Source organism: Paenibacillus sp. 2TAB26 (assembly GCF_052115145.1).
Lineage (GTDB): Bacteria > Bacillota > Bacilli > Paenibacillales > Paenibacillaceae > Pristimantibacillus.
In genome coordinates, this window is the sequence record NZ_JBFRGC010000021.1 from 115,343 (window position 1) to 166,128 (window position 50,786).

Here is a 50,786-nt window from a genome sequence, read left to right on the forward strand (position 1 = left end):
AAATTGCCCCCACATTTTATATAAACCCGGTTCAGGGAAACGAGTGGAGAATTCAGCGGTCGGCCCACTTCTGTTGTCATCCTTCGGATGGACATGCAGGTAACGGCTCCTATCCTCGCTCAAAATAACAACATGTCCGATAGCCCCTAAGTAAGGCTGTAAATCACTAATCGGTTCTTTCGTTTTTTCATCGCTTAACGTGAATATCAAATCTGTCTCTTGATCGGCTTTGAATGAGGAAATCTTCAAGGAGACAGCAATACCATCAACGATTTTTGTTAGGTTTTTATCCTTCTTCAGCGGCTCCTGAGCTTGTTTTGCTCCTGACACCTGTAGATGGGACGTAACCGTCATCTGCGGAGAACCTGTCGGAATAAAATCTGCATATAGCTTATAGTTTCCACTCTTGTTGAAGGATGCAGCTACCTCGAACTTACCTTTCCCTTTATACTCAGGATGAATATGCATGAAGTCCTTCAAATCCTCGCTTACGAGAATGAGGTGCATGAGCTTCTCATGATTGACTTCATATTTTTCAATCGCCTTTCCCGCATGATCATAAAGAAACAGCTCGATATTTGTTTCTTTCCCAGGATCAGGACGCACCGGCGAATAACGCCATTCCAGCTTAATATCGGCCGCTGACATTTGTTCTAAGCGGTTGTGGCCGCTATGATTTTCCGAAGTATCATGTTCCATCTCATCGCCTTGTGCATTAGCCGTATGACCACGATGTTCATCAGTGACAGCAACATTGCTCACAGCATGCTGGGAATGATCACTGACTGCCGGGCTTCCGCAGCCCGCCGCAAGCAAGCCAAGAATTATGATTCCCGCAGTTACTGTCCGCTTCCGATACTTTTTTGTATGCAAAGCCGATTTATTCATAACCATTCACCTCATGCTTTAAAATCTAATCTCATCCATTATTGCCCATCGACCTCAGCCTCAATCCTGCTAACGGACGATAGTATGCGTTATCCCAGCGCTTAGAATATTGTAATAAATAGTACCAAGTCATAGTACCTTGTTATATGATTATAGTAGATATTACCATCCGCTTAAGGAGAGGATCAGATGGATGATTTTAATGAGTATTTAGCTACAACTAGAGAGAAATTGTTAAATGAAATATCATGCCTAGATGACGATGAATTCAATCGTACATTTGAAACTTCAATGTGGAGTATAGCTCAGGTTTGCCATCATTTATTGAAAACGGAAAATTTGTTTAGAAAGGCCATTTTGTTCGGGCTTAAGCAAAAGATTTTATCCAAAACCGAACGTCAGCCTATTGAAATTGTGTTGGATAAGTCGGTGAAGTATCAAGCTCCCCAAATTTCAGAACCTGATTCAGGACCATTTCAAGTATCACAGATCATTCAATTATTAAGCGAATCAAGAAATAAGTTAATGGATGTTCTTGTTAAGATTGAGGATAAATCTATTGTAGAGGAAATAGCAGTGAATCACCCGAGGTTTGGTAACTTGCCTTTAGATCAATGGATCGAACTGCTATATTTGCATGAGCAGCGGCACACAGAGCAAATTAAAGATTTAAAAGCACTTCGTTAATATAAACGTATATTTATTGCTTTCATAATAAACGAAATCAGAACCAAAAAAAAGAGGGGCTGTATTCAGCCCCTACCTGCTTTATTTTATACGATGTCGTAGCCTTGATCCTCGATCGCTGCTTTTACTGCCTCTATCGTAACCTTCGATTCGTCGAAATCGACTGTTACTTTCTTGTTTGCCAAATCTACCTTGCCTACCGCTCCTACATTTGCAACGGCCTTCTCAACCGAACTGACACAATGACCGCATGTCATGCCCTCTACCTTCAATACTGCGTTTGCCATCATTAAAATCCCCTCTCCGTCTATTATTTCATTAGTTTGTTAACGGTAATGAGCAATTCATCGATAACTTCACTTTCGCCTGCTTGAATACGTTCAATTACGCAGCTTCGCATATGTCCTTCAAGCAGCAGCTTGCCGACACTGTTCAAAGCGGATTGTGCTGCGGCAATCTGATTAAGCACGTCATCACAATACGTATCCTTCTCTATCATCGCCTTAATGCCCCTAATTTGTCCTTCAATTCGGTTCAAGCGCTTTGTTAAATTGTCCTTCATTTGTGAGGAGTGATGACTCTTACGCGGACCGTTTGGGTCGCAGCAGTCATCCGGTGGATGGGAATGCTCATGACTCCCATCGATTATTGCTTCATTGTCCATTTCGCATACCTCCATGGGGTATTACTTGATAAATTCATCATATCATACCCCTTAGGGGTATGTAAATACTCTTTTTAATAATGTAAATTTATCCCTTATATTACACTTTTATTCTTTTCGCTATTATGCTACGATCATCCTCGTGTTCATCCTAAACCACATCGAATCGGAGGAATATCAGTTAATGGATTATTATGCACATGTCAAATGGTTTACAGACATCATCGCGGAGAAACAACCGCTTGCCGCCATTCTTTCTCCTTTTTTTATGAAGCTGGCAATGATTATCACCGTTCTGCTCGCTGTGCTAACCAAGTTCCTTCCTGAGTTATCGAGCTCAAATTTGTCTACAAAAGTGGATCGTCAGCTCGTTAAGCTCCGGCGATATTCCTTACCCATCCTAAAGTACGGCACAGCTGCTGCTCTTCTCATTCAAGCAGCTTCCGGAACACGCTTCGCACTGGAATTTAAGCTTACAGACGGCTGGCAAACGATCCTAATGTGGACTGCAATCATATTACTGCTTATTCCGCGGCATTATGCAACAAAAATTGGTGCACTTGTGCTGCTCGTTCTATTCATTGAAACAGGCATTGAAGCAGGAATATTTCATATGCTTGATTATGGTTTTTATTTGGCCATTATCGGCGCCCTGCTGCTCGAGCGAACTAAACTATCCGAATGGGGATTCCCCCTTCTCTATTTGGGAACAGGCTTATCGCTTTGCTGGGTCGCCGTAGAGAAATGGATTTACCCGACAATGGCAGAAGATATTATTATTAAACATCACGTACCCACGTTTGGTTTTGACACCTCACTATTTATCGTCATGGCCGGTTATATAGAGTTTTTGGTCGGTTATTTACTCGTAATCGGTATTTTAAACCGAATGTTGTCTGTGGTGCTAACCTTCATTTTCATCTCAGCAACGATGCTTTTTGGCATGAAAGAGCTGATTGGTCATTTTATGATTCACATCGTACTGCTTTTGTTTATTATCGAAGGCGCTTGCATCTATAAGAAACCGCTCTCCGTTTATCGCACGACCTTCACGCAAATGGTGTTTGTTCCGCTTAATTTTATTTTCGTACTAGCTACCTACCTCCTCCTGTATTACCGCTTCGCTTAACTCTTATTGGAATCATTCCGGAACCCACTTTTTATTCGTGTTTGACACAGCCATAATATTACTTCTATATAGTTAGTAATAGACTCTATTGTGCAGAAAGGATGAATCGTTATTAAAACTATTATTAATTTCGCCCATCGCGGAGCAAGCGGTTATTGTCCCGAAAATACGCTCGCTGCATTCAAGAAAGCCATTGAGCTAGGTGCTACTGGCATCGAAATTGATGTTCAACTAACGAAGGACGACCAAATCGTTATCATTCATGATGAATCACTAATGCGGACAACCGGCTTGAACAGGCTTGTAAAGGATACAGCATACGAGGAGCTGATGTCACTCGATGCCGGCAGCTGGTTTGACCCCACCTTCCAAGCCGAACGAGTTCCACTTTTAGAGCAGCTTCTTGAGCTTCTCCGTCATACGGATATCATTTTAAATATCGAGCTTAAAAACGGTATCATCCAGTATCCAGGTTTGGAGCAAAAGGTAATTGACATGGTTCGAGCAATCGGTATGGCTGATCGCATCATCCTATCCAGCTTCAATCATTATTCGCTCTTGCTCTGCAAGCAGCTGGCCCCTGAAATTCGTACGGGTGTTCTGTATATGGAAGGGCTTTATCGTCCTTGGGAATATGCGGCGACGCTTCAGGCTGATGCACTGCATCCTTTCAAATACGCTGTAACGCCAGAATGGACAGCTTCCGCCGCTGCACATGGCATTGCCTACCATCCGTTTACGGTTAATGATGCGGAAGAGATGGAGCGACTTATTAACGCAGGTGTAGACGGAATCATTACGGATTATCCTGATCGATTGGCTGAGGTGCTATTAAGGAGAGGGGCATAAGCGGTATGAAAAAAACATGGCTGCTCGGGTTCGGTTTTTTTAGCATCAGCATTACATGGGCGCTTTACAACGCATTCGTCCCCTTTTTTCTCGATAAATTTTTGACGAGTACGGCGCTGATTGGATTCATGATGACGATCGATAATTACTTTGCTCTTTTTTTGCAGCCATGGATTGGAAGCCGCAGTGATCGCACAAACACACGCCTTGGCCGAAGAATGCCCTATTTGCTCATTGGCATGCCACTTGCAGCCTTGTTCGGTGCGCTCATCCCTTGGCACACAAGCTTGCTCACGCTCGTATTGTTTATGGTGCTTATGAATCTGTCGATGAGCCTGTACCGCTCCCCGACTGTCGCGCTTATGCCCGACATCACTCATGACAGCAAGCGTACAAAAGCAAATGGCATTATTAACTTCATGGGCGGGATCGGCTCCATTATCGCTTTCGCAGGAGGCTCGTTTCTATATGAGAAACATCACTCACTCCCTTTTCTAGTTGCATCCATTTTAACGCTCATTTGTTTAGTCATTCTCTTGAATAACATAAAAGAAAAACGTGATGCGCTCTCTTACTCGCCTGCTGAGAAGACAACAAAAATATCGTTCAAAGAACAATGGAACCGTCCTACGATCTTTTTGCTTGGTGCAATTTTCTTCTGGTTTCTTTCCTATCAAGGGGTTGAAGCCTTCTTTACTCTGTACGGCACAAAGCACTTACAGCTGACCGAAGGACAATCATCATTCTCGCTCGCCTTCTTCTCACTCGCTTTTGTAGCTGCCGCCATTCCAAGCGGATTGCTTGGCAACCGCTTCGGCAAAAAGCTTATTATCACATTAGGGGTTATTGGCCTCATCGTTATTTTTGCAGCGATCTCTTTCGCAGACGCGCTGCTCCCGCTTCGTACCTTGCTTATTGTCGGAGGCATCTGCTGGGCGATGATCAATATCAATTCCTATCCGTTTATCGTTTCGCTCGGCAAAGAGCAAAGCATCGGTACACGGACAGGCATCTATTACTTAATCTCTTCACTTGCTGCTATCGCTTCACCGCCGCTCATGGGCGGCTTGATTGATCTGCTTGGATATTCCGTGCTGTTCTACTTCTCATCAGGAGGCATGGTTATTGCGCTCTTGTTCCTGCTATGTGTAAAAGACAAAGGTCTCGCTAGACCTGTGAGTGATTCAGCTATTCCATCAAGCCTATAATATAAAAAATCCGGCTGCGCGTCTTCTGACGCCGCAGCCGGATTTTATTGTTATACCTTAGTGGATGCTGCCTTTGCTGAATCCGCCGCCCATGACGTCGGATACATGCTCGATAGCAATAAAGGCATTCTCATCGATGGATTGCACGATGGCTTTGAGCTTCGCAAGCTCAAGTCGGGATACGACGCAATAGATCATTTGCGTTTCATCCTTCGAATAGCCGCCGCGCGCTTGGATCAATGTCGTTGTACGACCTAAACGGTCAATAATCGCTTGCGATACCTCATCATATTCAGAAGAAATAATCGTTACCGATTTCGACTCATCGAGACCTTCCACAACGATATCAATTAATTTAATCGCTATATAATATGTAAACATCGAGTACATGGCTGAATCCCATTCAAACACAAATCCCGCAATTACAAAAATAATAACGTTAAATATCATGATAATTTGTCCGACTGGCATACGCATTTTCTTCGAAATCAGGATCGATACAATTTCTACGCCGTCCAGCGACCCGCCGAAACGTATCGCAAGACCAACACCTGCGCCGAGAATAAGACCACCGAACAAAACAGCAAGCAGCTTTTCTTCTGTAAATGCTTCAACGTGATGGAGCAATGATGTCGTGATCGACATGACGATAATGCCATAAAGGGTTGAGATCGCAAACGTTTTCCCAATTTGTTTGTATCCAAGAATTAGGAAGGGTACGTTTACTACAAACAAGAACACGCCGAGTGGAAGCGATGTGAGGTGCGCCAACATAATCGATATACCGGCAATGCCGCCATCGATTACATTATTCGGAACGAGAAACAATTCGAGTGCGACGCCCATTAAAATCGAACCAATCGAGATAAAAATAAACCGCTTAAAAATTTCTAAAGATGATAACCCCTTATGCGTTTTTGCCAACTGCCCATCCTCCGTTTACCCGATTTCATCCTATAACTTTAGCATAAAAAAGCATTTTTTTCAAAAACGCATGTACCTCGTTTAGAACATATGCTGTACTATCCTGTCCTTATTCCGTCGCAATAACCGTGCAAAACATCTATTTTCAGCTAGTGTTTACAAAAATATTATAAACTTTCCAACAGAAGAAGAACTGCCTCAGCCAACATGCGCTTGGAAGCAGTCCTTCATAGACTTACCTTTTTATGCTCACAGATTAGTCTACGTAACCTGCAAGGCCTTTGTCCATCAAATAATCCATCTCTGCGTCCAAGATCGATTCCACGACCAGCTCATTTGACTTTACATCAGGACGGCTCAGTACATAATCTACGAGCTCGTCGCCGTCAATATCCACCTCGCCATTTTCATCTTCCTTCGCGCTGCCGATGAACGCTTGCTCATGCTTTAATACAAGCTTAATCAGCTTCTCATCCGCGTTTGTTTCGTTTGCTATATACTGCAAAAGTTCTTGCTCGTTCAGTTGTTCTGTCATCGTTAGTCATCTCCTAATTGTATCGCTCGTCTCATTGTACCACATTCATATGACCTTTATGAGACCGTACGTCTATACTTGCTGTAAAAATTGACTGCCATGCAGTTGATCATACAACCCTTTTTTCGCAAGCAGCTCATCATGTGTACCCCGCTCTGCAATTTCACCATCTTTAATAAATAGAATGGTATCCGCATTTCGAATGGTACTGAGTCGGTGCGCAATAACGAAGCTCGTTCTGCCGCTAAGCAGCTTTTTCATCGCTTCTTGAATTTGGAGCTCAGCCAATGTATCTACACTGCTCGTAGCTTCATCGAGTATAAGCAGCGCAGGGTCTCCAAGAATGGCACGAGCAATCGTGATAAGCTGGCGCTGCCCGTGGCTTATGTTCCCGCCTTCCGCTGTCAATTCGGTCTCATAGCCTAGCGGAAGCTTCGTGATGAAGCTATTCGCATTCGCTTGGACAGCCGCCTCCTCCACCTCTTCATCGGTAGCATCCAGCTTGCCATAGCGGATATTCTCACGAATGGTACCCGAGAACAAATGGGCATCCTGCAGCACGATTCCAAGCTGTTTACGCAAGCTGTTTTTGTCTATCGTGCAAATGTCTTCGTCATCAATCAGTATTTGACCGTCCTTGATCTCATAGAATCGCCCAATCAGATTAATGATTGTAGTCTTGCCGGCTCCAGTTGGACCCACTAGCGCAACGGTCTCTCCCGGCTTCGCAATAAAGGAGATGTTATTAAGCGCTGCGGTTCCGTCATTATATTCAAACCGCACATCGCGAAACTCTACCTTGCCGCCAATCGATTCCATCTCTCTCACGGACTTGGGTTCTTCATATTCTGATGGAATATCCATCATCTCAAACACCCGCTCCGCGCCTGCTACCCCCGACTGAATCATATTGTATTGATTGGCGACCTCATTCAAAGGGCCGGAGAATTGCTTTGAATAACCGAGAAAGCTTATGATGACGTCCACTGATGCGTGGCCGTGAATCGCCAGCCAGCCGCCGACACCTGCAATGATCAAATAGCTGATATGACCAAACATGTTCATGAACGGGCCCATCGTACCCGAATAAATTTGGGCTTTGGTTCCGACTTTCTTCAGCTTCGCATTAGCGGCGCTGAACTGCTCAGCCATTCGCTCCTCTTGATGAAACAGGGCTACGACCTTCTGTCCCGATACCGTCTCCTCGATAAAGCCGTTAAGCCCGCCAAGCTCCTGCTGCTGTCCTTTGAATTGACGCTGTGTTACCTTCGCAATTCGCTTCGTTACCAAAACAATGACCGGAATAACAATGAGTGCTACAAGCGTTAGCCACACATTTAAGAAAAGCATCATCGCGAACGAACCTATGAGCATGATGACGCTTGAGATGATCTGAATTAAGCTTTGGTTCAGCGTATTCGTAACATTGTCGATGTCATTTGTCGTGCGGCTCATGAGCTCTCCGTGATTTTTACTTGCAAAAAACGGAATAGGCAGCTTCTGCAAATGATTAAATAATTCCTTGCGAAGGCTCCATACGGTCCGCTGCGACACATCAGCTAAATATAGGGCTTGAAGCCAGCTGACTAAGCTGCCAGCCGCGTATATGCCAAACATAAGCAAACAAATAGAAAGCAGCCCATCGTATCGCTTCGCAATAATATAATCATCCAAAGCTTTGCCCAAAAAATAAGGACCAGCGAGCGTAAGTCCTGCGGCAACTATCGTTAGTGCAATAACCGCCAGCAGTCTAGCGCGGCCATGAAGCAAATAAGTTCCAATTCTTCTTAATGTCGTTAGCGTATGATTCATCTATCAAGCTCCTTGCTGGGAAAAGGCCATTTTCTGGTATAGCTTGCTTTGTTCAAGAAGCTCCTGATGCGTGCCAATGGCTGTAATTCGACCATTCTCAAGCACGATAATCCGATTTGCCTGCTGTACGGATGCAATTCGCTGACCAATGATAAGACAAGTGCTGCTCTTCATAATCTCTTGCAACGATTTGCGTATGAGTAAATCCGTTCTCAGATCAACCGCGCTTGTACAATCATCAAGGATCACAATTTTGGGTTTCAGCAGCAACGTCCTAGCAATGGACAACCGCTGCTTTTGGCCGCCGGACAGATTGACCCCGCGCTGGCCAAGCAGCGTATCATAGCCATTCTCCAGCTTCATAATGAATGCATGAGCCTCAGCTGCCTTGGCTGCTGCCTCTATTTCATCCTGACTCGCATCCGGCTTGCCATAGCTGATATTGTCACGAATGGTTCCACTGAACAGATGCGCCTGCTGGAGCACCATTCCGATTTGGCCATGCAGCTCTGCAGAAGCGATCTCGTTAATCGGATAGGAATCAATGCGGATCATTCCCTCTGTCGCTTCATAAAACCTTGGAATGAGGCTGACCAGCGTTGATTTTCCTGAGCCGTTCACCCCTACGATCCCAATCGTCTCGCCCGGCTCTATATCCAGATCTATGTCGTGAAGTATGTTTTTCTCCGAGCCTTCGTAGCAGAAGCTCACATGGTCAAAAGTTATTCTGCCAGCTTGAATTTTTTTGGACTGCTCGTTAGCTTTTCGTTCAGCTGTCCATTTATCTGCCGGAACCTCCAATATCTCGTTAATGCGGTCAGCAGAAGCCTTGGCCCGAGAGATTGCAATCAATTGATTTCCAAGTCCTAGAGTAGAAAAGAGAAGCTGTGTAATATAAGTTAAAAAGGCGGCGAGACTGCCCACCGACAGCGCCCCGTGCTCAGAGAGCATTCCGCCATACCATAATGCAGCTACAATACTAAAATTAAGAATGATCGACACAAGCGGCGTATTAAGCGCAACGATCTTAGCTGCTTTTAGACTGGCATGCAGTAGATTTGAGTTCGTTTCATTAAAACGTTCTTCCTCGTAATCGGACCTTACAAATGCTTTCACAACGCGGATACCAGACAAGTTTTCTTGCATCACGGTATTCACTTGATCAAGCCGGTGCTGCATCATTGAAAACAGAGGAACGGTAATCCGAGTTGTAATGATGAGGAAGAGAGCTAATAAGGGTATCATTGCGAGCAAAATAATAGACAGGCGCGGGCTTATTACAAAAGCCATGACCAGACTGCCGATAATAATAAATGAATTTCGTGCAAATACGCGGAGCAGCAGCAATACTAAGTTCTGAATTTGTGTGACATCGCCCGTCAGTCTCGTCACGATAGAGCCTGAACCAAAACGGTCAAGCGATCGAAGCGAYAGCGACTGGATTTTTTGAAACAGCTCCTGCCTCAGATCAGCTCCAAAGTTTTGCGACGCTATCGTCGAGAACACCGTACAGCCGACACCTGCTATTAGTCCGATTAATGCGGCGATCAGCATTTTGGGCGCGGTGTTCGCGATTGCTGTGAGATCACCTGCTATAACGCCCTCATTCACAATGCTCACCATGAACCGCGGCTGCAGCAAATCCATGAACACCTCTAGCAGCATAAACAACGGTGCCAGCACAGCGCTCAGCCAATATTTCCTCAAAAATCTTGTGAGCTTTAACAACTTACCACCTCTATCTCCCATCATTTTGCGCAAACTGCAATAAAGAGGGCAGCGCGACCCGCTCCCTCTTGGTAAAGTAATTATAGCATCCATCCTCTCGTTTCTACACCTAAATAATCATAAAATTACGTTAATGACTCGCTTTTGAACTTTCCACCTGTTAAAATCAAAATACCAATAAAAAGCTGTGCGTAACTGGCGGAACATGGGCAACCATGAGGAAGCGCACAGATCATTAGCCGTACGCCTGGGCAAAGGTAAGGGGACATACCCCTTGCCTTTTTATGTTTTTTTAACATTTATTTATAAGGGGCTGAGGTAGAAGATGACGGAAAAACTGATTTTGGATGGAGCCATTGTGGCCGATGCTATTAAAGAGCAGCTGAAAGCAAGGGTTGAGACTCTTAGCACGCGGGGAATCATTCCATGCTTAGCGACAATACTAGTAGGCGATGACCCTGCCTCTGAAACCTACGTTCGAATGAAGGGAAATGCATGCAAGCGGCTTGGCATTGATTCCAAACGTATTCATTTGAACAAAAACATATCCACAGATGATTTAATTGATGTTATTTTGCAGCTTAATGCAGACCCGCTTATTCACGGCATCCTCTTGCAGCACCCTGTACCGCATCAAATTGATGAGCGTGCTGCCTTTGAAGCGATTAGTATCCATAAGGATGTTGATGGTGTAACCGCGTTAGGTTTTGCTCAAAATGCATTTGGTTATGCCCAGTATCCGTCATGTACCCCTGCTGCTATTATGGCTATTCTTGATTACTATGAAATCAAGGTTGAAGGCAAACATGCCGTCGTCGTTGGACGAAGCCCGATTCTAGGCAAACCCGTTTCTCAGATGCTGCTGAACCGCAATGCAACCGTAACAACCTGTCATTCCAAAACAGAAAATTTAGCGGAGCTATTGCGCCTTGCCGATATCGTCGTTGCTGCAGTCGGCAAACCAAGCTTTATTCAAGGGGAATGGATTCGCGATGGCGCTGTAGTGCTTGATGCAGGGTACAATAAAGGGAATATTGGGGACGTTGACTACGAGGCATGTCTAGCAAAAGCAAGTGCGATCACCCCTGTGCCAGCAGGCGTAGGTCCTGTTACGATCGCCACGCTTCTGAAGCATACGGTTGACTCCGCTGAGCGATTTGCACTTCATTAAGAGATATAGGAAGAAAAACGAGGGGATCTTATTTGCTGCTTTGCAGCTAAGATCCCCTCGTTCGTTCTATAGGATGTCTACACATCCCGTTCTAATAAATACCTCGCTGTAAACTGATCGGTAATGAGTACATTCGTGTAGCCGCCGCGCAGCGCGCCATAAATGCCATCTACCTTCTTCGCTCCGCCTGCCACAAGTATCGACTGGTCCTTGCGTTTCAGTTCATCGAGACTGATTCCAATCGTGCGCTGGTTCATGAGTGTTGAACAAATATTTCCTGTAATATCGATATAGCGTGAGCATATATCGCCAGCTGCCTTCTCGCGAATAATTTCCAGATCGGAATCTGTGAAATAATTGGCTCTAATTAATACAGAATCATCCGTAGGGGCTCCCACGGTTACAACGGCAATATTAGAAAGCTTCCCTAGCTCCAAAATATTGCGGATATGGCGATCCGATTCAATCGTCCGCTTCACAACCTCATGGTCAACAAGCGCCGGCAGCGGAATAAAGTAAGGTATCGTATGAAAAGCCTTGCCGAATAAATGAACAATTTCATAAGCGTATGTATTGGTTTCCGAATGGCTAACCCCGCCGTTGAGCTGCACGACCTTAACGTCGCGAACCGGCTTATCCTTAAGCTGAGAAGCCATTTGAAAGAGCGTCGTTCCCCACGTTGTCGCAATGATATCGCCATCTTTTACCGTATCGTATAAATAGTTCGCTGCCGCTTCGCCAATATACCTTTTTACGATGCTGTCCTCATACTGCGGCACAGAAACGATAACCGCTTTTTTCAGCCCAAACTTCGCTTCCAAACGATTCGCCAGAACAAAATTGTTTTCGTTCGGGTGTACGATTTTTATTTGAACGTACCCCTCATCCTTAGCCTGCTGTAAAAATCTTGATATCGTAGGGCGCGATACCCCCAGCTTCTGAGCGATTTCTTCCTGATTATAATCCAGTTCATAATACAGCCTTGCTACATCAATCATTTTGCTAAGCTTATCATCCAGTCGATCATCAGCCATCCAAGTTTCACTCTTTCTATTTATGTCTAGAAATGCAAACGGTATCTACTCCCTCTAATTTAACATAGGTTTCAAATGAAGTGTCGCCTTCTTTGTATGAAAACAACAAATCTTACTAAAAAAAACGTCCCACCCCACTCTTATCAAGTGGAATAGGACGCTTTTGCTTAATTAAATTCCGTTTCTTCCTTCATACTCTAGTGCGGACAAAATCAGTGTAACCACATCTGCTCTTGTTGCATTTTTCTTAGGTGCAAATTTATTGCCGCCCATGCCTGCTACTAGTCCTTCGGCTTGTGCCGCAGCGATATAAGGACGTGCCCATACAGGAATGTCACTCAAATCAGCAAACGTCGGCTTCGCCTTCGGATCCACTTTAATGCCTAGTGCGCGAACAAGAATTACGGTCATTTCCGTTCTTGTTAATTCACTTGATGGTCGAAGCGTATTATCCTCGTAGCCTGCAATGACCTTATCCTCGATAAGCTGTGCAAAGAAGGAGCGTGCCCATGCAGGAACTTGGTCCGCATCTGCAAAGTCCAGCTTGCTTGTCGACGATTCAAGCTTCAGCGCTCTGCCAACCATTGTAATAAATTGTGCTCTTGTTGCGGTGTCTCCAGGGTGGAACGTGCCGTCTCCATACCCATTAACAAACCCAATTTCCACTGCCTTCGCAATAGCATCTGCAGCCCAGTGGCCGCGTACATCACTAAATGTGATGGATGGTGTTGGCGTTGGTGTCGTCACCGGCGGTGTCGTCGGTGTTGGCGTTGGTGTCGGCGTCGGTGTTGTCACCGGCGGTGTTGTTGGTGTTGGAGTAGGTGTTGGAACTACAACATTCACATCAACAATTCGTCCTTCTGTCGTTGCATTAATCGTACCTAATTGATTGATATACTCCAAGAATACCTCGTAGTCAACAATGTTCATTTCGTGCTGACGTCCAGCATCTTTGGCTTGCTTCATCGAGCGATAGAAATCACCGCCATTAGCCATAAATGAGTTTGTTGCTACAAAATAATAAGCATTCAAATCAATTGCACTGTAGCTGCCGTCTGCGTTTTTGATTTCAACCTTCGTAATGCGTTCGCCAGACTGCTTAAGCTTTCCGTCTGCATCCAATATTTCAGGGTTCTTATTAGAATCGTAGTAGAAGCGCATGCCCGATACTTGCGGGAAGCGGCCTTCTCCGGTTTTGATTCCACTTACACCGTTCTCAAGCGCAGCAATAATTTCTTGGCCTGTCATACGAAGCGCCGTAAGGTTGTTTCCGAAAGGCATCACCGTAAGCAATTCGCCCATCATGATGTCTCCATCTACTTTACCTACAGCGGTTTTCTTAATTGATTCGCGAATACCTCCGCCATTCTGAATGCCAACATAACCTTTTACATCCAATTGCTTTAATGCCTCGTTGCTGTTTACGAAGCTTTTTACTTTGGAGACCATACCGTCTGTGATCAAGTTTCCTAAGTTGGTTTCTTTTGACCTTACAGAATTACGATCACCATCTAGGAACACATTTGTTTTGCCGATGACTTGCTTCTGAATATCGGCAACACCCGCACTGTATGGCTTCAACATTTCAACAGCTTCCGGGTCCGCTGCATAGCCGCTAACTGTAAGCAGCTTGCCATTCCATGCGGTCAATATCCCTTTGTTATTGAATTCGAGGTCCAAGCGGCCCAAATAATTTCCATATTGTTCTGCCTGTACAACGAGTGTCGGTTCTCCCGCAGCATGATATACAAGCGGTGCGTCAACCTTCGTGTGGCTATGTCCACCGACGATTACGTCGATGCCCGTAACCTTCTCAGCCAATACTTTATCAAATTCATTTCCTAGATGCGTCAATGCCACAATCTTGTTGATGCCTTCTTTTTGGAGCATTTTAACCGTTTCTTCAGCTTTCTTGATATAATCCTCGAACACAATATTATCTCCTGGCGAAGCAAGGAATTTTGTGTCTTCCGTTGTTAAGCCGAATACGCCGATCTTTTGCCCGCCTTCATCCAATATAATTGCGTCATAAATTTTACCTTTCGCAGCTGGTTTACCGATTGCCTGCTCAGACACAAGTCCGTTCATTGCAGGTTCCTTGCTGAAGTCAATATTCGAGCTTACAAACGGGAACTCCGCTTTTTTGATAAAATCAGCAAGTACGGATGGACCTTTATCGAATTCGTGGTTTCCGAATACCATCGCGTCATAACCAATCTTATTCATAAACTCCAAGTCCGCTTGACCAAGATATTTGTTAAAGAACAGCGTTCCTGAGAACACATCCCCTGCATCTAGTAAGATAGAATCTTTTACTTCTGCACGAATTTCTTTAATCGCTGTAAATCGTTTTGCAATCGAATCAAGGTGAGCATGCGTGTCGTTAACATGCATAATCGTTAGCTTGAATGGATCGTTCTCACCTGGAAGCGGTTCGCCTTTTAGATCTGTAATACGGCCTTCCAATCCCATATTAATAGTGCCAATTTTCGTTAGATATTCGATAAACACCTCATAATCAACAATGTTCATCTCGTACTGACGACCATCATCCTTCGCTTGTTTCATGGAGCGGTAGAAGTCACCACCATTAGCCATAAAGGAATTTGTTGCTACAAAATAATAAGCATTCAAATCAATTGCACTGTAGCTGCCGTCAGCATTCTTAATTTCTACCTTTGCTATACGCTTACCCGCAGTTACAAGCTGTCCATTCGCATCCAGTACTTCTGGTTGCTTCTTAGAATCATAATAGTAGCGCATACCAGACACTTGTGGGAACCGGCCCTGAACTGTTTCAATCCCGCTTACACCGTTCTCTAGTGCATCCACAATTTCCTTGCCCGTCATTCGAAGAGATGTAAGGTTATTGCCGAATGGCATAACTTGCAAAAGTTCTCCTAGAGTAATGTCACCATCTACTTTGCCTTCAGCCTTTAGCGGAATAGGTTTCCGAATACCGCCACCATTTTGAATCCCCACAAATCCTTTTACATCCAATTTCTTTAAATCAGGATTGCTGTCAACAAAACTCTTCACTTTAGAAACCATTCCATCGGTCATTAGATTTCCAAGATTGACCTCTGCAATACGACCAGAAGGATTTCCACCATCTAAAAATACATTTGTTTTACCAATAACCTGTTTTTTAATAGCTTCAATACCTTGTGTGTATGGATCAAGCAATAAAGTCGCTGCCGGGTCTGCTGCAAATGTTGTAATATCGAGCAGCTTTCCATTCCATTTCGTCAGTACACCTGCTTGATTAAATTTGAGATCCAATCGACCTAAATATTTGTTATACTCCTCTGCCTGTACAACCAGCGTTGGTTCACCGTTCGCATTGAATACCTTCGGAGCTTCCACCTTCGTATGGCTGTGTCCACCTACAATGACATCAATGCCTGCTACTTGCTCTGCCAACTGGAGATCAAATGCATGACCAAGATGAGTCAAAGCAATGATTTTGTTAATGCCTTGATCTTGCAGCATTTTAACAGTCGCCTTGGCTTTAGCGATATAATCATTAAATATGATGTTTGGTCCTGGAGATGAAAGAAATTTCGTATCCTCGGTTGTTAAGCCAATTACACCGACTTTCGCCTTATCTTTGCCTACTTCAAGAATAAGTGAATTATAAATCTTTCCATCCTGAGCCGCTTCACCAGCCGCTTGCTCGGATAATAATCCGTTAAGCGCAGGCTCCTTACTGAAATCAATGTTGGAGCTAACGAATGGGAATTTTGCTTTTTCAACAAAATCAGCCAGCACTGATAATTCTTTGTCAAACTCATGATTACCGAAAACCATCGCATTGTATTTCATCAAATTCATAAATGCTAAATCTGCCTGGCCTAAGTATTTATTGAAATACAAAGTGCCTGAAAATACATCGCCTGCATCAAGAAGAATTGAATTAACTGTCTCATTACGAACCTGCTGGACTGCAGTAACTCTCTTAGCAACATTCTCTAAATTCGCATGTGTATCATTCGTATGCATAACCGTCATGGTAAACTCAGCAGCTTTTTTTGCTGACAGATCCAGCTGCGCAAGAAGCGGATCATGATCGCTCACTCTGCCCTGTTCTGTAGAGAAATCAGCATTGACATGTACTACGTCGATTTCTGCTTTTGTCCCATTTGCTTTATCAACGAGAATGTGATCAAGCGTTTGAGAGTTACCGTCATAGATATACGAGTAACGTTCTGAAACCGGCAGCGTATCTACAAGGTTTGTCAATTCATTGCCTTTAATTTTGTTCAATGTGCCAGAGAATTGGAAATCGTTAAAGTCGCCTAGCACGACTACACTTGCTTCAGGGTCTTTCGTTGTCAAATCCTTCACGAAGCTGTTAACAGCTTCCGCTTGCTTCGCGCGCTGCACTTCGCTGCTGCGAACAACCGGCTGAACATCACCCCAAGGCTTGCCGTCTCCACCTTTTGAATTCAGATGGTTCGCAATCGCAACAACTCGTTTTCCTTGGAACATAAATTCTGCTACAAGCGGTTTACGAGATGAAGCAAATGTTGAAGCGTCATCAGAGCCAATACGGCCAGGATTTTGCGTTAAGCCGCCAATTCCGTTTACTTTAATTGTTGATTTGTAATCGCCTTTCGTTCCTTGAGCAAGTGTTACACGGTCGGCTTGATATAAGAAGCCTACACGGATATTACCGCCAGGAGCGCCGCCATCTTTATTTCTCTCAGGAGCGATGTCTGTATAAGAATACGTAGGTCCGCCTTTTGCTTTAATCGCATCAATCAGCGTTTTGAAGCTTTGGGCAGCATCCGTATTTTCCGTATCCTTTTCGCCATCGTTGTCTTGTACTTCCATTAAACCGATAATGTCTGGCTGCTTCATATTCGTTACAATAATTGAAGCAATTTTTGCAGCTTTAGCTGTTTGATCTGCGCTGAAGTTTTCCACATTAAATGTAGCAATCGTCAGCTTGTCCGGGTTCGGTACAATACTCGTTACCTTCTGGACGTTTGTACTGCGTACGATAGTTGGCAAAGCTTGTGTAGGCAACAGTTTATACAGATCACCAGCGTATTGAATTACGCCAACGATATTGCCGTTAAAAGCATCGCCAGTTTTAATTTCTGCACCAGCTGGCTTTGATCCGCCTACATACAGCTTCTGCGGGTTCAAGCTGCTATCAATAGCAGACAAACCATTTCCTTGCAATACAATTCCGCCTACAGCGGTTTTCACTGGATTGTTAGCACCATTATCAAACGTAATTGGAGTTACCGCATTCGCGTAAGGTCCAGTAATCGTTGGATTTTTCACTTCAACGAGCATGCTCTCCAAACTCTCGAAGAAATCAATTGCATCGTTCTCTGGGTTGAACTTGCTAAAGCTGTCGGTATCGATCAGGTTAGGAATGATTCGACCGCCTGTTCCTACCAATGTAGCTTTAGGAAGCTGGTTATCGCTCGATACTTTAGTAATTGTTGCTGCATTAATTTGCGTTACAGTCAAAGATGGACTGTTTCCAAATTCCTCTACAGTACCTGTGACTGATACCTCATCCTTAACAGCTAGACCATGTGCAGGCTTGTACACCTGAATAGCCTCGGACGTATTCGGATTCTCATCCTGATCCTCATCAGGTGCCTGCATGTAGAAGGAATTCGCGCTGACCGAAGTAATAATACCAGTAACATTCGAAACCTTTACATTGGTATAGATCGATTTATGCGTCTCACCTTGAATTGTATGAATGGCAATACCATTGGTATTTTCTAATACTTTATACGAAAATGTCGATACATCGCTTGTCACTCCACCAGCTGTCACAACCGCTTTAATGACCATATCCGCATTTACGACAATAGCTTTCGTATAAAGCGTTCCTGTAGTAGCTGTCGGAACAGTTCCGTCTGTCGTGTAACGAATCACACCGCCCGGAACTAGTGAGCTTAGCGATACAGCTCCTCCTGCGTTAATGCCGCCTGACAGAATGCTCGCTTGAACAGCCAACCGTTTCTCAACAATGTCGAGTGTATTACGCGGCAATAATTCCAATCCTACACTGGAATGGAACGTCATAACGCCAGTAACCTGCTCGAAGGTCTTACCTGCCACGAACGAAGCATCGGAAGAATAAATAATAACTTTGCCGCCATTCACAGCATCCGTAGCTGTAACAACGCCGCTGGCAACACTTTCAACTTTAATATTTTTGACTTGAACCAAACGTGCTTCGAATTTGTTGCGATTTTCAGTCGTTTTGCCAAAGCTCGAAGAATCAACAACGATCTGATCTGGAACAGGAGCAGAACCCGTTACTTTTGCATTTTCAGCAGATGCCTCCAATTGAAGCAACCCCGAAAATTCAGTCAGCTTGCCGAAAGCCTCAATGACGTCCCCCGGCTGTGCCGAGACGCTGCTTGGAACTCTAACAATAATGCCTCCGTTTTGATCCTGTACAAAAAGATTTACAAAAGCGCCTGAATCCGCTCGGTGTGTTACAACACCACTAAGCGTTACGCTTGTACCAAGTGCAGCCGCACGTGCTTGTGCGATAGTCACTAGTGTAGAAATCGTATAAGAATATTCACGCAAAGCACTATTTGGAAAACCTTCTTTTTTGGCATAAGTATGAACCGTTGTAGGCGCATTAATTTTGATTTCTGTTACATTCGGCTGATACAACGTAAAGTCCTCTGGAGCAACTTGCGTTTCTCCTGCACCGTATACACTATAGTAAACACTAGCGCCAACTGTTGGCGTCGAGAGCTTAATGATTGTACCCGGAAGTACAGCTCCTTCGTTTACGTCTGGCGTTACTGCTTCAACATCAACAGCGACAACGCCGTACGTGGAGTTGCGCGGGTCGGGTGTCAGAATGTCAAAGTCCGCGGAGTTATTATCTGTATCCTTCCCGCGGCTGTCACTTGCTGCTCCTGTATCTGCTTTACGAATGGCAGCTTTTGAGCTGGATAAAGCTGCTGTTGGCTGCTTTTCAGATTCGTTCGCTGCTCCGTAACCAATAAAGTCAATCTTATCTGATGTTTTGTTTAACAGTTCTACCTTCCCATCAGAGACGCTCATTGCCAATGTCCCTACAACATCAGGTGTTGGAAGGCTTGCTCCCACGGCAGCGTTACTCGCTTGTTGAATGAGAAAGTAGCCTTTTGATTTAATAGTCCCTGTTAAATTTGTTGTATTTCCAACTGTGAAGGCACCTTCTTTACTTGCGTATCGAACGCTCCAACCTGTCAAAACAACGTCTTTATTCGTAGGATTATACAATTCGATAAAATCATTTCTCAGTGTTGCTCCGCTGTTTCCCCCACCGCCATACACTTGTGAAATAACGATATTATCTCCTGCAGGCGACGCCTGAACCGGCGCACCTAAGCTGCCGAGCGTGCCTCCAACCAAAAGAAGAGCCGCTAACAGCATGCAAGCTTTTCTTTGTATTCGTATGACCAATTTGTGCATCCTACATTTTCCCCTCTCCACAACCAGTAATGAATAAAATAGTTTACCCAACAATTAGATTAGCTACAAAGTGTAATCACAACATCAAAATGAAATTAAGTTCTCGTAAACATGCACATTTGTTCATAGATGGCAATAAAAAATCCCCTTACTCCAAAAACATGCATAACATCCGTGAACAGACTATTTGCATTGATGAAGGAAGGGGAATTTAACTTCGGGCCCAAAGTTTATGAACCATCTACTCTTAAATGTGATGTAAACTAACACAAGACTTTATGGAGAGTATACAACGGAACATTTTTCCTGTCAATTGGTAGAAGGATTTGTTTTAAATAGACTAAAATTGTGTTTGAAGTACCATATACATAACTTAACATGTAACTTTAATGGGTCGTTTTGTCTATTTAATAAATGCCAAAGTGGTTCTTTCCGTATATTCAAGCTTAATGTTACAATATTTTCTAATCCATAATCGTGCCTAGAGATGTGTTGACCTTCTAAATTTTCTACGAAACTCCCATTAATATGTCGAAAGATACGATATTCATTGGACTCAAAAGCAAAGTCAGGACTTATCAAACAAGCGGGAAATGCAAGGATGAGCAATAGATCACTGCAACTGGAATATAACGAACACCAGACACGTTATTTGCTTTAAAATGCTACCTTTTTAGTTCTAACGAACCTAGGGAGCCTTATTAGACCTCAATTGATGTAAATGAGCTCTATTTTACACATATAACGTTATCTGAGTTCGTTAGAATTTATTTTGGACCTGATTATTGCAAATAGCAGCATGTAGGTTCGTTAGAATTCAGTCACTGCTCGTTGCTTCTAGGCTAGGCAGAATTCAGTATCTGCTCGTTACTTCTTAGTTCATTAGCATTCAGTATCTGCTCGTTACTTCTGGGTTCATTAGAACTAAGACTATGCTCGTTGCTTCTAAGTTCAACAGCATTCAGTAGCTGCTCGTTGTTTCTGGGTTCATTAGCATTCAGTTTATGCTCGATGCTTCTGGGTTCGTTAGAATTCAGTCTCTGCTCGTTGCTTCTATTTTCGTCAAAGCCAGCCGCCCCAAACCCGACAAGCACTACTCTCTACAATAAATCCACATCCACAGGTGATTACTTTGAAAATAGAACGATTGCTCGCTGTTATCATTTATTTATTGAATCACGGCAGAACAAGCGCTTCGGTTTTGTCCCAAAAGTTTGAAGTCTCAAACCGAACGATTCAGAGGGATATGGAAGCCATTAATATGGCAGGCATCCCCATCCTTTCATTCCCGGGGCTGCTCGGAGGTTTTGAAATTATGGAGGGCTACCGCTTAAGCCATCAGGTTCTCACTAAAGATGAGCTCGTTTCCGTAATGACAGGACTAAAAGGGCTGCAAAGCCATTCGGATGATCTTGATGTTGCCCGCACGCTGGAGAAGATGCGAGCCCTATTGAAAAAAAGCGATATTCATTATACGGATAAAGCACTGGAACAATGGATTATTGATTTATCCTCATGGGGCTGCAATGAGGAGGAGAAGAAAAAAACAACTCTCCTTCGACAGGCCATTCAGAAGAAAATGGTCGTAACCTTTGACTACACCAACTCCCAAGGCTGCTCAGCTAAAGCTGTCGTGGAGCCGGCTTCCGTCGTTCATAAAGGGTTCCATTGGTATTTGTACGGCTATTGCAGAGACAAAAATATAACAAAGCTTTATCGACTATCGAGAATGCGAAAACTAGCTGCCATATCCGAAATCTTTGACCGAGAAATCACTGCTTATGACGCTGCAGCCATTGAAGCTGAATGGAAAATGAATACGAAGACGGTACATTTGGTGATGCGTTTTCAGCCTAGCGTTAAAGTGAGAGTTGAAGATTCTTTTCAAGAAGGAAACATTCGCTGCGAGAACGAAGGTACAATGGTTGTTGAAATCGTCTATCCTGAGGATGAATGKGTTTATGGCATGATTTTGAGCTACGGGGACGCCGTGGAAGTAATGGAGCCGAAATATGTGAGAGATATCATCCGAGATAGAGCGAAAAATATATGGCGGCTTTACAGCTAAAAAAAGGAACGAAACGATGACAGGCAGTTGTCGTGGTTTATGTTCTACAATTCAGTTATATCTGATTGTAGGAGGATTATATGATTAAACAAAATGAACTTATTCAACAGTTTGGCAGCTTGGCGCCGTGGTATTCATCCTTATCCCATATCACACCTGAACCGGCATGGCTTAATCCGATCAAGGAGGGCAAATGGTCCGCCGCAGAAATCATTGCCCATTTAGACAGATGGGATCAATATTTCATAACAAGCGTACTGCTCGAAGCTGAAAAAAACAGCAATGTTGAATTCCCGAACCACGATGAATATAATGCTGCCTCCTCGGCTTACGCATTATCGGGCATATTGCCTTCTGAAATTTTGAATCAAGCGATTGAGACAAGACAAAAACTCGTGCAAAAATTAACCGAAATGACTGAGCAGCAATTTTTTCATCCTATCACTGTACACGGAAATACACATTGTCCACAAACCAAAGCTCCCTATTCGATTGGATATTTAATTTTTGATTTTATCCAGCATGACGAGCATCATCGCAAACAAGTAGAAGAGTTTCTACTTCAACCGCAGTCTAAGAAGTGATACAAGAGATCGCATAAATGTAGCCGATTTCAACTAAATCAGCACACGGTTTAAATTATAGACTCTATTACGGTCATAAAACAGCAGCGGCATCCTCGGAATAATTCCATTCCTTGGCTGCCGCTATTCTCATTCCTATTCAAAGCATTAAAAGTAAACTTCTACCGTCCTTGTGTTTCCATCGTTACAGTGGCCGGCTCAGTCGATACTTTCTCGCCTTTCTGCAGCTGATACATTTTATAATATCTTCCTCGCAGCGCCATTAAAGTATCATGATTGCCGCGCTCCACGATTTCACCGCGATGCAAGACGAGAATCTGATTCGCCTCTCGAATGGTGGACAAGCGATGAGCGATAATTAGTGTTGTCCTGCCTTCACTGACCACCTTCAAGGCTTGCTGAATCAGTCCCTCCGTCTCACTGTCGATGCTGGCTGTCGCCTCATCCAATATAAGAATAGAAGGATCGAAGGCTAAAGCTCTAGCGAAGGAGATAAGCTGCCGCTGTCCCGAAGACAACGTACTGCCGCGCTCAACTACAGGTTCATCATAGCCGCCAGGCAGCTGCTCTACAAAAGTTGCCGCCCCAACATCCTTCAGCACGCTTTTCACACGATCCATTGTGATGTCCTTGTTGTACAGGCTGACGTTGAATTTAATGTCGCCTGCGAACAAGTAAGGATCTTGCAGCACAATGCCCATATGCTTGCGCAGCTCCTGCTTCGAATACGTCGCTATATTACGTCCATCAATCGTAATGTTCCCTTGATCAGGCTCATAAAAGCCAAGCAGCAGATTCATGATCGAGCTTTTGCCCGAACCGGTATGACCGACTAATGCAACCGTCTCTCCCCTGCGCGCTTCGAATGAAATTTGCTTCAGAACGTTTTCGCCCTCTTTATATGCAAACGTAATGTTATCGAATTTCACGACACCATCCGGACGTTTCACCTGAGCTACCTCTTCGACCTCCATTCCTTCCATGTCCAATATCGCAAATACCTTCTCCGCAGAAACAAATGCACGCTGTGCATTCGTCAGTTGGTCGAAGATACCGATAATCGGCTGAAAAATACGACCCAAATAATCGATAAAAGCATAAAACACGCCGTACAGAATTGCTGTTTCCAGTGAAGCTCGCCCAAAGTACCAAATAACCATCGCTGTTACCAAGCTTCCAATGGTGCCCACAATGTTTCTTGAAGACAAAGAGAAAACTCTAAACTGTTTGATCTGGTTAATGTATCGATCCTCGTTCAGCACCTCAAACTCTTCGAGCGTCACCTTCTCGCGGCGAAAGGCTTGAATAATCGGCATAACGACAATTGATTCGTTGATCATTGCATTCATGTCGCTGAGACGTGCGCGCATAATCGTAATGTATTTCTTGGAGTATTTTAAATGAATGACCATAATGATCGCGAAAAGCGGCGGCAAGAGCAAGCAAAACATCGCGAGCCGCACATCCAAAATAAACAATGCAGTAAAAATACCTAGCAGCTGTACGAAGCTGACAACAAAGGTCGCCATGAAGCTCATGAATAAATCCCTTATCGCCTCTGTGTCGTTCGCAATTCTCGATACAATTTGCCCGATCGGCGTATTGTCGAAGTAGCGCAGCGGAATTCGCTGAATATGACTCATTAAATCCATACGCATATTTTTGATAATGCGAAGCGCCGTCGTCTGCAAAATATAGGATTGCGAGAAATTGCTAATACTTGCAACAAGCAGCAGCCCCATATAAACGCCCAGCAGCCCGAGAACTGGCATAATATCATTCCCGCCGACTGATAAATGCTTATCGATTATCGTTTTTATAATGAAAGGTCCGCCGAGCTCAGCACCTACCGCGCAGCACAGAATAAGCAGGGCGCAGATAATTCTAAACTTATAGACGAGAGCATATGCGAATAGTCTTCTCGCCGTTGATTGTTTTGGCATTCTAAGCCTCCTATTCTTCCAAGCTAGCTTCCATTTGCTGCCGTTCCCACTGTTCCTTGTACCAGCCGCCAAACAGCATCAGCTCTTCATGAGTGCCTTCTTCGATGATTCGGCCCTCATTCAGCACAAGTATCCAGTCCGCATGACTAACCGCTGATAGGCGATGAGTCGTAATAAATGTCGTCTTTCCTTCACGCTCCAAACGAATATAGTGAAGAATTCGACTTTCCGTCCGTGCATCAACTGCCGAAAGTGAATCATCCAGCAGCAATATTTCGGAATCAACGAGCAATGCCCGCGCAATCGCCAGCCGCTGTTTTTGTCCGCCTGAGAGCATAACACCATTTTCCCCAACGACCGTTTCAAGTCCTTCTGGCATTTGTGCAATATCTTCTGTAAAAGAAGCCATTTGAACCGCTCGAGCGATTTCATCCTGTGTTGCGTTCGGCTTGCCTAACGCAATATTTTCTCGAATGGTCTTGGAGAGAAGCAAATGCTCCTGAGGCACATAGGCAATCCAGCGTCTCATCTGGTCTATCTCAATTTGCTCAACTGGAACTCCCGCTACCATTAAGCGATCCGCTTCAAGCGGATATTGACGCAGCAGCTGCTTAAGCAGCGTACTCTTCCCACTCCCCGTTTTCCCTACGATTCCAAGTGTCTGACCTCGTTCAAGCTGAAAGGATACATTGTTCAAGCTAGGCTGGCTAGCCGTAGGATAAGTAAAGGTGAGCTGTTTCATCTCAATGCGCGTAGGCACCTTAATGGCAACAGGCTTATCTGAATCTTGAAGATCAGGCTTTTGCGTTAACGCCGAATCCAATCGGTCAGCAGAAGCACTGCCGCGCTGCAGCACATTAATAAACTCGCCAAACGAAATCATTGGCCAAATGAGCATGCCCAAATAGATATTAAATGAAATGAGCTGGCCAAGTGAAATCTCATCTTGGAATACGAGATATGAGCCATAACCTATTCCAATGGAATAACTGACACCTACAATTAACGAGATAATCGGCTGAAACATCGCATTTAGAATCGAAACCCGTTTATTTTTGTTCATAACTTCTGAGGTCACATGATCAAATGCAACAAGATCATTGTTTTCCTGCACGTACGAACGAATAACGCGTATGCCCGATATCGATTCCAGCGCATGTTCATTCATTTTCCCAAAGGAAGCCTGCGCGTCCAGAAAGCGGGTTCTTACTTTTTTGCCCAGCTTGCTAATTACGACTGCCAGCAATGGAAGCGGAATAAGTGCCGCGATCATTAATTTATAGCTGACTAATGAAATCATCATAATAATGACTACCGATGCTCCTACCAGCGTATTGACGAGCGTCATTACACCGTATCCCGCTGTCTGGCCAATTGCGAGTACATCATTTGTCGCGAGCGCCATCAGCTGCCCCGTGCTGTTGCGCTGAAAGAAAGCAGGCGTCATCCTTGTTAAATTTGCTAGCAGCTTCCCTCTCAGCACCTTCTCGATAAGCGCCGAATTGCCAAACAGCGTCGTAATCCATATATAGACCATGACGTAAAGAAATAACGCAAGCAGAACTAGTGTCAACACCGTCTGCGTTAAACCAGCAGAGGTCAGCTGGCCATCGCGGATGTTGTCAACCGTTCGTCCAATTAGATTAGGCGGTATTGTGGAGAGCAGGCTAACTAACGCCATAATGCCTATGGCAAGCGCATAGCTGCCCCATCTATCCTTAAAAAACCATCGCAACCGTTTTACAAAAGACATGAGATCCCCCTTTTCCGCTAATTCAACGACCTTTTCTCTCTAACATTTGAGACTCGAAATGGCAATCGAAGAAATAGCAGCTCCATAATGAATAACAATATTCCAAAAGCGATTAACAGCATGACCCAGCTATCTTCTACATTCAACAAGAACGGATATATTATAACCATTAAAATGTTGAACACCAAATAAGTATTTCTGCGGCTAATCGCAGTATCCAACAACTGAACAGCCCCATCCTGTTTCAGCATTTCAATAAGCCCATTAAAAATCCAATACGCCATCAAAATATGAAGAATAAACAGCAGTTGCGAGTAAAAATGGACGGCCAGCGGCATAGACGAAAATTCCGTAATTGTTACATTTGTTTGGATAAACAGAACTGGAATAGTAAGAATGATCAGAACAATAGAAATGTACTTCGCTTTTTTATATGCCGGGTGTATGGAGCCCAGATGCTGCAGGGCTGATAAAACCATCAAGTAACCTATAATGTCAGGCAGCAAATCAAAGTATCCAAGCCTTATATCTATCATTGCAATAACAAGGCCCCAGCCAAGTCTCCTTAGTTCGCGTCTGAAAGGGGTGCTCAATGCATTTCACCTCCCGAACGGACTAAACGATTCAGCTGCCGCTCACTAAAATTAAGGTTATGATTAATCGGAATATCCTCAATCATTTCCCGTCCATCTTCCAGCTTGAAGTGAAGAATGATTTTGGATTTAAACATCGTGTAGGCTTCGGGTTCATTATCCGGAATAGACCATTGATATGTAAATGCTAATGAATCATCTTGCGACAGCTTCATAGGGAATTCAACCGACTCAAGCGGCTTCCCAGATAGATCAAGCTTGAACCATGGCTTCACTTTATCGCTGAACGTATATTCAATCTTCTCCAAAACAGCCGCTTTCCTTACATACACCTTATAGCTTCCAGAGCCATTTGAGGACGAGCCACCCGAAGCAAAGTCTAGTATGCCTTCTCGTTTATTCCACTCGACATTAATCTCACCAATCGGAACTTTTCTAGACTGCCCTTTCTCGTAATACACCGTAATCTCTCTTATTGTGAACGGTATTTTCCTCTCCTCATTGATAAGATCTGGAATCAATTGTCCAGACGCTCGCATCTCAGATTGATGAGTATGTATGTTGCTTTTATAAATTTGAAATCGGAATTCCGGCAGTTCTTCTATTTGAATGCTGCTTACTTTATTAGATGCTTGTTTATTTTCAAAAAATGTAAAATCAAGTATTTCACCAGTGCTCCCATTTATGGTACTGTCATGCTTTAGAAACAGCGCCTCCTTCAGCTGCATGCTCTGAAAATACCAAAGGTTTCCTAGCCAGCTTCCCGCAATGAGAAACACGACGATATACCATCTCATTTTAATTTTCAGTCCTGTCACCCCTCTCCTCATCTGTTCATATTACCACTTATTTGTGCTAGAGATAATAATTGGTTTTAAAATAAGTGGTTGTTCTTTATAACGAATATGATATGATTATTTTGAACATCGCCTTATGAAATTTAAACGATCGAACACGTCAGAGGTGTAGCCTATGAATTACGAGATAAGTGCGATTGTACCTATATTTAATGCCGAAAATTGGCTGCGTCCCTGTTTGAAAAGCATTCTTAATCAGCCTTTTCGAAATATTGAGGTGCTGCTCGTCAATGACGGTTCCACTGATCTCAGTGGCGCAATATGCGAAGAATTCGCTATAACAGACAATAGAGTTAAAGTGATTCACAAGCCAAACGGCGGTGCGAGCAGCGCCAAAAATGCCGGTTTACAAGCGGCAAGCGGCAAATACGTCGCCTTTCTTGATGCTGACGATGAAATCGATCCGCTTTTTTTCGTAAAGCTATACGCCATGGCAGAAGAGCATGCTTGCGAAGTGTTGATTGGAGGTTACGCGACAATTCCAACCAAACAGAACGTATCGCCCTGCTTTCGGCTGCATACCGTTATGAACGGCAAAGATTTAATACTAAGCGCCGCAGCTGTTCATTCGAATAATGACCTGTGTTTTACTTGGCGCAGTCTATTTCTTCGCGCATCGCTTGAAAAAAACGGGATTCTATACAACGAGGGATTAACGGTAGGAGAAGATACCATTTTCCATTTGGAAGCCTTGCTGGCCTCTGACCGTGTCTGCGCGATTCCGGACCCTTTGTATTTTCACAACACGGTTAACAATCTGAACAGCCTTATTCGTTCTCCGTATAAGCATTATCTTGAAGAAAGCCTTGTTCTGCAGTACCAGCTGCGAAAGAGCTTATCCGAGAAATTCGGTTTATTAGCGCATGCCCATTATAGAAAGGACATGGCGTCCTACCATATCCAAACGATTCTTTCGATGCTGATCAACAATTTCAAAAACAATCCTGTCGCTCCTGCAAAAAAAGATATGGCAAGAATCGTCAACCTTAAAATGATGACAGACAGTACGAAGGAGCTTGGCTGGCTTCACAATTACAGCAACATCAAGTCTTTTCTTTATTATTTAACGCTTAAATTCAAGCTTGCTGCATGGCTATATCACTTTGAATTCCGCTTGCCGCGCCAATCGCCATTGCTGGTTCTCAAGCTTTTTAGAAGGAAAAAAACCGTTCATAACCGACTGATTCGCTACACCAAGCGTTAATCGCACATCGCCATTCCTTTGTCAGCCCCTCCTTTTCATGTATACTAGAGGCTTCAATTCAATTATACAAAGGATGCGACAACAACTTGGAAAATAGAAACAATCTATTCGTATATACCTATGGATATCGCATTGAAGAGGCTGATTTATGCCGCTTGGAGATGCGTTCTTTATTTGGAAAACAATCAGAAACTGATCTTTTGTTTAGCGAAATAGATGTACATCCCGACCGGAGTCCTTTTATGAGAGAGCGTCTTGAAGTTTTATATCAAGGCGAACGGCTTGAGGATATTTTGGAGCAGGTGAAGCAAATTCAATTAGGAGAGGCTACATTTAAGGTGATTTTCCTAAAAATGAATGACCTGACGGCGGAAAACAAAATCGATTTTGAAGGACAACGCGCAATTGAACGTGAACTTGGCGTTTATATCGAAGGCGAGGCTGATGTACGCAAACCTGATTGCGTTTTTGGCATTTTAACTTGGGGCGGTCGCTGGTACTTTGGCAATTATATAAAAAGCAAAGCCGTCTGGCTTGCACACATGCAAAAACCACGCAGCTATTCCATTGCACTCAGCACGCGAGTTGCGCGCGCTATAGCCAATATCGCTATCCCGAATCCAATCGGGATTAAAGCGATCGACCCTTGCTGCGGCATTGGGACGGTACTGGTAGAGGCGCTGTCGATGGGCATGAACATCGTCGGCCGAGATATCAACCATTTTATCATTCGCGGGACACGTGAAAACTTGGCTCATTTCGAATATGAAACAGATGCCGTTTGCGGTGATATTGCTGATATCTCTGACCATTATGATGTAGCCATTGTAGACATGCCTTACAATCATTTCTCTAATACGACACCCGAGGCACAATTCTCCTTGCTGCAGCATACTCGCCGAATCGCAAACAAAGCTGTCATTGTGACTGCTGATCCAATGGACGAGCTTATTGCAAACGCAGGCCTTACCATCTTAGATCGCTGTACAACTCGAAAAGGCAGCTTCATCAGACAAATAATCGTCTGTGAATAGTAGATTACAGCTATTATTTGTACCCATTAAATGCTAGCCACGATGCGCAAGCAGCCGTCCATTCTTTTGTATGCTCCTCATCCTCGGCTAAGCCAAGCCCATGACGTCCTTTCGTATACACGTGAAGATCAAAAGGAACCTGGTGCTTGCTCAGCGCGGATGCGAACAAAAGGCTGTTCTCGACAGGAACGGCGCCATCATCTGCTGTATGCCATAAAAAAGTTGGCGGTGTATCCGAGGTTACCTGCGTTTCATTGCTGAGCTGTTCGATTTGATCCAGCTTCGCTTCTTTGCCAAGCAAATTTTCTCTTGAGCCCTCATGGGTGAAAGGATCTTTGAGTGTGATGACAGGATAACATAAGACGAGTAAATCCGGACGGCAGGACTGTCGTTCAATAACATCCTCTGCATTTTCATTCCCTTGGTCATAGCTTGTCCCCGCGTTTGAAACTAAATGCCCGCCTGCTGAAAATCCAAGAATACCTACTTTATTCGGATTAATGCGATACATTTCTGCTTTGAAACGGACGGTACGTATCGCTCGTTGAACATCCAGCAGTGCGCAAGGATATTGATAAGGCGCCACCCGATATCGCAAAACGAACGCAGAAATGCCTAAACTGTTCAGCCATTGTGCAATCGGTTTTCCCTCATGGTGCGCTCGCCCGCCATAACCACCGCCTGGACATACGATAATTGCTGGTCTATTCTCGCCATCTACAAGATAAGGCGTTATAGCTGGACAATCCTCATCTGCATTTCCCAGTGCATACGGCGCTCCGTGCATCCACAATAATTGCTCTGCCACCTTATTTCCCCCTTATGCTGCATAAGAATTGAAATCTTTTACCATTATATAACTAACGGTTCGGCCAGTCATCTGCAAAAGTATGTATTCAAATAAAAGCAGGCTTAAGCCAAAAAAGCGCCTAAGCCTGTCTATTCATTTTACAATTGCTGCTTGCCTTATTTCTTGTTAATCGTCAAAGCTCCAACGAAACCGATAAATGCTCCGAGCAGTGAGCCGGCTAAAACTTCAATAGGCTGATGACCGAGACTTTCCTTAAGCCGTTCACGCCTGCGCGCATGATACAATCCTGGATGTTCGCCAGCCAGCTTCTCCACATCCTCGTCCAAATCATTTACCTGCACCGCAATTTCACCTGTATGCCTGCGAATATTCATCGCATCGTACATCACAATAATGCCCAGCATCGCGGATATGGCAAATTCCGGCGTCTTTACGCCATATTTGGTCGCCGTGTATGCAGCTAGCGCGGAAACGCCGCTTGAATGTGAGCTCGGCATTCCACCTGAACCAATAATTTTCCTCACATCCCATTTGCCGCTTCTCGCAAAATGTACAGGCAGCTTAAGCAATTGGGCTGTCCCAACAGCCGTCAACGCTGTCACAAGTCCTCTGTTTGACATATCCGTCAACCTCCAGTCCTTATTCCCATCTCATTTTGCCCTGCTGAGCGTAAATTATTTCATATAAATAAATCGCTCACCGGGGGCGAACATATGGAACTTCTGTGCTGGATAATGACGCTGGATATAATCGACGAAATAAGCCGGGTTCTCATCATTGTGTGGAAATAAGCCATAATGCATCGGAATCAATAAATCAGCATGAATTTGTACCGCAATCTCAACAGCCTCACGATAATTGCAATTGCCAACGATCCCCTGTTCATTGCGAACAAAATCTCTTCCATTGATCGGCAATAATGCAATATCGATTTGTCTGCTTTGCAGCCAAGTGACAAGCTCTGGGAAACCAACGGTATCGCCAGAGTGATACAGATGAATACCATTAAAATTCGCAACATAACCTAGAAACTTATGTTCACCTGCTTCATCCTGTTCGAACTGTTCATGCTTGGCAGCGAATGCATCGAGCCTTATGCCATCTGCAAGCTCAATCGATTGACCATGAGAGATACCAATCAGCTGCTCATCACGGAAACCCCATTCCTTCAATAGCGGAAGATGAGCTCTCGGCACGATAAATCGTGTTTTGGATGATTGCTGAATAACTTGCAGTGTTAGCTTGTCCATATGATCCTCATGATGGTGGGAGCATACGACATAATCGACATCGAGGCAATCCGAAGGCGACAGTGGTGATTCGAAGGCTCGTGACCACGGCGGTCCTGCCATCTCATACACCCAGTTCGTCAAATACGGATCAAATAAAATCGTTTTTTTGTTCCATTTGACGAGAAAGCCCTCTTGTCCAAGCGCCCATAACGCCAAAGCTTGATCTGGAAGTTCAGTTCCAGCTATTTGCTTTACTAAATTTTTCCCACTGTTATAAACGTTCACGACGGTCATCACCCTTTTTGCTCCATATTTTGAATGCGAAGGTCTTTCGTAAACCATAGCTTATAGCTTAATAAACTTAAAATAATGCTCGTAACCGCAGCTGAGCTTGCGAAAGCAAACACAATTAATATTTGGTACCGAACCGCTTCGATCGGGTTCGCGCCAGCGATAATCATCCCTGTCATCATACCGGGAAGCTGAACAAGCCCTACCGTCTTCATCCCGTCTATCGTCGGAATCATGCTCGATTTAACCGATCGCTTCATTACGTCTTGAATCGCTTGCCTTGCTGTCGCTCCAAGTGAGAGCAGCGTCTCCATCTCGCCTTTCGAGGATTCGACCTCTCTTCTCATTTGATTGAGCAGTAAACCCGAAACGACCATCGCATTGCCGATCGTCATGCCGCTAATCGGAATAATGTATTGCGGTGTCGCTTCTATAATTTGAAAGCCGAGCAGCAGTCCCATCATAAGCAGCTCTGTCGATGTGATTGCAATCGCTATTTTCCAAATGATGCCCTTCAGTCCAGCTCCCCTTTTACCAGCATGATAAGACGCTACACTAATCATAAGTACAAGGATCATTGTAATAAACAGCGGATTGCTCGTATTAAAAATAAATTGCAGCACATAGCCGACAAGCAGCAGCTGTACCGCAGAACGAATGGTGCCAATCGCGATGTCTCGCTCAAGCCCAAGCTTCTGCCATACGGAGATAAGCATCGTAATCATCACAAACAACAAGGTAAAGCTAAGTGCTACGATTGACATGGCTGCTCCTTTTGTATCGGCGCTTTTATATAATTTTGTGCGAGCTCAGATGTTGGATGTTCAAAAAAAGCAGCCGTCTCGCTGTTCTCCAGCAGCGTTCCTTCCCCCATGAACCATATCGAGCTGCTCATCTGCTGAGCCTGCTCCAAATCATGTGTAACCCAAAGCATCGTTGCCCCTTCTTGATGATGCCACTCTCGCAGCACTTCCTCCACCATTTCCTTGCTGCCTCGGTCAAGCGACGCGGTAATCTCATCAAGAAGAAGCACGGTAGGATGAAGAAGCAAGGATCGGAGCAGCGATATTCGCTGTTTCTCTCCTCCTGACAGTTGTTCGGCGCTTTTGCTCAAATCAAGATGATCCAGCCCTAGCCTTGGCAGCATATGGCGTACGAGCTTCTCATCATACGGCATGCGATGCAGCATACTCACGGTTCTCAAATTTTGCTCAATGCTCCCATTCAGCATAACGGACTGCTGAGCTACGTAACATACCTTCATTCTCCAAACCCGTGGATCTAATTCTCGCTGTGAAACATTATGTAAACGGATATCACCCTCATCGGCGTTATCCAGACCTGCAAGCAAACGAAGCAGCGTGCTTTTGCCTTGTCCAGATACACCTAATATAGAAATAATAGCCGGATCAGCAATCGTTGCAGTAACATTTGCGAACAGCTGAACATTACCATCACCACTGCGGTTTTTCCTAATACTCTGAAGTTCCAAAACACTAGCCACAAACGTTCCTCCCTTCGGCTTTCCTTACATTATAGCTGTAATGCTTGGCTCAAAAAAGTAAATTTAATAAGCCACAGACCAGCTCGTATGCAAAAAAAGGCTGATGACTACTGCCGCAGTTGCGGAAGCAGGCCACCAGCCTTCATAGTCCATCTATGCTTGCTGCTATTATTTTATCGCTGCGTCAATTTCTTTAACCATTTCCGCTACAGAGATAAGTCCGCCGCCGGAAAGGTACCAGAAATCTGGATTAAGATATACGATATTTCCTTCTTTGTACGCTTTAGTGTTTTTCACCAAAGCATTCTCAACGGAGGAATGTGCATCCCCTGATCCCTCTGTCACTGCATTGCGGTCAACTACGAATAAGTAATCAGCATCCTTCTCTGCTACATATTCGAACGTTACAGGGTCGCCGTGCGTTGAAACTTTAATGTTCTCATCTACAGCCGGTATGCCAAACACATCATGAATGATACCGAAACGCGATGCTTTACCATATGCGCTGATTGCACCTTCGTTTGCCAAAATAATAAGACCATTTTTTCCAGAAGCTGTTGCTTTTTCATTCAATGCTTTAATGGAATCATTAATCGCTGCTAGCTCTGTATCTGCTTCAGCTTCTTTAGAGAAGATTTGAGCCAGTGTTTTCACGTTAGTCGTAAAGGACTCCATGAAGTTTTTATTGTCCACACCCATAAAAATCGTAGGAGCGATCTTCGTAAGCTCTTCGTAAGCATCCTGTTGACGACCTGAAATAATGATCAAGTCAGGTACAGTTTCATTGATTTTCTCAAAGTCCGGCTCTTTCAAGCTGCCTGCGTTTACGTATTTTGCATCTTTAAATTTTTCAAGGTATGCAGGAACGCTAGCTTGCGGAAGTGAAGCAACCTCTACACCTAGCTTGTCTAGTGTATCAAGTGTACCATAGTCAAATACGACAACCTTGCTAGGATTAACAGGGACAACCGTTTCGCCAAGCTGATGTTTAACTGTAATTTCTGTAGGTGCATCTGTTGCAGGTGTTTCAGATGCTGGTGTGTTCGTAGCGCTGTTAGCGCCTTTATTTCCGTTGTTATTCGCGCCGCATGCTGCAAGCACCAAGCTTAGAATGACTAAAATAGCCAATACAGGTATAGATTTTTTCAAAACATTCACCCCTAAATCAATTTTTTTATATTGAAAAACTTGAAAACCGGAAGTAAGTAAATCTTGCATGACTACTTAAAATAGACGCCGATACGATTCCCGTTTATGAGCTCAATCGGTATGTCCATATCATAGATGTCATGAAGCACGGCGTTGTCGATGATCGTCTCGGTTGAACCTTCCTTGACGACCTTTCCATCCTTCAACGCCACGATATAATCAGAGTAGCAAGAAGCGAAATTGATATCGTGGATAACGAGCACGACCGTTTTGCCAAGCTCCTCAACGAGCCGCCGCAGCACCTTCATAATTTGGACGGAGTGCTTCATATCCAAATTGTTGAGCGGTTCATCCAGCAATATGTATTCGGTGTTCTGAGCGATAACCATCGCAATAAATGAACGCTGGTTTTGTCCACCGCTTAGTTCATCAAGGTACTTGGCTTGCAGATCAACAAGATCCATATAAGCAATGGCTTCATCTACTTGCTGCCAATCTTCCTTTGTCAGCTTGCCTTGTGAATAAGGGAATCTGCCGAAGCTGACGAGCTCTCGTACCGTTAAACGAAGATTGATATGATTCGACTGTTTTAAGATCGATATCTTTTTGGCAAGATCAGCACTTTTCCAGTTACTGACTTCCTTCCCCTCAATTAACACTTGACCGCTGTCCTTCGCTAACAATCGGCTAATCATAGAGAGAAGCGTACTCTTGCCTGCACCGTTCGGTCCGATAAACGATGTGACCTTTCCCTTCGAAATCCGAATCGATACATCCTCGATCACCGGCTTGCCGCCATATGATTTGGAAACATTTTTAACCTCTATCATGCTTTCTTCTCCCTTAGCAGCAAATATAAAAAGTACGCTCCGCCGATGAAGTTAATAATGACGCTAATCGTCGTTTCAAATGTGAACATATGCTCTACGAGCAGTTGACCGCCAACGAGTGAAATGATGCTGATGAGTATCGCTCCTGGAATGAGATAGCTATGCCGATAGGTCTTCATGAACTGATAGGCTACGTTCACAACGAGCAATCCAAGGAAGGTAATCGGCCCAACTAAAGCAGTAGATACAGCGATCAGAATGGCGACGATGACTAGCACTCTTTTGACAACATAATCATAAGGAATGCCAAGATTGACTGCATGCTCCTTGCCCAGCGATAACACGTCAAAATATTTACTTAGCCGCATGCCATACATAGCTACAAGAGCGACGATGATGATTGAAATGATAAGCAGATCCGTGTTGACGTTATTGAAGCTCGCGAACATTTTCCCCTGCACAATTAGAAATTCATTCGGATCAATAAGAACCTGCATGAACGTCGACATGCTACCGAACAATGTGCCCATCACTAGCCCTATTAATAGAAGGAAATAAAGATTTCTGCCTTCCCTTTTGAATAGAAACTTATAGAGCAGCAGGGCGAATGCTATCATTGCCGCTATCGTAATAAAAAAATTAAGATGCTTGTTTGTGCTTGGCAGACTCATCGATCCAAAGGTAAAAACGACGAAGGTTTGAATCAGCATATAAAGGGAATCCAGCCCGATAATGCTCGGCGTCAAAATACGGTTGTTCGTAATGGTCTGAAAAATCATAGTGGAGTAAGCAATWGCGCCCCCGGTTACGACAATCGCCAGTACCTTCTTCAATCTTCTTGGCAGTGCATAATCCCAATGGGTTCCAAGATCGATGAACAAAAATACGGCAATTAATGCGACGCCCAGCACCGCAAGCAAACTTAGTTTAAGCTTCATATGCCTTTCTCCTCATCAACAAGTAAAGAAAAATAATGCTTCCGACAACGCCGATCGTGAGTCCGATTGGAATTTCATACGGAAAAATAATTAGGCGGCCAAGCACATCGCACACCAGTACGAATATGGCTCCAAGCACCGCCGTGTGCGACAGGTTTTTCTTCAAATTGTCGCCCATATACAGCGTCACGATATTCGGAATAATGAGACCAAGGAAAGGCAGCGTACCGACGGTCAAAATGACGATAACCGATACAAGAGCTACAATTACAAGCCCGATGTTAACGACAAGCTTATGATTCATTCCCAAATTGGTTGAAAACTCTTCGCCAAGACCAGCAATGGTAAACTTGTTCGCGTAGAGATAAGCTACTACGAGCAGCGGCAGGCTTACATACAGCAGCTCGTAACGTCCGCTCATTACAAGCGAGAAGCTGCCTTGCAGCCAAGATGAGATGTTTTGAATAAGATCATTTTTATAGGCAAAAAATGTAGTAACAGAGCTGATGATGTTACCGAACATCAATCCTACCAGTGGAATGAAAATCGTATCTTTAAATTTCAGACGATCGAGAATTTTCATGAACAGATAGGTTCCTGCGAGTGCAAAAGCAAACGCGATCAGCATTTTCTCAAGCGTACTCGCCGATGGGAACACCATTAAGGCAACGAGGATACCGAGTCTAGCGGAATCATCCGTTCCGCCGGTCGTAGGCGATACGAATTTGTTGCGGCTTAGCTGCTGCATTATCAAACCTGTAACGCTCATGCCAACGCCGGCAATAATAATACTGATAAGCCTAGGAAAACGGCTGATGGTGAGAACCTGAAGCTGCTCATCCGTCAGACTGAACAAGTCCAGCGGCGAGATGTCTTTTACTCCGATAAATAAAGAAGTAATCGATAATACAATAAGCACGACAAAAAGATACCTTAGCTTCATACTCAATCCTCGAATCATCACGAATATTATCAGAGATAATCATTCTCATTAATTATCAAAAAAATACATTGCCTCCGCTTATCATCATTCAATGATAACCATTATCAGCAACATTCACTATGTTACACGATTTTCAGATGATCGGAATGGACTTTCCTGTTTTCAAGGATGGACATTTCTATACAGCTGGGAGGTGTGACGGGTTGGTGAACGTGGAAATGCCCCATTTGGGGAAGCTAATTAGCGGCTTGTAGCTCTATTCTCACCACTATTTCTGCGTAAATAGAGCTAGAAACTAGTCTTATCCAAGCAGCTCGACTCGTCAAAGTGCCTCTAAAGTGTGAATTGATCAGAAATAGAGCTAGAAACTAGCTCTATTCTCACCAAATCCACTATTTCAGCGCAAATAGAACTAAAAACTAGTCTTATTCAATCAGCTCGACTCGTCAAAGTCCCTCTAAAGTGTGAATTGATCAGAAATAGAGCTAGAAACTAGCTCTATTCTCATCAAAAACACCATTTCGGCGCGAATAGAACTAAAAACTAGTCTTATCCATGCTGCTCGGCTCGTCAAAGTCCCTCTAAAGTGTGAATTGATCAGAAATAGAGCTAGAAACTAGCTCTATTCTCATCAAAATCACCATTTCAGCGCAGATAGAGCAAGAAACTAGTCTTATTCAAGCAGCACGACTCGTCAAAGTGCCTCTAAAGTGTGAATTAATCAGAAATAGAGCTAGAAACTAGCTCTATTCTCATCAAAAACACCATTTCGGCGCGAATAGAACTAAAAACTAGTCTTATTCAATCAGCTCATCTCGTCAATGAACCTCAAAAGTGTGAACCGATCAGAAATAGATCTAGAAACTAGCTCTATTCTCACCAAAATCACCAATCCAGCGCAAATAGAACTAAAAACTAGTCTTATGCATGCTGCTCGGCTCGTCAAAACACCTCTAAAGTGTGAACTCATCAGAAATAGAGCTAGAAACTAGTCTTATTCAAGCAGCTCATCTCGTCAATGAACCTCAAAAGTAAAAACATATTAAAAATAGAGCTGGAATCTAAATCTAGATTCCAGCTCTATCTCCATAACAGCCTAGCTTACTTGCTGCTGCATATATTGCATCTAATGCTGCGCCATGAGCAGCTGTTGATACACCTTGCCTGTGGCGAGCAGCTCTTCATGGGTGCCGGTCTCGGCTAACGATCCTTGATCCATAACAAAGATCACGTCTGCATTCTCGATAGTGGACAACCTATGTGCGATCATAATTGTCGTCAGCCCCTTCCGTCTTGCTTCTAGGCCAGCCAGCAACTGACGCTCTGTCTCCAGATCGAGCGCTGACGTCGCTTCGTCCAGCACCAAAACTTCCGGATCACTGACAATTGCCCGTGCAATTGCAATACGTTGACGCTGTCCGCCGGACAGCTTGATGCCCCGCTCTCCAATATTCGTATCATAACCATCAGGCAGCCCCAGAATAAAATCATGAATCTGAGCGATACGGCAAGCTTCCTCCACATCCGCTTCGGTTACCTCGTCTCTGCCTAACATCAGGTTTTCACGAATGGTATCAGAGAACATATACGGGTCTTGGAATACAACAGACACCTTACTCGCCCACTGCTCGCGGTTGAAGATTTGGGCGTCCATATCGTTCAGCTTAAAAGTCCCCTTCGGCGCATCAAAGAAACGAACCAATAGCTGAGCAATGGTTGATTTGCCTCCCCCGCTCGTCCCTACAAAAGCAATTTTGCTTCCGATCGGCAGATCAGCCGAAAATCTGCGAATGACCTCCGGCAGCTCTGGCGAATAGCGAAAGCTCGTATCTTTAAAGGACAACTGCTCAATCGGTCCCGCTATACTCTTTTGACCCTTATCTTGCTGTTCCATCTCCAAAATACGCTGAACCCTGTCCACGTTAGCAAGCTGCGACGACATGCCCATAATAAATTGAAATAGATTATAGAAGGAATCCGACATTTGCGTAGAAAACTGAAACAAGATGACGAACGTTCCGATCGACATTTGTTCATGAATAAGCTGCATACCGCAGTAGCCAAGCACAAGAATGCCAATGCCCCATTTCATCGGGTCGCTGTAGCGAATTTGCCGATTCACGAGTTTTCCTTCAGCCATTACCTGCTCAAAGTATTCCGCAAACATTTTATCGTAAAGCTTCATTTCCCACTTCAATCGGTGATAAGCAACCACTTCTCGTGTAGAGGCTACTCCCTCTTCAATTTGTATGAGCAGCGCCGTACGTTTCTCCGCCACTTTTTTGGCTTGCTCCTTCAGCTTGGGGGTGAAGTAAAAGCCAATAAGAACGTAAATGGTACAAAGCCCCACAATCATAAGCAGCAAAATAGGGCTGGAAATGCCAATGATCGTCATCAATATGCAGAGGTTTAACGTCTCCTGTATACCGCGTGGAATTTGCCAGCCCATTACGCTAGCCGAGACAAACAGATCCTGCGTGAACGAATATACGTATTTGCCGGTCCGCTCATTTTGGAACCGTTCGACTGGAACACCTTCAAGTCGCTTCAGCATTCGGGAGAGCAAAGAGCGGCTGACTGCAAATTCATTGCGAACGAGACTTCGGCTCGTCATCGTAAACATTAGCGAGTAGACGAGACCTGCAAGCGCGAATATGGAGATGACAATCGGCATCAGCTCATACTTGCCTTCCGTAAACACGTCATCAATTAATATTTTTTGAACATATACAATCGTATAATTGGATACGGACTCCAGTGCGAGATAGAGCAGCACAATGAGATAGGTACCTCTCAGCATGACGGAGTTCGACCAAAAGATTTTAAGATACTTCATGTGCCACCCTCTCTTCCGCTGCTTCGGATTGCCCGATTTCCAGTTCATACAGCAGCCCTTTGCGTGCAATCAGCTCTTCATAGCTTCCTGCCTCCGCAACGCGGCCCTCGTGAATGACGACGATTTTGTCAAAATGCTTCACCGTCGACAGCCTGTGTGCAATCGCAATCGTCGTACGGTTAACCAGTACCTCATCAAGCGCACGCTGCACTTCATATTCACTTACATTATCTAGAGACGAGGTCGCCTCATCGAGCAAAATAATAGCTGGCTGCTTTACAAACATCCGCGCAATCGATACTCGCTGCTTCTGTCCGCCAGAGAGCTTCATGCCTCGCTCGCCAACGAGCGTATCGTAGCCTTCGGGCAGCTGCATAATGAAATCATGCGCATAAGCAGCTTTGGCGGCTGCAACCACTTCTTCATCGCTTGCTTCTGGTTTGCCGAATCGAATATTCTCTTTGACAGAAGATCCGAACAGATAGGTTTCTTGGAATACATAACCGATCGACTCTCTCAAACGCTCTAGCGTCATTTGCTGAATTGGTACACCATCCAGCTTAATCATGCCAGCAGTCGGATCGTAAAAACGCCCAATCATTTTAAACATCGTGGTCTTGCCGTTGCCGCTTGCTCCTACAAAGGCGACCTTCTCTCCTGGCTTGATGGTGAGCGAGAAGCCGTTAATAACAGGAGGCTGCTCCGGATACTGAAAGTAAACATCCTCGAACGTAAGTCCGCCGCGAACCTCATCAAGAGCGATGGGATCGGCCGGATCATCAATCTCAATTTCTTTGTGCATGAATCTATATAGCGGAATCGTTTGGTGGATGATAAGCTTCTGTTCCGTAAGCTGGGTGACGAGCAGCGTGAGGCGGAACATCGTCGTCATGTATAAGAGGGTAAAGGCGATAAAACCGCCTAACGTAATCCAATTATTTTGGAGAGAGTAGTAGCCCGTAATAAATAATGCAATGGCGCCCAAATAAAATGTGAACCGCCGAAAGCTGCCTCGCCCGAAGCTATACGTAGCAGCGAGCAAGTAAACATGCGACCACTCTTTATGTTTCCCGAGCGTCCGTCCATGGTACCAGGGCTGCGAGCCAAACGCTCGAAATTCGCGCAAGCCGGATATGCTTTCGTAAACCGATTGATTATAAGCAATTCGTGATTGACCGGATTCTCTCCCGTAAAGGGAAGCTTTCCGTTCAAAATAAGGCCCAAACAAATAATAAAGCCCGAATGTTGGCAGCATGATGAGGCATAACCAGCCGCTAATGCTGAGCAGCAAACAAATAGCTACCGCTATAAAAAGCAAGTTTTCGATGACGCTCGGAAGGACATTGCGGTATATTTTCTGAACCGAAGCTACCTCGGAGTTGAACATCGACAGCGTCTCGCCCGCAGGGTGCCGCTCGTAATGAGCAAAGCCGAGCTTGCGCAAATGCTTGAAAATCGCTGTTTGCATATCACGGGATGCTAATTCACCAATTGTCCGCTGCAGTAGATTGCGATAATTTTTGGCGATAAGCATGAGCAAATTGATAGCTACAAGTGCTCCCAAAATCATCATAAAAAGTGAGGTATCCTTGTTGACTACGACATGATCGATAACATATTGGATCATCTTTGGCGTTAATGTTTCCCCAAGCACCGCCATCGTACCGCAGGCCGCAAGTGCTGCGATTTGCTTTTTATAAGGCGTCAAAAACTTTAGCGCCCAAATGTAGGAGCTTTTTGATTCATTCAGCTCAGCCTTCTGTTTTCCTTTGTCCGCCTGCTTGCGAGCCTGTTCGCTCATCTGCTGCGATGGCCTATCGGCTTCCGCAGCTTTTTCTGTTTTTAGCATCGTTGTTCCCTCCTCGTTTCTGTTTGTTAAACCCCTTTAAACAACCTATTTTTTGGCAGTTGGCTACCTATCATAATTCTGGGTACACATTTTGTCAACGGACAAAATGATTATAATCATTCATTACCAAGCAGCATCACCACTGCACATCAACACGTAAAAAGCCCGGCTCAAGGCACCAGCGCCTGTTGACCGGACTTTCTATAATAGTTGCGATATCTTGGCTATAATTCCACAATCGCTTTAATAACCTTTGATTCTGGCTTCAGCCAGCTATCGAAGTGGTTGATCATTTCCGCAAACGGCACACGATGCGTAATGAAACTAGCCACATCAATGCTGCCGCTTCGCACAGCTTCTTGAACTGCTGAGAAGTCCTCAATAGTCGCATTTCGGCTTCCCATTAATGTCATCTCCCGCTTGTGAAACTCGGGATCGTTGAAGGAAAGCTCTGCTTTGACGAGGCCAACGTAGACAAGCTTACCTCCGTGTGCGACAAAACTAAATGCATCGCTCATCGATCTTGCGCTGCCGGTAGCATCGAATACAACGGTTGGAAAATCTCCATCTGTTAATTCTGAAATTTTAGCCGCAGCGTCTTCCAAAGCATTAACCGTCTCATCCACCTTCGCCCATTGCTTGCAAAAGGCTAGGCGATCCTCCTGAATATCCATTGCGATCACCCGCGCACCACGATGTTTGGCAAAAGCCATAACACCAAGACCAATCGGCCCAGAGCCAATAACGAGCACCGTTTCGCCAGCTCGAAGCTCCGCGCGTCGAACGGCATGCGCGCCAATGCTCAGCGGCTCCAGCACGGCCGATTGATCAAGCGTCAGGTCGTTCGTCACGAGCAAATGCGTAGTCGGTACGACAACTAGCTCGCGCATGCCGCCATCAATATGCACGCCTAGCACCTTCATGTCCGTGCAGCAATTCGTTTTCCCATTGCGGCATGCAATACATGTCCCGCAGTGCATATATGGAATGATGCTAACCTGATCGCCCGCTTTGATATTGCCTTGCTGATCATCCTCCTGCTCAACGATGCCAGCCAGCTCATGACCCAACACGCGTGGATAAGAGAAGAAAGGTTGATTTCCTTTATATGCATGCAGGTCGGTTCCGCAAATTCCTATTCTCCGAATACGAACAACTGCAGTCCCCGGCTGCAGGACAGGCTCCTCTTGCTCAACCAGCCTCAGCTGATCGATTTGTTCACATACGATTGCTCTCATCCTGCAGCTCTCCCTTATACGTCGATTCTCGTATTGTATTCTTCTCTTCCACTTTTCCAGCTAAGGTTATGAATCGGCTCCAATATAGCAAGAACCTCTCGCAACAGCTGTTCATTAATCGGCTCGTCCGTCCATTCTATGTTTTTACGGATATTAGCCGGATTAGCTGTACTCACCAGTGTTGTTGGGATTCGTTCATTCGCTGTAGCGAATTGTACAGCCAGCTTGGCGATATCCTCACCCTTAGCAGCACAATACTCGGCGGCTTTCGCGCATAAAGCACGTATCTGTTCACCAGCAGGATGCCAGCTCGCAACTGCGCGATTGCCAAGCAAGCCCATCGAAAGCGGCGATGCACTAACAAGCCCAACCTGCTTTTGCTCCAGAAGCGGCAATAGCTCCAGCAAAGAGGTATCATTTAAAGAATAATGGCAATAGGAAAGTACAGCATCGAGCTCGGTATACGCCAGCGATTTCTCAAATACTGCAAGAGGAAGCCCGGATACGCCCGAGTATCGGATTTTCCCCTGCTGTTTCAGCTTATCGAGTGCTAAGAAGGCACCCTCTGCAACTTGCTCGAAGGGAACAAATTCAATATCATGCAAAAACAATATATCGATATAATCCGTCTGCAGCCTAGCCAGGCTTTCATCCACACTGCGGATGATACGCTGCTCCGAGAAATCGAACTCATCCTCGCCATACCTACCAGCCTTCGTTGTCAGAATAAACCGATCTCTCGCAATCTCAGTTATCGCCTTGCCAAGCACCGTCTCCGCTTTCGTTAAGCCATAATACGGCGAAACGTCGATCAGATTAATGCCCATATCCACCGCAGTATGCACGGTACGAATGCTTTCTGCTTCGTCCGTCTCTCGAAATACAGAACCCAGCGAGGATGCGCCAAAGCTGAGAGCAGACACCTCGAGTCCCGTCTTGCCAAGTTTACGATATTTCATTTATATCCACTCCGATTTTTGAGGATCAATCTGTTATTGCCATCGATCACCGTTTGCCACCGCTTTTACAAAATAACGCCGTCTTTAAAAATCGCGATTTCTTTAAACCCGTTTCGCTCATTATGTGTTTGCAGCTCGCCTGAAGCTAAGCTGATTAATTGCTCCCACAGCTCATCGGTCAGCATCTCCATGCTTTTGCTCTCAAGCAGCTCACCTGCGTTAAAGTCGATCCAGTTTTTCTTGCGGGCAGCAAGCTCACTATTCGTCGCAATCTTCACTGTTGGAACCGGCCCGCCAAACGGCGTTCCCCGTCCTGTCGTGAACAGCACGATATGCGCTCCTCCGGCTGATAACGCCGTAACCGATACCAGATCATTGCCAGGTGCTTCTAATAAATTGAGACCGCTGCTTGTAACGCGCTCCCCGTAAGGCACAACATCCCTTACAATAGCGTGTCCGCCCTTTTGAGTGCAGCCGAGTGATTTTTCCTCTAACGTACTGATGCCCCCTGCCTTATTGCCGGGCGATGGATTCTCATAAATTTCTTGATCATGCTTTATAAAATATTGCTTGAAATCGTTTATTAGATGAACAATTTTGTGAAAAACCTGCTCATTTGTTGCGCGGCTCATCAATATCGTCTCCGCGCCGAACATCTCCGGCACCTCGGTCAATATAGCTGTACCGCCCGCTTCGATCAAACGATCCGATACCGCGCCTACGAGCGGATTCGCCGTTATGCCGGACAAGCCATCCGAGCCTCCGCATTTCAGGCCAAGCTTCAGCTTTGATACCGAAACTGGCTCGCGCTTGAATCGTTCTGCATAACTTACGAGCTCTTCTACCAGCCCCAGCGCGTCCTCGATCTCATCCTCCGCCTCTTGCGACTTGAGAAACTTTACTCGTTCCGCGCTATGCTCGCCAATTGCCCGCTTGAACGCATCAATCTGATTGTTCTCACAGCCTAAGCCGATAACGAGTACGCCAGCTGCGTTCGGATGGTTTACGAGTGAGGCAAGCAGCTTCTGTGTGTGCACAAGATCATCGCCAAGCTGCGAGCAGCCGAACGGATGTGCAAAATGGTACACCCCAGCCACACGTCCTTCATAAAGCGCATGTGCTTTTCTTGCTACAATCTCACAGGTTTTATTAATGCAGCCGACCGTGTTAATAATCCAAATTTCATTCCGTATACCGACATCGCCATTCTCGCGAATAAAACCTTGAAAGGTACGATCAGCATCACGCGATACTGCTTTCACTTCTGCTGGCGACGTAGTCTGCTCATACGAATAATCGAGAAATCCTTTTAAGCCCGTGCCCATGTTATGGGTATGAATCCAGCTGCCTGGCTCGATATCTTCCTTCGCAACTCCAATCGAGTAACCAAACTTGAGCACATGCTCCCCTTTGCGAGCAGCTCGCGTCAGCACCTTATGACCCTTCGGCACCTCATCTTGCAGCTCAAGAACTAACCCCGATTCAAGCGTCAGCTTATCTCCTTGAGCAAATGACTGCAGCGCAATAACGACATGATCATCCTCATGCAATCGAATCCAGCTATTCATTCGCTACTCGCTCCATTTCCTCTATGCTCGCGCTTATCGCAGCTGCCAGTTCTGGCCATAGTGACGCCAAATTACATCCCCACACGTTTTCCAAGTGCAGCAGTCTAGATACGGTCTGTTCCAGCGGCCATTTCTGCTCTTTCGCTTCCGCCCAGATAGACGCAATGATGGCAAGCAAGCTGGCATCATCCCGCACCACGTACGACAATCCGCTTAACGTTTTCCCTTCGTAACCCGTCTCACCAAGCATTACTTTGTAATACCGAAGCAAACCAGCAAAACCTTGTATATGGCCCGTTGGCAGCATATTACCATCTTCGGCATAATGAAGCAGGGATGGAAGCAGACGCACTTTAAATTTACTTAAGCTGTTCATCGCAATATCCGCAAGTCGATGACGAATGAACGGATTAAGAAAACGTTCATAAACATCCTGTGCATAGGCGTGCAGCTCCTCTTCAGAAATGGCAAGTGAAGGGATGATTTCCGTCTCTACTGTTGCTCTCACCAGAGGACCAAGCACTGTATCCTCCATCGCTTCCCGCACCTGCTCCATATCATGCAGCAAGCCAAGCGGCGTCATTAACGTGTGTGCACCATTCAAAATTCGCACCTTTCTTAGCTGGAAAGGCTTCAAATCCTCGACATAATGTACGTTCAGTCCAGCCTTGCGCAGCGGAAGCAGCTCATCCAGCTCCGGTCCTGTCTCAATCGCCCATAAATGATACGGCTCTGCTGTGCTCAGCATGGAATCAGAGTAGCCCCATTCACCAAACCAAGCTTCAGCCTGTGCTGCATCTGGATAACCCGTAACAATGCGATCGACTAATGAGTTCAGAAAACGGTTATGCTGAGTAACCCAATGTTTGAATTCTTCGGAATATCCCCAATCATCGCTATAGCGCAAAATACAGCTGCGAAGCTCATCGCCATTACGTTCCAGCAGCTCGCAAGGCAAGCATACTAAGCCGCGCTTCGGATCGCCTTTAAAATAATTAAATCTGCGGTACAGCAGCTGTGTCAGCTTGCCAGGAAACGACTGAATCGGTTGTCCCTCGATGAGCTCCTCCGGTCGATAAACAAGTCCCGCTTCCGTCGTGTTGGATACGACAACCTGCAAGTCTGGGCTTTCGGCCAAAACGAGATATTCATCCCAATTGGAATACGGATCAAATACTTTGCTAAACACAGAAACAATCTCTGTACGCTCCACGCTGGCACCATTCTCCAAACCGCGAACAACAAGCGTATATAGACCGTCCTGTTCTGCCAGCGCATCAATCTTTGGTTTGCCGCTGGGACGCGGCTGCGTCACCGCAATGCTTCCCTCGTATAAGCCTTGATTCTTGCAAGCTTGAATCATCCAGTCAAAAAAGCCGCGCAAAAAATTGCCTTCGCCAATTTGCAGTACCGTAATCTTAGCTTGCTTCATTGCCCTATATTGCTGTGTCTGTTCTTCATTTAATTGCTGCTCGTTTAAAGTGTTCATATTCGATAAAACTCCTTTGCGTTTCGTCCAAACAACCGCTCTCGCTCTAATTCCGTCCATGTCTGCGGCAGCGCCTGCTCCAGCACGGACACAACCTCGTCGTAGCTTGCCGCAAGCAAGCTGACCGGCCAATCGCTGCCAAACATGACCCGCTTGTAACCAAATGCTTCGAGCGCATGCTCGATATAGGGCAAGAAATCAGCTGGTTGCCAGTTATCATGATCCGCCTCTGTGACCATTCCCGAGAGCTTGCAAAATAGATTAGGATGAGCGGCAATTTGGCTAATTTGGCTTTTCCAAGGCTCAAGCTCCCCAGCTTTTATTCTAGGCTTCGCGATATGGTCAATGACCGCATGAAGGCCTGGCACTTTATCCAGCAGTTCAACTAGAGGAGTAAGCTGATGCGACACAACTAACAAATCTATCGGTATTCCTTTGTCTGCAAAATATGTGAACGCTTCCAAATAGCTTGGTGCCAAAATCGCATTCGCATCGGGCATCTCCTGAATCATGACACGGAAGCCTACACATTTCGGATGCTGCGCAAAACGCTCGTAATGATTGCGATAATCCGGATCGGCAAGATCCAGCCATGCGACAACGCCTAATATCGTATCGGATGACTCGCTTAATGTCAGCAAATAATCCGTTTCTGCAAGCGTCGCTGCCGCCTGCACAACAATCGTACCGTCCAGCTTATGTTTATTTAGATGAGGCTCCAAATGCTGCGGCAAAAAATCGCGGTAAAGCACCGGAATGTCTGGTGTGATCCAGCCGTAATCCCCTCGTTCAATCTTCCAATAATGTTGATGCGAATCTATTCTCATCTCATCAGCCTCTTTTCTAACAAAGTAGCTTCCTCTTCATTATAAAAAACAATATTGATAGCTGAAATAATCAATTCATGCATATTTGTACTCTTTTTTGATATTTGTTACAATCAGGCTGATGCTAGGAGGACTAGCGCTTTTTGAAACTTAAAATAGAATGGAAAAGGTGATCGGATGATCCGTCCGTTTAAATTAGAAGATGTAGATTACATCATTAACTCCCACTACAATCTTTACAATAAGGAGTTCCACTACGATCTTTCTTTCCGAGCGTTTATTGCTGATCGTGTACATGGTTTTATCGAGAGGTCAGATCCTAATGAGAACATTTGGATTTTGGAAAGCGAAGGAAAGCAGCGTGGTTCAATTAGTATTCATAAAGTGAATGAGGATACCGCTCAGCTCGGTTTGTTTCTCATTGAGCCTGACGTAAGAGGAGCTGGTTATGGGCAGCAGCTGGTACAAACGGCGATTGATTTCTGTAAGGGGTTAGCTTTCAAAACAATCATCCTCTGGACCAACAGTGAGCTCGTAACAGCAAGACGAATCTATGCTAAAAATGGATTTGTTTTAAAAGAAAGCCATACTGAAGTGTTGTCTAATAAACAACTTATCGAAGAGAAGTGGGCGTTATCAATTCATACAGGAGAGTGAGGAGAAAGCTATGAATCCCTATCGTAAAAGGTTCGATGCCCACACACCATTTCCGTTTGAATGCGTATATCGTGACACCAAGAGCGCGCAAAACGAATTGCCTGATCATATACACGATTGGTATGAACTCGTTTATATTTATAGCGGCAAAGGTACGTTCTTTATCGATCAGACGTTTTATGATGCTGTTCCCGGCGACATCTTCCTCATTCCCGGAAACACGATCCATCGCTCCTTTCCAGATTCGGATGACCCGAAAACATCAACTGCGCTTTTCTTTAATGCTTCACTCGTGCACAGCCCGCCACTTGGCGATCCTTTCTCCTATTTGCGCTGCTTCGAGCAAGCCAAGCGCCATAAGGCGTACAAGCTGTCGAAGGCATCTGCTGAAGAGAAACAACAAATAGTCGATTTAATCGATCGGATACATTTGGAGGAAATGGACAAGCTGCCAGGCAATCGTCTAGCTATCCTTCTTCATCTCCAGCAAATATTGCTGTTCCTCGGGCGCATCCTCGCTCCCTCTGAAGAAGGCCAAACGGTATCCTCATCCGCTCCAAGCTGGATGACCGCTGTATTAACCTATATCGATGAGCATCCGAGCAACCCTCTTGGATTGTCGCAGCTTGCCAAACGCGCATCGGTTACGCCCGCTCATTTTTCGCGTGTTTTCAAAAAACTAACCAGCATGAACGTTACGGAATATGTCACGACCAAACGAATTATTCGCGCTAAAGAGCTATTAATGGAGAGCGATGCCAATATTGCCGAAATAGCCGAGCAATGCGGCTTTGAAAGCCTTCCGCATTTTCACCGTATGTTCAAGAAACTAACAGGCATGACACCCTCTCATTATAAGAGGAATGAATAATTGATAGATTTGACGGTTAATATTAGCGGATACAGGCCGCCTGTTTCTCTCATATGTTATCTAGTAAAGAGAAACTTGCTAGTAAGGGAGGCTCATAGATGGTTCGTTCAAGTGTGAAAACCATTAAGTACCGCGTAGGCAAAAACAAATATTTGATCATTAATATTTATCAATCATCCGAAGCAAGTGCACAGCAGGGCAATGTGCTGGCAAGCAATGCAGCTACTGTGCAAATTTTCAAAAAATCAAAGCGCAGCTAGTTCCCTCTCATCCCTCATCCCTCCACTAAGCAGCATTATTTTACACACGCCTCAAAGGAGGTGATAACATGTCTTTTAAACATTCTAAGCAGGGCAACACGGTAAAGAAAAACAACGGTAAAACCTTTGTTAATGTCAAGCAAAACGCACATGCATCCATTAATCAAGGCGGAAATGCATTTGCAATCAATGCAACAGACATCGGAGTCGTCCGTATTCGTCCCGGCCAACAGTAATAAAGCAGAATCAAAGTAAAAAGGCTGCCTCCGCAAGGTTTTAACAACCTGTGATATGCTCCCCAAATAGTAGACAGGTGAAATAATAAAAAACCTGCTGCTGTGAGGGGAGCATTTTCATGTCTAAAGTTGAATATTGCGCATCGGAGAAACTTACCATTATCAAAGAGATCGAAAG

General features: G+C 44.8%; 42 protein-coding genes and 1 riboswitch (1 of these 43 cut by a window edge). Of the genes, 13 read left to right on the forward strand and 29 right to left on the reverse strand.

Annotated elements, in window-relative coordinates; genetic code table 11:
- On the reverse strand, window positions 1-888 hold the 5' portion of the coding sequence (locus AB4Z50_RS23300; RefSeq protein WP_441882683.1) for a hypothetical protein. The gene continues 51 nt to the left of window position 1, outside the view; 888 of the gene's 939 nt are visible here — the first part of the coding sequence; it begins with the start codon at window positions 886-888; the stop codon falls past the left edge of the window.
- A 189-nt stretch (window positions 889-1,077) separates the two neighbouring features.
- Between AB4Z50_RS23300 and AB4Z50_RS23305 the strand changes: the two genes are divergently transcribed.
- Window positions 1,078-1,575 carry a DinB family protein gene (locus AB4Z50_RS23305; RefSeq protein WP_441882685.1) on the forward strand — a complete coding sequence of 166 codons (498 nt, stop codon included), beginning with the start codon at window positions 1,078-1,080 and terminating at the stop codon, window positions 1,573-1,575.
- Window positions 1,576-1,661: 86 nt separating this feature from the next.
- Here the strand turns inward: AB4Z50_RS23305 and AB4Z50_RS23310 are convergent, their stop codons facing one another.
- Window positions 1,662-1,862 (reverse strand): copper ion binding protein, encoded by a 201-nt coding sequence (locus tag AB4Z50_RS23310; protein WP_054023077.1) that lies wholly within the window; start codon window positions 1,860-1,862, stop codon window positions 1,662-1,664.
- A gap of 23 nt (window positions 1,863-1,885) precedes the next feature.
- Window positions 1,886-2,239 (reverse strand): metal-sensitive transcriptional regulator, encoded by a 354-nt coding sequence (locus AB4Z50_RS23315; protein ID WP_441882687.1) that lies wholly within the window; start codon window positions 2,237-2,239, stop codon window positions 1,886-1,888.
- 184 nt (window positions 2,240-2,423) lie between these two features.
- Here AB4Z50_RS23315 and AB4Z50_RS23320 point away from each other — a divergent pair, with 184 nt between their 5' ends.
- The 3 genes from AB4Z50_RS23320 (at window position 2,424) to AB4Z50_RS23330 (ending at window position 5,425) form a co-directional block, all read left to right on the forward strand.
- Window positions 2,424-3,368 (forward strand): hypothetical protein, encoded by a 945-nt coding sequence (locus AB4Z50_RS23320; RefSeq protein WP_441882689.1) that lies wholly within the window; start codon window positions 2,424-2,426, stop codon window positions 3,366-3,368.
- A gap of 111 nt (window positions 3,369-3,479) precedes the next feature.
- The gene (locus AB4Z50_RS23325) at window positions 3,480-4,217 is read left to right on the forward strand and encodes a glycerophosphodiester phosphodiesterase (RefSeq protein WP_441882754.1); all 738 of its coding nucleotides are present in this window, start codon (window positions 3,480-3,482) and stop codon (window positions 4,215-4,217) included.
- A gap of 5 nt (window positions 4,218-4,222) precedes the next feature.
- Window positions 4,223-5,425 carry an SLC45 family MFS transporter gene (locus tag AB4Z50_RS23330; protein ID WP_441882691.1) on the forward strand — a complete coding sequence of 401 codons (1,203 nt, stop codon included), beginning with the start codon at window positions 4,223-4,225 and terminating at the stop codon, window positions 5,423-5,425.
- A 57-nt stretch (window positions 5,426-5,482) separates the two neighbouring features.
- Here the strand turns inward: AB4Z50_RS23330 and AB4Z50_RS23335 are convergent, their stop codons facing one another.
- The 4 genes from AB4Z50_RS23335 to AB4Z50_RS23350 all read right to left on the reverse strand — a co-directional run bounded on the left by AB4Z50_RS23335 (window position 5,483) and on the right by AB4Z50_RS23350 (window position 10,403).
- Window positions 5,483-6,349: a YitT family protein gene (locus tag AB4Z50_RS23335; RefSeq protein ID WP_076267179.1), complete on the reverse strand. Its 867-nt coding sequence runs from the start codon at window positions 6,347-6,349 to the stop codon at window positions 5,483-5,485.
- Window positions 6,350-6,605: 256 nt separating this feature from the next.
- Window positions 6,606-6,884 (reverse strand): hypothetical protein, encoded by a 279-nt coding sequence (locus tag AB4Z50_RS23340; RefSeq protein WP_441882693.1) that lies wholly within the window; start codon window positions 6,882-6,884, stop codon window positions 6,606-6,608.
- Between the two features lie 72 nt (window positions 6,885-6,956).
- The gene (locus tag AB4Z50_RS23345; protein ID WP_441882695.1) at window positions 6,957-8,696 is read right to left on the reverse strand and encodes an ABC transporter ATP-binding protein; all 1,740 of its coding nucleotides are present in this window, start codon (window positions 8,694-8,696) and stop codon (window positions 6,957-6,959) included.
- A gap of 3 nt (window positions 8,697-8,699) precedes the next feature.
- The gene (locus AB4Z50_RS23350; protein WP_441882697.1) at window positions 8,700-10,403 is read right to left on the reverse strand and encodes an ABC transporter ATP-binding protein; all 1,704 of its coding nucleotides are present in this window, start codon (window positions 10,401-10,403) and stop codon (window positions 8,700-8,702) included.
- 202 nt (window positions 10,404-10,605) lie between these two features.
- Window positions 10,606-10,684: riboswitch (ZMP/ZTP riboswitch) on the forward strand.
- Between the two features lie 65 nt (window positions 10,685-10,749).
- Here AB4Z50_RS23350 and AB4Z50_RS23355 point away from each other — a divergent pair.
- On the forward strand, window positions 10,750-11,595 hold the full coding sequence (locus tag AB4Z50_RS23355) for a bifunctional 5,10-methylenetetrahydrofolate dehydrogenase/5,10-methenyltetrahydrofolate cyclohydrolase (protein ID WP_441882699.1): 846 nt from the start codon (window positions 10,750-10,752) through the stop codon (window positions 11,593-11,595).
- A gap of 77 nt (window positions 11,596-11,672) precedes the next feature.
- Here the strand turns inward: AB4Z50_RS23355 and AB4Z50_RS23360 are convergent, their stop codons facing one another.
- Entirely contained in the window at window positions 11,673-12,629 is a 957-nt protein-coding gene (locus tag AB4Z50_RS23360) for a sugar-binding transcriptional regulator (protein WP_076267183.1), read from the reverse strand.
- Window positions 12,630-12,800: 171 nt separating this feature from the next.
- The gene (locus AB4Z50_RS23365; RefSeq protein WP_441882702.1) at window positions 12,801-20,084 is read right to left on the reverse strand and encodes a 5'-nucleotidase C-terminal domain-containing protein; all 7,284 of its coding nucleotides are present in this window, start codon (window positions 20,082-20,084) and stop codon (window positions 12,801-12,803) included.
- A gap of 1,123 nt (window positions 20,085-21,207) precedes the next feature.
- On the opposite strand from AB4Z50_RS23365, the gene AB4Z50_RS23370 reads away from it, so the two are divergent.
- Complete coding sequence (locus tag AB4Z50_RS23370) at window positions 21,208-22,152, forward strand: helix-turn-helix transcriptional regulator (RefSeq protein WP_441882704.1); 945 nt, start codon at window positions 21,208-21,210, stop codon at window positions 22,150-22,152.
- Between the two features lie 80 nt (window positions 22,153-22,232).
- Window positions 22,233-22,736, forward strand: coding sequence for a DinB family protein (locus AB4Z50_RS23375; protein ID WP_441882706.1), 504 nt, complete (start codon window positions 22,233-22,235; stop codon window positions 22,734-22,736).
- Between the two features lie 161 nt (window positions 22,737-22,897).
- Here AB4Z50_RS23375 and AB4Z50_RS23380 read toward each other — a convergent pair whose 3' ends face one another.
- From AB4Z50_RS23380 to AB4Z50_RS23395, 4 genes are read right to left on the reverse strand one after another with little or no spacing between them, the layout of a single operon-like run.
- Window positions 22,898-24,679: an ABC transporter ATP-binding protein gene (locus tag AB4Z50_RS23380; protein ID WP_441882708.1), complete on the reverse strand. Its 1,782-nt coding sequence runs from the start codon at window positions 24,677-24,679 to the stop codon at window positions 22,898-22,900.
- A 10-nt stretch (window positions 24,680-24,689) separates the two neighbouring features.
- Window positions 24,690-26,432, reverse strand: a complete 1,743-nt coding sequence (locus AB4Z50_RS23385) for an ABC transporter ATP-binding protein (RefSeq protein ID WP_441882710.1) — start codon at window positions 26,430-26,432, stop codon at window positions 24,690-24,692.
- Between the two features lie 17 nt (window positions 26,433-26,449).
- On the reverse strand, window positions 26,450-27,025 hold the full coding sequence (locus tag AB4Z50_RS23390; RefSeq protein WP_441882712.1) for a hypothetical protein: 576 nt from the start codon (window positions 27,023-27,025) through the stop codon (window positions 26,450-26,452).
- Window positions 27,022-27,843 (reverse strand): hypothetical protein, encoded by an 822-nt coding sequence (locus AB4Z50_RS23395; protein WP_441882714.1) that lies wholly within the window; start codon window positions 27,841-27,843, stop codon window positions 27,022-27,024. Before AB4Z50_RS23395 ends, AB4Z50_RS23390 begins: the two co-directional genes overlap by 4 nt.
- Window positions 27,844-27,997: 154 nt before the next feature.
- Here AB4Z50_RS23395 and AB4Z50_RS23400 point away from each other — a divergent pair, with 154 nt between their 5' ends.
- The gene (locus tag AB4Z50_RS23400) at window positions 27,998-29,086 is read left to right on the forward strand and encodes a glycosyltransferase (protein ID WP_441882716.1); all 1,089 of its coding nucleotides are present in this window, start codon (window positions 27,998-28,000) and stop codon (window positions 29,084-29,086) included.
- A gap of 86 nt (window positions 29,087-29,172) precedes the next feature.
- A complete protein-coding gene (locus tag AB4Z50_RS23405; RefSeq protein ID WP_441882718.1) occupies window positions 29,173-30,120 on the forward strand; it encodes a TRM11 family SAM-dependent methyltransferase in 948 nt (315 codons plus the stop codon).
- Window positions 30,121-30,133: 13 nt separating this feature from the next.
- On the opposite strand, the gene AB4Z50_RS23410 is transcribed toward AB4Z50_RS23405, so the two are convergent.
- The 16 genes from AB4Z50_RS23410 to AB4Z50_RS23485 form a co-directional block, all read right to left on the reverse strand.
- Window positions 30,134-30,907, reverse strand: a complete 774-nt coding sequence (locus tag AB4Z50_RS23410) for an alpha/beta hydrolase (RefSeq protein WP_441882756.1) — start codon at window positions 30,905-30,907, stop codon at window positions 30,134-30,136.
- 179 nt (window positions 30,908-31,086) lie between these two features.
- Window positions 31,087-31,551 (reverse strand): divergent PAP2 family protein, encoded by a 465-nt coding sequence (locus AB4Z50_RS23415; RefSeq protein ID WP_339204894.1) that lies wholly within the window; start codon window positions 31,549-31,551, stop codon window positions 31,087-31,089.
- A gap of 54 nt (window positions 31,552-31,605) precedes the next feature.
- Window positions 31,606-32,457 carry an MBL fold metallo-hydrolase gene (locus AB4Z50_RS23420; RefSeq protein ID WP_441882758.1) on the reverse strand — a complete coding sequence of 284 codons (852 nt, stop codon included), beginning with the start codon at window positions 32,455-32,457 and terminating at the stop codon, window positions 31,606-31,608.
- A complete protein-coding gene (locus AB4Z50_RS23425) occupies window positions 32,457-33,218 on the reverse strand; it encodes an ABC transporter permease (RefSeq protein WP_441882720.1) in 762 nt (253 codons plus the stop codon). Before AB4Z50_RS23425 ends, AB4Z50_RS23420 begins: the two co-directional genes overlap by 1 nt.
- Window positions 33,206-33,958 (reverse strand): ABC transporter ATP-binding protein, encoded by a 753-nt coding sequence (locus tag AB4Z50_RS23430; RefSeq protein ID WP_441882722.1) that lies wholly within the window; start codon window positions 33,956-33,958, stop codon window positions 33,206-33,208. The genes AB4Z50_RS23425 and AB4Z50_RS23430 overlap by 13 nt, the downstream gene beginning before the upstream one ends.
- Window positions 33,959-34,126: 168 nt before the next feature.
- Window positions 34,127-35,107 carry a siderophore ABC transporter substrate-binding protein gene (locus AB4Z50_RS23435; RefSeq protein ID WP_441882724.1) on the reverse strand — a complete coding sequence of 327 codons (981 nt, stop codon included), beginning with the start codon at window positions 35,105-35,107 and terminating at the stop codon, window positions 34,127-34,129.
- A 71-nt stretch (window positions 35,108-35,178) separates the two neighbouring features.
- Window positions 35,179-35,937: an iron ABC transporter ATP-binding protein gene (locus AB4Z50_RS23440; protein ID WP_441882726.1), complete on the reverse strand. Its 759-nt coding sequence runs from the start codon at window positions 35,935-35,937 to the stop codon at window positions 35,179-35,181.
- Window positions 35,934-36,875, reverse strand: a complete 942-nt coding sequence (locus AB4Z50_RS23445; protein WP_441882728.1) for an iron chelate uptake ABC transporter family permease subunit — start codon at window positions 36,873-36,875, stop codon at window positions 35,934-35,936. Before AB4Z50_RS23445 ends, AB4Z50_RS23440 begins: the two co-directional genes overlap by 4 nt.
- Window positions 36,865-37,818 carry an ABC transporter permease gene (locus AB4Z50_RS23450; RefSeq protein WP_441882730.1) on the reverse strand — a complete coding sequence of 318 codons (954 nt, stop codon included), beginning with the start codon at window positions 37,816-37,818 and terminating at the stop codon, window positions 36,865-36,867. Before AB4Z50_RS23450 ends, AB4Z50_RS23445 begins: the two co-directional genes overlap by 11 nt.
- 1,126 nt (window positions 37,819-38,944) lie before the next feature.
- Entirely contained in the window at window positions 38,945-40,654 is a 1,710-nt protein-coding gene (locus AB4Z50_RS23455; protein ID WP_441882732.1) for an ABC transporter ATP-binding protein, read from the reverse strand.
- Entirely contained in the window at window positions 40,641-42,503 is a 1,863-nt protein-coding gene (locus tag AB4Z50_RS23460) for an ABC transporter ATP-binding protein (protein ID WP_339204900.1), read from the reverse strand. Before AB4Z50_RS23460 ends, AB4Z50_RS23455 begins: the two co-directional genes overlap by 14 nt.
- Window positions 42,504-42,727: 224 nt before the next feature.
- Window positions 42,728-43,741, reverse strand: coding sequence for a zinc-binding alcohol dehydrogenase family protein (locus AB4Z50_RS23465; protein ID WP_441882735.1), 1,014 nt, complete (start codon window positions 43,739-43,741; stop codon window positions 42,728-42,730).
- A 14-nt stretch (window positions 43,742-43,755) separates the two neighbouring features.
- A complete protein-coding gene (locus AB4Z50_RS23470) occupies window positions 43,756-44,700 on the reverse strand; it encodes an aldo/keto reductase (protein WP_441882737.1) in 945 nt (314 codons plus the stop codon).
- A 65-nt stretch (window positions 44,701-44,765) separates the two neighbouring features.
- Window positions 44,766-46,268, reverse strand: coding sequence for a UxaA family hydrolase (locus AB4Z50_RS23475; RefSeq protein WP_441882739.1), 1,503 nt, complete (start codon window positions 46,266-46,268; stop codon window positions 44,766-44,768).
- A complete protein-coding gene (locus AB4Z50_RS23480; RefSeq protein ID WP_441882741.1) occupies window positions 46,261-47,757 on the reverse strand; it encodes a tagaturonate reductase in 1,497 nt (498 codons plus the stop codon). Before AB4Z50_RS23480 ends, AB4Z50_RS23475 begins: the two co-directional genes overlap by 8 nt.
- Window positions 47,754-48,584: an amidohydrolase family protein gene (locus AB4Z50_RS23485; RefSeq protein WP_441882743.1), complete on the reverse strand. Its 831-nt coding sequence runs from the start codon at window positions 48,582-48,584 to the stop codon at window positions 47,754-47,756. Before AB4Z50_RS23485 ends, AB4Z50_RS23480 begins: the two co-directional genes overlap by 4 nt.
- 177 nt (window positions 48,585-48,761) lie before the next feature.
- Here AB4Z50_RS23485 and AB4Z50_RS23490 point away from each other — a divergent pair, with 177 nt between their 5' ends.
- The 4 genes from AB4Z50_RS23490 (at window position 48,762) to AB4Z50_RS23505 (ending at window position 50,608) form a co-directional block, all read left to right on the forward strand.
- Window positions 48,762-49,241: a GNAT family N-acetyltransferase gene (locus AB4Z50_RS23490; protein ID WP_441882745.1), complete on the forward strand. Its 480-nt coding sequence runs from the start codon at window positions 48,762-48,764 to the stop codon at window positions 49,239-49,241.
- A gap of 10 nt (window positions 49,242-49,251) precedes the next feature.
- Window positions 49,252-50,112, forward strand: a complete 861-nt coding sequence (locus AB4Z50_RS23495) for a helix-turn-helix domain-containing protein (protein WP_441882747.1) — start codon at window positions 49,252-49,254, stop codon at window positions 50,110-50,112.
- 98 nt (window positions 50,113-50,210) lie between these two features.
- Entirely contained in the window at window positions 50,211-50,372 is a 162-nt protein-coding gene (locus AB4Z50_RS23500) for a hypothetical protein (RefSeq protein ID WP_339204908.1), read from the forward strand.
- A 68-nt stretch (window positions 50,373-50,440) separates the two neighbouring features.
- On the forward strand, window positions 50,441-50,608 hold the full coding sequence (locus AB4Z50_RS23505) for a hypothetical protein (protein ID WP_339204909.1): 168 nt from the start codon (window positions 50,441-50,443) through the stop codon (window positions 50,606-50,608).
- Window positions 50,609-50,786: the final 178 nt, after the last annotated feature.

What these genes read in the sequence shown, in the direction of transcription:
- AB4Z50_RS23305 (WP_441882685.1), top strand. Translation starts at nt 1,078, where the DNA reads ATGGATGATTTTAATGAGTATTTAGCTACAACTAGAGAGAAATTGTTA.
- AB4Z50_RS23310 (WP_054023077.1), bottom strand. Translation starts at nt 1,862, where the DNA reads ATGGCAAACGCAGTATTGAAGGTAGAGGGCATGACATGCGGTCATTGT.
- AB4Z50_RS23315 (WP_441882687.1), bottom strand. Translation starts at nt 2,239, where the DNA reads ATGGACAATGAAGCAATAATCGATGGGAGTCATGAGCATTCCCATCCA.
- AB4Z50_RS23320 (WP_441882689.1), top strand. Translation starts at nt 2,424, where the DNA reads ATGGATTATTATGCACATGTCAAATGGTTTACAGACATCATCGCGGAG.
- AB4Z50_RS23330 (WP_441882691.1), top strand. Translation starts at nt 4,223, where the DNA reads ATGAAAAAAACATGGCTGCTCGGGTTCGGTTTTTTTAGCATCAGCATT.
- AB4Z50_RS23340 (WP_441882693.1), bottom strand. Translation starts at nt 6,884, where the DNA reads ATGACAGAACAACTGAACGAGCAAGAACTTTTGCAGTATATAGCAAAC.
- AB4Z50_RS23345 (WP_441882695.1), bottom strand. Translation starts at nt 8,696, where the DNA reads ATGAATCATACGCTAACGACATTAAGAAGAATTGGAACTTATTTGCTT.
- AB4Z50_RS23355 (WP_441882699.1), top strand. Translation starts at nt 10,750, where the DNA reads ATGACGGAAAAACTGATTTTGGATGGAGCCATTGTGGCCGATGCTATT.
- AB4Z50_RS23360 (WP_076267183.1), bottom strand. Translation starts at nt 12,629, where the DNA reads ATGGCTGATGATCGACTGGATGATAAGCTTAGCAAAATGATTGATGTA.
- AB4Z50_RS23365 (WP_441882702.1), bottom strand. Translation starts at nt 20,084, where the DNA reads ATGCACAAATTGGTCATACGAATACAAAGAAAAGCTTGCATGCTGTTA.
- AB4Z50_RS23375 (WP_441882706.1), top strand. Translation starts at nt 22,233, where the DNA reads ATGATTAAACAAAATGAACTTATTCAACAGTTTGGCAGCTTGGCGCCG.
- AB4Z50_RS23380 (WP_441882708.1), bottom strand. Translation starts at nt 24,679, where the DNA reads ATGCCAAAACAATCAACGGCGAGAAGACTATTCGCATATGCTCTCGTC.
- AB4Z50_RS23385 (WP_441882710.1), bottom strand. Translation starts at nt 26,432, where the DNA reads ATGTCTTTTGTAAAACGGTTGCGATGGTTTTTTAAGGATAGATGGGGC.
- AB4Z50_RS23400 (WP_441882716.1), top strand. Translation starts at nt 27,998, where the DNA reads ATGAATTACGAGATAAGTGCGATTGTACCTATATTTAATGCCGAAAAT.
- AB4Z50_RS23410 (WP_441882756.1), bottom strand. Translation starts at nt 30,907, where the DNA reads ATGCACGGAGCGCCGTATGCACTGGGAAATGCAGATGAGGATTGTCCA.
- AB4Z50_RS23415 (WP_339204894.1), bottom strand. Translation starts at nt 31,551, where the DNA reads ATGTCAAACAGAGGACTTGTGACAGCGTTGACGGCTGTTGGGACAGCC.
- AB4Z50_RS23420 (WP_441882758.1), bottom strand. Translation starts at nt 32,457, where the DNA reads ATGACCGTCGTGAACGTTTATAACAGTGGGAAAAATTTAGTAAAGCAA.
- AB4Z50_RS23425 (WP_441882720.1), bottom strand. Translation starts at nt 33,218, where the DNA reads ATGTCAATCGTAGCACTTAGCTTTACCTTGTTGTTTGTGATGATTACG.
- AB4Z50_RS23440 (WP_441882726.1), bottom strand. Translation starts at nt 35,937, where the DNA reads ATGATAGAGGTTAAAAATGTTTCCAAATCATATGGCGGCAAGCCGGTG.
- AB4Z50_RS23450 (WP_441882730.1), bottom strand. Translation starts at nt 37,818, where the DNA reads ATGAAGCTAAGGTATCTTTTTGTCGTGCTTATTGTATTATCGATTACT.
- AB4Z50_RS23455 (WP_441882732.1), bottom strand. Translation starts at nt 40,654, where the DNA reads ATGAAGTATCTTAAAATCTTTTGGTCGAACTCCGTCATGCTGAGAGGT.
- AB4Z50_RS23460 (WP_339204900.1), bottom strand. Translation starts at nt 42,503, where the DNA reads ATGCTAAAAACAGAAAAAGCTGCGGAAGCCGATAGGCCATCGCAGCAG.
- AB4Z50_RS23465 (WP_441882735.1), bottom strand. Translation starts at nt 43,741, where the DNA reads ATGAGAGCAATCGTATGTGAACAAATCGATCAGCTGAGGCTGGTTGAG.
- AB4Z50_RS23470 (WP_441882737.1), bottom strand. Translation starts at nt 44,700, where the DNA reads ATGAAATATCGTAAACTTGGCAAGACGGGACTCGAGGTGTCTGCTCTC.
- AB4Z50_RS23475 (WP_441882739.1), bottom strand. Translation starts at nt 46,268, where the DNA reads ATGAATAGCTGGATTCGATTGCATGAGGATGATCATGTCGTTATTGCG.
- AB4Z50_RS23480 (WP_441882741.1), bottom strand. Translation starts at nt 47,757, where the DNA reads ATGAACACTTTAAACGAGCAGCAATTAAATGAAGAACAGACACAGCAA.
- AB4Z50_RS23485 (WP_441882743.1), bottom strand. Translation starts at nt 48,584, where the DNA reads ATGAGAATAGATTCGCATCAACATTATTGGAAGATTGAACGAGGGGAT.
- AB4Z50_RS23490 (WP_441882745.1), top strand. Translation starts at nt 48,762, where the DNA reads ATGATCCGTCCGTTTAAATTAGAAGATGTAGATTACATCATTAACTCC.
- AB4Z50_RS23495 (WP_441882747.1), top strand. Translation starts at nt 49,252, where the DNA reads ATGAATCCCTATCGTAAAAGGTTCGATGCCCACACACCATTTCCGTTT.
- AB4Z50_RS23500 (WP_339204908.1), top strand. Translation starts at nt 50,211, where the DNA reads ATGGTTCGTTCAAGTGTGAAAACCATTAAGTACCGCGTAGGCAAAAAC.
- AB4Z50_RS23505 (WP_339204909.1), top strand. Translation starts at nt 50,441, where the DNA reads ATGTCTTTTAAACATTCTAAGCAGGGCAACACGGTAAAGAAAAACAAC.